The sequence below is a fragment of the Thermomonospora cellulosilytica genome (genome assembly GCF_014138835.1).
Classification (GTDB): domain Bacteria; phylum Actinomycetota; class Actinomycetes; order Streptosporangiales; family Streptosporangiaceae; genus Thermomonospora; species Thermomonospora amylolytica.
This window is the reverse complement of sequence record NZ_JACJII010000001.1, coordinates 1,075,947-1,131,089: the sequence shown is the minus strand read 5'-3', so window position 1 is coordinate 1,131,089 and position 55,143 is coordinate 1,075,947. Positions and strand designations below refer to the sequence as shown.

The window sequence follows — 55,143 nt, the reverse complement described above, 5'->3', positions numbered from 1 at the left end:
CGCTCCGCAGGACATGGCGTCGGCGGGACGCCGTTCCACAGGCTCCGCCACCGACGGCGGTGCCGGGTGCGCAGTGCCGTTCTCGGGGCACGACGCCGCCGCGTGGGCATCCCGGTGGTCCCGGTCAGAGCATCGTGACGTCGCTGAGCCGGACGGTCTGGACGACGACCAGGACCATCAGCAGGAGGAAGACGCCCGCCACGGCGGCGACGTGCAGGGCGGTGCGGTTGGCGCGCGGGGCGAAGGCGAACGCGGCGGTGAGCAGACCGCCGACGATCAGCCCGCCGATGTGGCCCTCCCAGGAGATGCCGCTCACCGTGAACGTGATCACCAGGTTGAGCACCAGCAGGGTGACGATGCCGCCGGTGGGGGCGTTCATCCGCTTGGCGACCACGAAGAACGCGCCGAACAGGCCGAAGATCGCACCGGAGGCGCCGACCGCCGCGCCGGTCGGGTTGACCAGGTAGAGCAGGACCGAGCCGCCGAGCGCGGACAGCAGGTACAGGGCGGTGAACCGCCACCGGCCCAGGACCTGCTCGAGCTGGGAGCCCAGCACCCACAGCGCCCACATGTTGAACAGGATGTGGGTGATGCTGAACGAGCTGCCCGGCGGCGAGTGCAGGAACGCCGCCGTGATCAGCCGGTGGAACTCGCCGTCCGCCACCCCGCCGGGCCGGACCATGCCGAACTGGTCGACCCAGACGCCCAGCATCGCGAACCGGTCCACGACCCGTTCGGAGAGCACCTCCGCCACGTACGCCAGCACGTTCAGCGTGATGAGCGTGTAGGTGACGACCGGGGTGGCCGCGACCTGCCCGCCGAACACGGTGCGCGCCTGCCGTACGGAGCGGTTGCCCTCCCGCACGCACTCCACGCACTGGTGCCCCACGGCGGCGTCGCGCATGCACTCCGGGCAGATGTAGCGGTCGCACCGGGTGCACCGGACGTACGTCTCGCGGCCGGGATGGCGGTAGCAGGTCGGCGCCTCGGTGGGGGCACCGGGGGTCTGTGCGTTCAACGGGGGTCACGCTCCTCGGCGGGGCGTGAACGCGGTGGAGGTGCTCACACCCTTACTACGACTGGCGACGCTCGATCGTCACCGACTCGATCGTAATGTCCTCGACGGGACGGTTCCGCGGGCCGGTGGGGACCTTGGCGATCCGGTCGACCACCTCGGCGCCCGCGATCACCTCGCCGAAGATGGTGTGCGCGCCGGTCAGGTGGGCGGTCTGCTCCACCGACAGGGTGATGAAGAACTGCGAGCCGTTGGTGTTGGGCCCGGCGTTGGCCATGGCCAGCAGGTACGGCCGGTCGAACGCCAGCCCGTTGCGGACCTCGTCCTCGAACTTGTAGCCGGGGCCGCCGGTGCCGGTGCCCAGCGGGTCGCCGCCCTGGATCATGAAGCCGTCGATCACCCGGTGGAAGATCGTCCCGTTGTAGAGCGGCTCGTTGGAGGGGCGGCCGGTGCGCGGGTCGGTCCACTGGCGCGAACCCTCCGCCAGGCCCACGAAGTTCGCCACCGTCTTGGGCGACTGCTCGGGGAACAACCGGAGCGTGATCGGCCCGTAGGTGGTGTTCATGGTCGCGATGAGCTCCTCAGCCATGGAGGCCGCCTCCTTCTGTCACGGCACGGGCGGGCGGGGACGGGCGGTGTGTGTACCCGTTCGGACGGACCTGGATTCCGGCCGACCCTTTCCCACCGTAATGCCAGGCCGATATGTGCGTTAACGGTGCGTGATCGCATCCTCCCACGACCCGGGTTTACCCGAGGCCACGGGGGAAGGGTGCAGGGCAGGACCTCGCACAAAGGGAGGTTAGCGTGTCCTCATTGATCTCAGTCCGCCGGAAGCCGGAAGTCCAGATCGACACCTCGCGCATCCGCCAGGCACAGGAGACCGCCCGGCAGAGCGCGATCACGGCCGCCGAGCGGGTCGGCCCGATGGCCGTCAGGTCCCGCGAGTACGCCGCCGAGCGCGTGCTGCAGGCCCGCGGGTGGAGCGCTCCCCGGCTGGAGCGCGCCGCCGGATACATCGAGCAGGATCTCGCGCCGCGGGTGAGCGCCTGGCTGAACGACACCGCCCACCGGATCGAGCCCCCCAAGGCGGCCGGACGGTCCCGCAACGCCGGCCTGATCGCGCTGGCCGCGATCGCCGCGCTGGGCGTGGCCGGGGCCGCCATGACGCGGCGGAACGCGTTCCAGGCGACGCACGAGCAGTATCCGGAGACCTCCTCCGCGGAGGAGGGCACACCGGCTCACTGAGCCCCCGCCGGCCCGTTCCGGCGGGCGGCGGCACGCCCCGCAGCCGGAACGACGACTTCCGGACGACGGAAGACACGCGTGAAGAGGCCCGCCAGTCGATGGCGGGTCTCTTCTCGTGCACGCCCCCGTCGTGGGTCCGGCCGTCCGGGAGGCATGATGCCGTCCACCCCTACCAGCCGGTAGCGTTTGCCGCATGTCGCTGAAACACGTTCTGGCCACGCGGGCTCGGCGGGCCCTGCACTCCGCCGTGCACCGCGGCTGGGAGTGGATCCAACGGCACGGTGAGATCACCCCCGCCACCCCCGGACGCCGCCGCTTCGCCTACCTGGGCGAGGGGGCCTGCATCGGGTTCCCGGTGGGCGCCATCTACGGCGAGCCGTGGATCTCGATCGGAGACCACACCCTGGTCGGCACCCACGTCACCATCTCCGCCGGCTTCGTGCCCGGCCTGGACCTGGGCCCCGACCTGATCGTCAAGATCGGCAGCGGCTGCTCGCTGGGCCGCGGCACGCACATCGTGGGCCACCAGTCGATCGAGATCGGCGACCACGTCTTCACCGGCCCGAACGTCTACATCACCGACCAGAACCACACCTACGGCGACCTGGACATGCCGATCGGCCGCCAGTGGCCGGAGAACAGGCCGGTCGTCATCGGCGACGGCTGCTGGATCGGCACCGGCGCGATCATCCTCCCCGGCACCAGGCTCGGCCGCAACGTCGCGGTCGCCGGCGGCGCGGTCGTCCGCGGCGAGTTCCCCGACCACTGCGTCATCGGCGGCGTCCCCGCCAAGATCCTCCGCCGCCACGACCCCGAGGAGGGCTGGATCCCTCCCATGCGCTCCCCCCGCCCCCTGGCCTCCCTGGAGGAGCTCGCCAAGCTCTCCGCCGAGGGCCTCGCAGGGCTCCAGGCCCTCCAGGACAAGCTCCGCGAGGAAGCGAGTTGATTGTGGGGGGGCGACCCCCCACGCCCCCCGCACGCGGATCGGACCATCCTCGCCGCCCGGGTTCCGCTCGCCTGGCGGCTCGCTCCACCCGGGCGGCTGCGGTGGTCCGCCCGCGCTCAGTCGGCCGAAGCTCCGCCCTGGGGGGCTCCGCTCCGGCCGACTGAGGGTCGGGTTGGTCTGGGGTCGCTGTGGAAGTTCTGGGGGCTCCGCCCCCAGACCCCCGGCCGGATCATCGGGCTGACGGCGTTACTTGGCTGTCAGGGCTGGAGTTGTTGCGGCGGGTCGTACGGGGGCCGTCGTCCGTGTTCCCTGAGCTGTAGGGGCGCCCGCGAATGCCGACGGCGCGCCTCGGGAGACGCGCCGTCGGAAGAGGGCCGCCGCGAGCCGGACGGTTGTCGTCGCGGCGGCGGACCGCTTGCGCTTTCGGGTCAGGGCTGGTGGGCCGGGCGGGAGTTGCTGCGATGGCGGGGGGCGCGGGGGCGGTCGCCGTTGTGGGCCGTCCGGTCGGTGTGGGTGTCGCGGCGGTTCGGGCGACGGGAACGGCCGCCGGTGGACGGGCGGGGGCGGCGGGGGCGTTCGGGGATGATCGGCTCGGTGATGGGGATGCCGCTGGGGCGGCGGGCGCCGGTGAGGCGGACCAGGTTCTCGTCGTCGAGGGTGACCTTGAGGCGGCCCGCCTCGACGCCGGCGCGGCGGGTCATCGCGGTGGTGGAACGGACCTGGTGGGGGAGCACCAGGGTGACGACGGTGCCGCTCTCGCCGGCGCGGGCGGTGCGGCCGGCGCGGTGCATGTAGTCCTTGTGGTCGGCGGGCGGGTCGATGTGCAGGACCAGGCTGACGTCGTCCACGTGGATGCCGCGGGCGGCGACGTCGGTGGCGACCAGCACGCTGATCCGGCCCTCGCGGAACTCCGCCAGGGTGCGGGTGCGCAGGCCCTGGCTCTTGCCGCCGTGCAGGGCGCCGGCCCGTACGCCGACCTGGGCGAGCTGCTTGGCCAGCCGGTCCACGCCGTGCTTGGTGCGGGCGAACAGGATGGTGCGGCCCTCGCGGTTGGCGATGGCGGCGGTGATGGCGGCCTTGTCGCGCGGCGCGATCAGCAGCAGATGGTGCTCCATGGTGGCGACCGGCTCGTCCACCGGGCCGATGGCGTGCGTGACCGGGTCGTTCAGGTACCGCCTGACCAGGACGTCCACGTCCCTGTCCAGGGTCGCCGAGAACAGCAGCCGCTGCCCGCCGGGACGGGCCGCGTCCAGGATGTCGGTGACGTCGGGCAGGAAGCCCATGTCGGCCATGTGGTCGGCCTCGTCCAGCACCACGATCTCGACGTCGCCGAGGTCGCAGGCGCCCTGCCGCATCAGGTCCTTGAGCCGCCCCGGGGTGGCCACCAGGACCTCCACGCCGCGGCGCAGCGCGTCGATCTGCCGGGTCATCGAGGTCTGCCCGATGACCGTCTTGAAGTGCAGGCCGAGCGCGCGGCCCAGCGGCTCCAGGTCGGTCTGCACCTGCTGGGCCAGCTCGCGGGTCGGCACCAGGACCAGCGCCAGCGGCCGCCGCGAGCGGGCCCGCCGCCCGGCGATCCGGGCCAGCAGCGGCAGCCCGAACGCCAGCGTCTTGCCGGAGCCGGTCTTGCCGCGCCCGAGCACGTCACGCCCGGCCAGGACGTCGGGGACGGCGGCGGCCTGGATCGGGAACGGGCTGGTGATGCCCTGCCGGGCCAGCGCGGAGACCAGGGCGTCCGGCAGGCCGAGTTCGGCGAAGGTGGGCACGGGGGAGTTCTCCGGGGTCGCACCCGGAGCGTGGGCAACAGTCACGCAATACCTTCCAGAGGGGGGCGCGTCTCAAGAAGGCACCACGGTCGAGAGGTTGTGGGCTGCATGGACGAGCCCGGCGTGTGAACGCCGAAGAGTGATTCGCTCAGTCTAACGTCGCCCATGTACGCGGATATGCCCGAGGGGTCGGAATCCTCCGTGGCTACTGGGTCACAGTGCCCTCGTTCAGCAGCCGCAGGACGGCCCGCCGACCGGCGCGGTCAGCGGATCGGGGTCCCGCCGCACGGTCTCCCCCGTCCCCAGCTCCACGGGGAACCCCTCCCGCGCCCAGTACTCGAACCCGCCGATCATCTCCTTGACCGGATGCCCCAGCCGCGCGAACTCCAGCGCCGCCTTCGTCGCCCCGTTGCACCCCGGCCCCCAGCAGTACACGACCACGGTCGCCCCGTCCTCCGTGACCTCGGCCGCCCGCCGCGCGATCTCCCGCGTCGGAACGTGCACCGCCCCCGGCACATGCCCCTGGTCCCAGGCCTCCCGGCTCCGCGTGTCCACCACGATGATCCCGTTCGTCCCGGCCTCGAGGTCCGCCGCCACGTCCGACACGTCGGTCTCGAACGCCAGCCGCCCCGCGAAATACGCCACCGCCAGAGCCGGATCGGCCGCCGCCGGTGCCGCGGACGGGATCGTCCCTGGCGCGGGGGCGGTGGGCGAGATCGTTCGCGGTGCAAGGGCGTCGGGCATGGGGTCGCCTTCCGTTCGTCGGTGCAGGTGACATCGATGGTCGCGTGGGGCGGCGGGCGGGCGACAGTGGCGTGAATGCCGTGCATCGTTAAGATCGCGCCATGCCGATCAGGGTGGCGGGGGCGCGGCACGTGGTGTCGGTGCTGGCGTTCGACGGGATGTCGCCGTTCGAGCTGGGGTCGGTGGCGGAGATCTTCGGGCTGCCGCGGCCCGAGCTGGACGTCCCCTGGTACGAGCTGCGGGTGTGCGCGCAGGAGCCGGGGCGTCCGCTGCGTTCGCTCGGAGGGCTCTCGCTGACGGCCGAGTACGGGCTGGACGCGTTCGCCGCCGCGGACACGGTCATGGTGGTGGCGGTCCCGGACGTGCGGGGCGACCTGCCGCCCGCGGTGCTCGACGCGCTGCGCGCCGCCCACCGGCGCGGCGCCCGGGTGGTGTCGATCTGCTCCGGCGCGTTCGCCCTGGCCGCCGCGGGGCTGCTGGACGGGCGGACGGCGACCACGCACTGGCGGTACGCCGACCTGCTGCGGCGACGCTACCCCCGCGTCGAGGTGGACCCCGACGTGCTGTACGTGGACGACGGCGACATCGCGACCAGCGCGGGCAGCGCCGCCGGCCTGGACCTGTGCCTGCACCTGGTCCGCAAGGACCACGGCGCGAAGGTCGCCGCCACCGTCGCCCGCCGCCTGGTGATCCCGCCGCACCGGGACGGCGGCCAGGCCCAGTTCATCGAGGCCGCGATCGCCGAACCGCCCGACGACGACGCCATCGCCCGCAGCATGTCCTGGGCCCTGGAGCACCTCGCCGAACCCATCGCCGTCGCCGACCTCGCCCGCCAGGCCCACATGGCGCCCCGCACGTTCATCCGCCACTTCCGGCGGCACACCGGGACGAGCCCGCTCCGCTGGGTGATCGTCCAGCGGATCATGGCCAGCCTCCCCCTCCTGGAGTCCGGCGTCCTCCCCGTCGAGCACGTCGGCGCGGCGGTCGGCTTCCCCAGCCCCGCCACGTTCCGCCACCACTTCACCCGGATCATGAAGACCACCCCCTCCGCCTACCGGAGGGCCATGTGCGGAGAGGGCGGCTCTCCACACTCTGCAGGCTCCTCGCCACCCCGGGTTCCGCTCGCCTAGGCCGTGTCTGACGATTCGGGGCCGCCGGGCGCGGCCGGGAGGCATGCGCGACCCGACGCCGTGGTCACCCCACTAGCGGCTCGCTCCACCCGGGGCGGCTGCGATGGTCCGACCGCCCTCAGTCGGCTTGAAGGCTCCGCTCCGGCCGGCTGAGGGTGGGCCTGTCCCAAGTTCTGGTGGGCTCCGCCCCCGGCCCCCCGCCCGTGGCCGGTGGGTCAGGCGGGGGTGGCTCGGGCGGTGGCCAGTTGGGCGGACAGGCGGTCGATGCCCAGGCGGCGCCAGGTCTCCGGGGTGGCCTTGTGGAGGAGGTTGGTCAGCTGGTGGGGGTCGGTGCGCAGGTCGTAGTACTCGCGGTGCACGATCTCGCCGCCGTCCTCGGGGATGCGGCCGTCGTCCAGTTCGAGGTCGTAGTGCTCGGTGTACTGGAAGTGGCGGGTGACCGTGGCCGCCCAGCTGTGACCCGCCTGGCCGCCGCCCTCCTTCCACCATTCGAGCAGCAGGCCGTCGCGGTCGCCGGAGCGGAGCAGGGAACGGCCGTCCATGCCGGCGGCGGGGGCGACTCCGGCGGCGTCCAGGACGGTGGGGGCGATGTCGATGTTGGCGACCAGCCGGTCATCGCGGTGGCCCGGTCTGAGACCCCCGGCGGGCCAATGGATCGTCAGGGGGATCCTGGTCGACGGGGCGTACGGGACGCTCTTGCTGGTCCAGCCGTGGTCGGCCCAGCAGTAGCCGTTGTCGCTGACCACGATGATCAGCGTGTCGTCGAGCGCGTTCTGGGCCGCCAGTTCGTTCCACAGCGCGCGGAACAGGTCGTCGACGGACCGCAGCGACCGGAGCTGGGCCGCGCGGATGTACCGGCCGTCCTCAAGGGTGCCGTCCGCGTCCCGGATGTAGGCGGGCTTGCCGGCCTTGTCGGTCTCCTCGACGGCGGGGTTGCCGTTCCACGGCGGAACCTCGAGGTCGGCGTACGCGGCCTCCGGCAGGAACGGCTCATGCGGCGCGTACGGGGCCACGTACAGGAACCACGGATGCGAGCCGCCCCGGTGCCGCCGTAAGAAGTCGATCGCCTGCTGCCTGATCAGCGAGGTGGTGTAGGCGGGGTGCGTGGCGATGGTGCCGTTGACGTTCCAGCGGGCGTTCTCGTACAGGGGCGGGTGCATGATCGCGTACTCGTCGAAGTGCGGCGGGGCATGCCGGACGCGCCATCCGTTCAGGTACTTGCCGAAGATCGCGGTGCGGTAGCCGCCCCGCTCGCGAAGCAGGTACGGCAGGGTGGTGCGCTGGTCGAGCCGCTGGGGCCGCGCGTTCTGCAGGACGCCGTGGTTGTGCGCGTACCGCCCGGTCAGGATCGACGCCCGGGACGGCCCGCACAGCGGCGTGGTCGCATACGCCCTGGTGAACGTGGCGCCGCGGATCGACGGGGTGGCCCACTCGGTGCCGAGCGGCTGGTCGTCGGTGACGATGAGCAGGATGTTCGGGCGACGCCGGCTCGCGGCGACCGGGCGGGGCGTGCCCCCGCAGACCCCGGCCACCGCCGCCAGGCCGGCCGTGCCCGCCAGGAACCTCCGGCGGTTCAGCAGAGGGCCGCCCGATCCCCCGTTCGCGTCGATCACGTCCCGTAATTTATTGAGAACGCCCCGTCATGGAAAGCGTCCGCCCTGCTCAGCGCGCCGCCGCCGCGCCTCGGGCAGGCTCGGCGTTCGCCATCCTGGACAGGCTTGGCGACCCGTCCGATCGTCGGTGAGGAGTGTCCATGGATGCGGACGAAAGCCTTCGGCGTTATGGGCTGCGGCCGTCCGCAGCGGATCTCGTACGGATCAGGAGCCTGCTGGAGGCCCACGCCTCTCTGGAACGCGCGGGCCAGGGCCGCGGCGACACCGAGCTGATGAGGCTCTGTTGCGTGCAGTTGTTCGCGGCGGGCGTTCTGGACGACGTGCTGACCATCTGGAGGGCGAAGCAGTCGAGCTTCGACGCCGCCTGCTCGATCGACGTCCAGTTGCTCTGCGGCGCCGGACTGGAGGCGACCAAGGCCCACCTGGCGGCCGACGGCTCCGAAGACGCCGCCGCGGCATTGGACCACCTGCTCTCCTGCGAGGCGGCAGGCGACTTCATCGGCTTCTCGGTCCAGGACCGGCTGCGTTCGTACGCCGAGTACTACCTGGGCCGACCCGAGGAGTCGTGACGCAGGCGGCCCTGGACCGATGCCCGTCGACGGACCTCGTCGCAGGGTGCTACCAGATGACGGGAAGTTGCTCAGGGCAGCGGATCGTCGTGGCGGTCCGCCACGTCAGGTCCTCGTCCGCGACGGCCAGCCGCAGGTCCGGGAGCCGCCGGGTGAGGGCGGCGAACGCGACCTGGAGTTCCAGGCGGCCCAGATGCGCCCCGAGACAGAAGTGCGGGCCATGCCCGAACGCCAGGTGAGGGTTGGGGGTGCGGGTGACGTCGAAACGCTCCGGGTCGGGGAAAGCGGCCGGGTCCCGTCCGGCCGCGTCATGCGCCGGGATGACGAGGTCCCCGGCGCGGATCGTGACGCCGGCGAGCGTGACGTCGGCGGTGGCGCGGCGGGGCTGGCTGTCCAACCACGAGTTCGGCACGGTCCGGAGCAGCTCCTCGATCGCGCCGGGGATCAGATCCGGCCGGCGGCACAGCAACCGGTAGGCGCTGCCGCCGTCCGCCTCGGTGGTGAGCAGGGTGTAGGTGAAGGTCACGATCGCGGCGGCGGTCGTCTCCCATCCGGCGATGATCAGTGCGACCGCCAGCATGACCAGTTCCGGCTCGGTCAGCCCCGCCTCGTCCCCGCGGGCCACCACCTCGCTGAGCAGGCCCTCGTCCGGCCGGGCGCGCCGCTGCGCGACCAGCCCGCCCATGTAGGCCGACATCTGCTCGACGGCGACCCGGGACCGCCGGGCGGCGTCGGGGCCGGTGGCCAGCAGCCCGTCCCCCCACGCGCGGATCTGCGCATAGTCCGCATCGTGGACCCCGAGCATGCGGGTGATGTTGCCCAGCGCGAACGGCAACCCGAACCGGCCGAACAGCTCCGCCCGGTCGCCTCCCGCGACCATCAAGTCCAGAAGCCGCTCGGCCAGCGCCTCGACCTGCGGACGGAGCCGGGCGATGCGCCCGGCGGAGAAACCGCGCTGCGCGACCCCGCGGACACGACGGTGCCGCTCGCCGTCCAGAGCCAGCAGCAACCCGCCCAACGTCGGGTACGGAGGAACGCCGTCGGCCTGCGCACGGGAGAACACCGGATCCTGGAAGACCTCCCGGCACTCCTCATAACCGGTGACCAGCCATGCGGGCCGGCCATCGGGAAGGGTCACCCGCGCGACCGGCCCTTCACTGCGTCGTAGCCGCTCGTATGCCGGGCTCAGCGCCAAGGGATGCTCGGTGTGGAAGGGGTACGGGCATGCTTCGCGGTGGGCCATGACGTCCTTACGATCGTACGGTTTCCACTCCCCCTACGAGATCAGCAGCCCCACTCGAAAAGTCAACCGCCACCACCGCCACCATGAAGTCACCCGCCATCGACGACCGAGTGACACGAACGCCGCCGTACCTTGATTGCTCCGCGCACTGATGCCCGACGTCTTGAACCGCGGCCGGGCCTACTCGCTGCCGATCTCCTTGCGGAGCGAAGCGGTGAACGCACGCAGTGCCATGACGGCCGCGTGCTCGTCGTCAGGCGTCTTGGCACGCCAGCACGCCTGGGCGAAGGAGTCCGCGTGATCGCGTGTCTCCTGAGCGCACAGCAGGTGGATGACCGCACGGCCTTTCTGCAACTGGGACTGCCACTCGCGCAACTCGCCCGGCTCGAACGATTCGAGCCATTCCCTGCCACCGCTGCGGAGTTCGTAGATGTTGGTGCCCGCACTGACCATCTCGGCGGCACCGGCGAGCTTCTGATCGCGCAGCCACCGCCGATGCTCGCCCCTGCTCTGGATCCAGGCCCCGAGCAGGGCCCCCGAGAAACCCAGCAGCGCACCGATGAGACCGGCCAAGACATTGCCCACGCGTGGAGCCTAGATGATCAATCCATGGCACACCGGAACCCGCAGGAGCACCGACGAACCCGCACACACCGGCGAACCGGCCGCACGGCCGTCGCCGACACCGCTGACGGTCGGAGCACTCGTCCCCGCGAACGGCGAGCGCAGGAAGACGACTCCGCGCAGCCGACCGCTCCGACGCGGGGGTCAGGGACAGCGGAGCCCTAGATGCGCACTCGATCGACCATCCGGCTGCGTGTCTGGGCTACTCGTCGCGCCAGCTGGTGAACACCGATTTCGCAGAAGGGCTGGTCGAGTCGCTGAACGGACTGGGACGACCGTCCCTGATGCTCGCGAGCAGGAGTTCCACCATCCCGCCACCGAACGGCTTCCAGTGATCCTCCCCGTACGCCACCTGGCGCGTGAAGACCAGCACCGTCCACTCGTCGGGGTTCTCACAGGTGCAGTGCCAGTAGGCGTCATCGCCGTGCGTGCTGTATCCCCAGAGCAGGATCCCGCCGGGGTCCGGGTAGTACGGATACCCCTCCGGATGCCGCTGCCCCGAGACGAACGGGCCTTCTCCCAGGAGATGCCCGTACACCGAACCCTCCACCGGAGGGGTGCTGATACCGATGTAGTCGTCTATGACGCCCCCGCCATAGGTCTCCACGAAGCTCCGGTAATCGGCCGGGAACGTCACCCCGTACTCCTCCCGGACCCGCTCCCAGTCGACCTGGTCCCCGCCACCGGCAGGCGGCTCCAGGACAGCGACCAACTGCTCTACCGCCCAGTGCATCTGCCCATCCCCTGAGATCCGGCCTTCATCGGAGCATGGCTCTCCTCGGGAGATCCCGCCCCCTGGCTGCGAAGCGTACGGCGATGGCCGGACCTCGTCGCTCACTGGATCAGACGCTGCCCCTCGCTGGTCGCGGCCGGCGACCCGGCCTGTTCCAGACCGCCGCCGCGCTCTTCGGTGTCCCTCGCCGGTCGCGGCCCGGCGGTTCACCGCCCGGTGACCGGCGCCCACACCCGCACACTCCGGGCGGCGCGGCCGGCGGACCACGGCGACGCGCCGCTGCTCTTGGTCCCAAACAGCCCAATTCGGCGGCCAAGTTGTGCACGGGTCGGCGCGTGGCGGCTCAGATAAGGCGGGCGGTGAATCCCGCTTCGATCAGGCGGCGGTAGGCGGCTTCGACTTCGGCCGGCATCTCCTGGGGGATGGCGAAGCCCCGCTCGGGATACTCGATGATGCGCTGGGTGTCACCGACCAGCATGTTGATGACACGGTCCACGTCTCCGATGCCGGCGATGTAGTCGTCCAGCGGGAGCGGGCGGGACGCGCAGATGACGTCCAACTCGGGCCACAGCCTCTTCGCGGTGGCGTAGGCGCGGCGCTGCTGGTAGGGGCGGGACACCAGGATGGCGGAGCGGACCTCGATGCCCTGGTCGACCAGGAGCTTGCGGGTGAACTCGATGTTCTGACCGGTGTTGGTGGCATAAGGCTCGATCAGGATGGCATCGGCGGGCACGCCCAGTTCAATGGCGTGCTCGCGGTAATGAACGGCTTCGCCGCGCGGAAAGCGCTCGACGGTGGTCGGAGCGTTCGCACCGGTGAAGACGATGCGGGGGATGACCCCCTGGTGGTACAGCTCAGCCGTATAGGTGGCCACACCCAGATCGTGACTGCCCAGGCCGATCGCGACGTCACACGGGCGGATGGGGTGGTGCATGTCGTGGTAGTTCCACAGGGTTTCCACGTCGGCGCGGTATGCCTCGGGCAGGGTGGCATCTACGGGCATGCGGGGTCCTCAGTCCGGGATCTTGAACGTGTAGGTCCAGGAGAAGCGTGAGGCGGCGTGGACTCCGCGGGCGAACTCCACGATGCGTCCGTCTCGGGTGAACGTCTTGCGGTGGAGGATCATCACCGGTTCGCCGGCCGGTAGCTGGAGCTGCTCGATCTCTTCGCGGGTCGGCATGCGGGCGTAGAAGGTCTCGGTCATGGTGTCGGGTTCGAGACCTTGGAGGGCGAGGACGGCGAAGCCGCCGCCTCGGCCGGCGGGGCCTGGGCTCGGGTCGACCAGCGGTGTGCCCTCGACGTCTTCGGGGCGGTAGTAGCTGGTCAGCGTGTGGGTTGGGGTGTCGCCTTCCTTGACCAAGCGGGCGCGTTCGTAGACGGATGCGCCGATCTCCAGGCCCAGCGCTGCGGCCACCTCTTCGTCAGCCTCGACCAGGCGGACCTGTTGGGTCTGGTCGGTCGGCTTCCACTCGCGGCCGGACGCTTCCCGGTCGGCGGCGAACGCGACCAGGCCGCCGAACTTCCACTTGCTCTTGGCGTAGCGCTCGATGCCGAGCCGCTTCATCGGTGGACGCTGCCTGACCACGGTGCCGCGTCGGCGCACCGGAGTAACCAGGCCCTCGGCCTCCAAGAGCCGGATGGCCTGGCGGACGGTCTTGATGTTGACCTCGTGCGCCTGCGCTATCTCGTCTTGCTTGGGCAGCGTGCTACCTGGCGGGTACTCGCCTCGCTGGATGGCGTCCCGTAGGACGTCTGCCAGCTCGCGGTAGCCGATCCCCATGACCTCACTCCGATCTCTCCGCTGGTTAACGGTAGCGGTATCAGCCTCCACAACCCGCTCAGACAAATAGAGCTAGCTCTATTGACCCACCCTATGCTGAGCTGTTATAGAGCTAGCTCTAATGGGTCGCGGAGGTCCGGTGGAGAAGGCGGAGGGCGCCAACGCTCGACCATGCCCATCGTGTGGCGGGCGTGGCTGGGAGTGGATTTCGGCGAGTCGGGTCCTGCTGGCACGGCGGATCCGTGGTGACGGCCGGAGCCTAGTGTCGGCGCTCCCGGTGTGAATGGTGTTCGCCGCCGTGGTCGGGGCTACGGCGGCGTGATGGCTGCGGGGCCGACGGCGCGTTGGTGGTTGTGGCGCGGTTGTGTTCTCTGGGTTGCCGTGCCCGGAGGGGACCCAGGGTGTCGTCGGTCCCGCTCTCTGGTGATCGAGGGAGTGGTGTCATGGTTTTGACCGGGAGCGCTTCGAGGCAGCGAACGTCGCTCGGGCGTTCGGGCCTCGGCGGCTGTACCTAGCTGCTCTGGATGCGGTGCTCGTTGCGCGGCGGGGCCTGTGCTGCGGGGTGGTGGTCCGGGACGGCGGGCCGGTACTGCGAGTCGTCGTAGAAGGTGTGGCCGGACGGGCGGTCGAGGTCGGCTGTGACTTCCTGGACGGCCACTGGTGGTTCACCTGGGCCGACAGCGGCCGGACGATCGGGGCGGTGGAGGATCCGCAGGCGGTCGCCGAGGCAGTCACCCGTACCCTCCATCTCAAGGCGGCACGATGAACGCCAGAGCAGCGGATACTCCTAGTGCGAGTTCACCGGAGATCGAGGAGTGGTTTCTGCAGGCGATTATCCGGGTGTACCGACCGTGGGTCACCTCTGACGTGGTCAATGCGAAGGAGAGAGGGCTGGCCGCACGGCGAGTGAGGTGCGCGCAGGAGAGGTTAGCGGCGCTGGCAGCGCCGACCTCCTCACAGGCGCGACATTCCCTGAGCTGAAGCAGTTGATGGGGCACGCCGGTGATCGGGCGGCCGTGATCTACCCGCACGCCACGGACGAACGGCATTGGGAGATCGCGGACACGCTCAGCGACATGGCCCGGAAGGAACTCGAGCGGCGGAACCGATCGGGCGCGCGACGGGCACACAAGCGGCGGCGGGCGTCCTGAACGATCAAGGCCCAGGCAGAGAACGGGGCTCTGACCTGGGCTTTGGTGTGGGTGGAGCCTAGGGGATTCGAACCCCTGACACCCGGCTTGCAAATCTGCGGAGATCATCCCCGATCACCCCTCTGACCAGCCCACCCCATGATCCTCGAGTGACCGCGGTTGACCCCTGATCACCACCTCTAATGGCACGCTAATGGCACGACGGCAGTCCGCTGGCCTGTGCGTTCACCGCGCTACGCAGCACGAACGGGGCCGTCCGTCCCGCGTTGGTTCCGCGCAGTCATATCGCGCGATGCCCGATCGACATCGCGTACTCTGGGTGTGCGCTTACTTCGCGGTTCATGCAGCCTCGTCCCGATGCGAAGGGCCTCGCGCGCCCACCTTTATCACGGGACATCGAGGGCTGTGCCTTCGCATGTCGAGGAGACGCAGCCCGTGTCAAGCATCGCAGATGCCCAGTTGATCGCGTGGGTAATGCTCGGGTCGGCGACCGTCCGGTACGGCGTCCAGCTCGTGTTGGGGGTGATCGTCGCGCTCCGGTCCCGCCCTGAGGATCTCCCGAAGATCGTCCAGGGCTTCGCGCTCTGGTTCCGTCGGGGCCGCAAGTGAGAGCAGCGGCGTAGCCGCTGTTCTTCCCCACATTTCTCCCCCCGACCCCGACGAGACCTGTTCCTAGCGGCGGACAGGTTCCGTCAAGGGTGGCCGTAGGCCATCACGAAGTGACGCGCAGCGCCCTTGACGGGTTCTGTCCGTCGCCATCCTCGACGGCTCGGGGTCGGGGGGAGCCACGCACCCTTCCACGCCAAGCGGCAACACGCAGGCGGCGGCGCGACCCCGGGAACACCGTTCGCTGGGGCGCTGGGCAGGCGTTGCGCCGACGCGCGGCCGAGCGCGCGCCGTCCGGTGACCGGCGCCCACGCCGCACGCTCCGGGCGGCGCCGGCGCTCGGCCGCGCCAGCGGCGCGAGCGGCGCGAGCGGCGCCGCCCCTTGATCCAAAACAGCCTAATTCGGCAGCCGACCGCTCGCTTTTCAGAAGTGCCAACTAGTACTCTGGCCACGTCTGTCGTGGACAAGCGGCTGCTGTCAGCTACGGCGGATTGACAGCGGCAGCCGACGCTGCTGTTACCCACTCCGCAGTTAGAGGGCAAGTCAGCTTGGGTCGTGAGCCACTGATAGTCACTCGCTGTAATCGCTGCGGCCATGTGAGATTATGGTCTGTCCGAATTTCCGCCCATGGCTGAACATAACTTGATCGCAGACGCTTAGCTCTTTATCTGGGAGAAGTCACTCGGTGGGGCGACTCCTGGCGGCTAGATCAGCCTCATCGGATTCTGCCAGCCATTGGCGCACCTGATGAGCGAACTCTTTCGCTCCGCAACGGACTAGTTCATCAAGCACGTCGTGCACCGTCAGCTGCGGGCGGCCTTGTTTGCCAGTGTCTTCGGCCTGCTCAAACAGGACTTGCATGATCGCGTAGGGTGCATGCTCCAGCTCGTAGCAGAGGAAGGTGTCCGGGTGTTGGACCTCGATGTCGAGACCTTCGACCGAGCTGGCGGGGAAGTCCTTGAGGTTCATAGTGACGATCACATCGGCATGACCTCGGACTGCTGCCGCTAGGACGTGGCGGTCTTTGGGGTGGTTTGTCATGGATCCTTCCAGGTTCTCCCAGCCGTGCACTAGGGCATCAGGGAACGCCTGGCGGATGCACTCGATCACGTAATCGGCTCGCCGTCCTTTACGTTCAAGGACGCCGTGGACCTCTTCGAGGATCTTGTCGCTCCACAGCGGTTGGTAGATACCAGCCTCAGCGATCCTAAGCAAGGTGTCCCGAAGGGCGTTCGGGTAAAGCACACATGCATCCAGCACTGCGGAGAACGGCATCTCCCCAGAATAGGGGCTATTCGCCCGGAGCGGGCTCTCCGTACGAACCCGCCTCGACTGCTTCCTGGGTTAGCTCTCGAAGCAGTCGGCGCCTGACCCGACGCCGGCGCTCCTGGTAGGCCAGCACATCGGAGAGCTTGACGCGCCTATGCGCTCCGGGACGGTCGGACACCTTGTCATACGGTATCTCTCCGTCCTCAAGCAGCTTGACCAAGGTCGGTCGCGATACTCCTAGAATCTCGGCGGCCTGGTAGGTCGACAAGGTCATGTGTTGAGGTGCCACTGTCACAGCCAGCCCCTGTGATAGAGCCTCAGCCGCCTGAAGCAGAGCCTCATAGAGGGGGGTGGGTAGCGGAAAACGGGTAAGGTCTGGCCCGATCAGGACGGCAGTCTGACCAGGGGCTTCGCGTCCCCGCGCCCTCAACTCCTTGACGAAGTCGATGAGTACCGCCTGCTCCTCAGGGTCGTCATCCGGGAGGAAGGTGCGTGCATCCGATGCAGTGAGGGCTGCTTCACTCATCGCTACCACCTTGATCTCGTTGATCTAACCTCAGATGTCCGTTTGGCCCTCGATGTCAGATACTCTCTGGAGCGTACCCCAAATCGCAACTAACGAAAACCGCTGGAAGGCAACCGTAGCCAACGGCGCACAGCGATGCACGGCGAACGCTCGCTGCTGGACGCTGCTGTCCAGGGAAGACACCTCCGGCGTGATCCCCGATGCCGCAGGTTGGCTGGTTGGTTGATCTTCATCGGTCTAGCAAGGCGGCCAAGCCAGTCTCTTGGAGTGTGGCCAGCGAGTCTGCTGGCCAGGCTGGTCCTGTCGTGTGCGCGATGCGCTCCCGTGGGCGCGTCACCCCAGACTTGTCTGTATTGTAACGTTTTGGCAACAATCTGGGGAATCCTTGGTTGAAGTCGGGTCCACCGGCTACGCTCCGCTAAAGCTTGCGTTTAGCGGAGCGTAGCCGGTGGACCCGACGCGATTTCAGAGGCTGTCACAACCGGTAGCTGAACCCCTGTCTGCCTGCGGCTATGAGTGCCTACGGCCGCTGCGTCCTATGTCGATCAAGTGCTCTTGGTAGTGGCCGTGACGCAGCGCGAGAGGACCTGGTCGAAGAAGCCACGTGCCCGGCGGGCCGGAGTGGACGGCCGTTGTGTCCCCTTGTGATGCCTTAACCCCTGTGGGAAGGGTCTCACCCAACTCGTTCAAATACTTGCTGGTGAGAGCGCGGTAGGAGCTCCTCTAGGAAGCTGAGTGAGAGTGATGGTCGAGCGGTCTGGAGACTGGTTCGTAGGCTGGGCGCATGATCCGAGCTGTGGTGTTCGATGTCGGTGAGTGCCTGGTCAACGAGACTCGGGAGTACGGGACCTGGGCGGACTGGTTGGGGGTGCCTCGGCACACGTTCTCGGCGATGTTCGGGGCGGTCATCGCTCGGGGGCTGGACTACCGGGAGACGTTCCAGGTGTTCGCGCCGGGGTTCGATCTGACCGAGGAGCGGGAGAAGCGGGCCGCGGTGGGGCAGGCCGAGTGGTTCGGTGAGGACGACCTGTATCCGGATGCGCGGCCGACGCTGGCCAAGCTGCGGGAGTCGGGCCTGTGGGTGGGGATCGCCGGTAATCAGACGGTGCGCGCGGGTGGGATCCTGCGGGACCTGAAGCTGCCGTGCGACATGCTGGCCACGTCCGATGACTGGGAGGTGGCCAAGCCGGATCCGGCGTTCTTCGGGGCGGTGGTCCGGGAGGCTCCGTGTGAGGCGGGCGAGATCCTGTACGTGGGAGATCGGCTGGACAACGACATCCGGCCGGCTGCTGCGGTGGGGTTGAAGACGGCGCTGATCCGCCGGGGTCCGTGGGGGATCATCCAGCAGGACGACCCGGAGGCCGATCGGTTGCCGACCATGCGGATCGACTCCCTCACGGAGCTGCCCGGCAGGATCGAGGAGTTCAACGCTTCAGAGCGCTGAGGGTGGTCTGCCACCCGTACAGGCGGTCGTCCAGGCGGCGGACGCATTCTCGGTCGGCCCACGGTTGCAGGGCGCGGCGGACTTCGGTGACACGGTCCATGCCGGTGGCGTACCAGGTGCGGGCCAACTGGTCGAGGGCCTCCTCAGCTCGGGCGCATGCGGCCTCGGGGTCGCCTGCGGCGGCCTCGACGGCGGCCAGGTCGCCGAGGACGACACTGCGCTGTTTGATGGAGTCGGCGGGGAGGTCTTCCAGGACTTTGGTCAGGGTCTGGCGTGCCTGGGGGATGAGGCCGGCTTTGAGTTCGGTGTTGCCCTTGAACGCCGCCAGGCGGACGGGTGAGAACCAGTCGAACCAGTCCGGCGCGGTGTGCTCGTTGCCTGCGGCGATGACCTCCTCTCCGTGGGCGATCAGGCGCAGCGCCTCGCGGGTGTGTCCGCATCGGGTCTCGCACTCGGCCTCGACGGCATCGAGCCATGCCAGGAACTCGGCGGAGGGGGTCGCTCGGCGCGCGTAGGTGCGGGCCGCCCGCATGCGCTCGGCGGCTTCCTCGCGTCGGCCCGCCCAGCCGGGGACGAACGCCGCGTGCGCGAGGATGGCGGCACCTAGGAGAGCGTCGTCGGCTTCGCCTGCGGCCTGGAGGGCGCGGACAAAGGTCTGGTCGGCGTCCTCCGGCTGGCGCAGGTCGAAGAACTCGATGCGTCCGGCCAGCAACAGCGACTCGGCCAACGCGGTGGCCAGAACGCGGCGGGCGACTCCGGTGGTCTCCGACAGCAGTTGCGTACCGAGTCGGGTGTGCTCGACCACGGCGGGGTGCATCTGTGCGGGCTGGACGCTCCAGTACAGCCGCCGGTAGGCCACCGTGATGGATGCGTAGTCGGCTCCAACGGTGTCCGGCTGAACGGCGACCGCGGCCTTGGGCAAGGGAAGAGCCGCGCCGGTGCCGTACTGGACCGGCTGCGGAGCAGGCGCGGGGGGTGCTCCCTCGGCTGGTGTGTCCCACGGCGGTGTGAATCCAAGCTGCTCGATCGGCATTTGCAGCACATGAACGATGAGGCGCTGGTGGTCGGCCCGTGGCCAGGGAGGGGAAGCGGACTCCCAGCGTCGGACCTGCCTGGCGCTGACCTCTATGTGGCCGAGTCCCAGCGCCGTTGCGGCCCTGGTGAGGGCGTCGGCGAATGCCTGCTGTGAGGCGTAGCCGGCGTGCTGTCGAGCGGCCTTGAGCCGCGTGTTCCCTGCTGGTCGGGCCATTGGGACGAAACCTCCATCCGGATAGCTAACGGCCACATCGTAGCCGCTCAACCGGCCCTTGCTGTGTTTGGGAGGCCGGATCGGCCTATTAACGTCCTTCTAAAGTCCTATTAGTGACCTTCAAGCGGTCTTAGTTGGCCTCCACTCTTGTCTCCAAGCTCGGACGGGTGACAGACCTAGCGAGGTCGGATGAACAAGCGGCAAGGCGCTGCGGACTGCCCTTCCTGTCGAGGACGCGGCTGGAAGTGGGTGTCGGCGAGTAGGGGCCTGCTGGTGCGGCGAGTCCGTGGTGACGGGCCGGAGCCTGAGCGTCGGCGGTCTCCGTGTGGGTGGTGTTCGCCGTCGTCGGGAGCTGCGGCGGCGTGAGGCTGCGGGGCCGGCGGCGTGCTGGTGGTGTGGCGCGGTTGTGCCCTCCGGGCTGGCCGTGCTCGGAGGGGACTCCCGGGGCGTCGCCGGTTCCCGCTCTGTGGCGATCAAGGGGAGTGGGTGTCATGGGTTTTGATCGGGAGCGGTTCGCGGCGGCGAACGTGGCTGGGGCGTTCGGGCCTCGCCGGTTGTACCTGGCCGCGTTGGATGCGGTGTTCATTGCGCGGGGCGGTCTGGGTTGCGGTGTCGTCGTCCGGGACGGCGGGCCGGTGCTGCGGGTCATCGCCGAGGGTGCGGCCGATCGGGCGGTCGAGGTGGGGTGCGACTTCCTGGACGGCCGCTGGTGGTTCACCTGGGCCGACAGCGGCCGGACGATCGGGGCGGTGGATGATCCGCGGGCGGTGGCCGACGAGATCGCCCGCACCCTCCAGGTCGAGGCGGCGCGGTGAGCACCGGGGCGGCGGCTGCTCCTGGTCCAAGTGCACCGGAGGTCGAGGAGTGGTTTCTGCGGGCGGTGATCCGGGTGTACGGGCCGTGGGTGACCTCCGAGGTCGTCAACGCCGAGGAACGCCGCCTTGCCGGGCAGCGGGTGACCTACGCGCGGCAGAGGTTGGCGGCGCAAATGGCTCCGGATGCGGGTTCGGGGTTGGTGCGTGCGGCGGCTGTGCGGGATCGGTCGGGGGCGTGGGGGCCTGGGCGCTGATGGTTCCGGCAGCGGGCCGTCTGTCGGTGTGACGTGTTCGGTGCTGGTGCGGGGCGGGCGTGGCTGGTTACGGTGGTGCTCTCGTGTTGTCGAGTGGTCAGGTGATCCGTATGCCCGGCGGTGGTGCGTTCGTCCCCAAGTACGTGCAGATCGTGGAGACGCTGCGGCGCCGGATCGCCGACGGCGCCTATCCGATCGGCTCCAAGCTGCCCTCGGAGACGGAGCTGATCCGCGAGTTCGGCGTCTCCCGGCCCACGGTGGTGCGGGCGTTGCAGGAGATGGCGCTGCTGGGGGAGATCGAACGCGAGCACGGACGCGGCTCGTTCGTCAAAGCCATTGCCGACACCCGCCCCGAGGACCGGCGTCCCGCGCTGGCCGTGCTGGACCGGCAGGAGACCGAACTGCCCCTCAAGGTGGTCCAGGTCGGCCCGGAGCCGGCACCGACGCGGGTCGCCGGACGGCTGGGCGTGGTCGAGGAGGCGCGGGCGCATCTGCGGCGCTCGGTGGGGTTCTTCGATGACTCCACGCCCAGTGAGGTGGTGTCGCTGTGGGCTCCGTTGGACGTGGCCAAGGCGGCGGGCCTGGAACCCGAACGACCCCTCACCGTGCCGCTGCGGCGACTGCTGACCGCCGGGACCGGGGAGCGGCTGGCGCGGGTGGTCGAGACGCTGACCGCCCGCCGCGCCACCGAGCAGGAGGCCGACCTGCTCCAGCTCGCCCCCGATGAGCCGGTCCTCGGCGTCCTGGCCTCCGTGGTGGACACCACTGGCCGGACCGTGCTGGTCGTGGAGGTCACCCTGCCTGGCTTCCTGCACGACCTCGAAGACACCTACCCACTGTGATCTACATCACACAATCCTGAACTATTCAGCTTAATAACTTAGACATATGCTGCTTGATAACTCGATAATACGAGTAGTCGAGTCAGATTCTGTGGAGGTGATCGCATGGCGATTCAGGGGCGGATCCCGGTGGAGTTCGGGCACGTGTTCCCACACGGCGTCTACGCGACCGGGCCGGCGGAGCCGCTGACCAACTACGAGACCAAGCGGCCGGAGGTGGACAAGGACACCGGCCTGCCGGTGTGGGTGGTGGACGTGTACGACGCCGACCCGGCCGCCAAGCACAAGGCGTCGGCGATCCGGGTGCGGGTCATCGCGCGGGAGTGCCCGGTGCTGCCGGAGGCGGTGGCGGGGCCGTTCCGTCCGGTGGAGTTCACCGGCCTGACCGTCACCCCCTACGTCGAGGTGGTCGGCAGGAATGCCCAGGGCGAGCCGATCACCCGGGTGGCCTACTCCTACCGGGCCACCGGCGTCCAGGCCCCCAGCGGCACGGGGCGCGCTCGCCCGGCCGGTAAGGACGCGGCCTAGTCCGCGAGGTGGGGCGGCTGGAGCTGGTCCCTCCAGCCGCCCCGGTTCTCTCCCCAACCAGTGCAGAAGTGAAGAGGTGAACAAGCGTATGGCGTGGGAGTTCCGCAAGGTCAAGCCGGGCGACAACGTCGCCGTAGAAGCCCAACGGGATCCGTTCGCGGCGCCGAAGTGGGCGCCGCCGGTCTGGCACATGCCCGAGGGCCTGGTCCTGCTGGTCAACCTGCTGCGCATCCTGGCCCGCGCGGTGGTGTTCTGCCTGCGCCACCCCCTCGTCTTCGGGGCCGTGGTGGTGGCCGGCTGGCTGGCTTGGCGGTACGGCTGGCACGTGCCCGCCCTCGTCGGCGTCCTGGTCGCGGTCGGCCTGGGCGTGTGGGCGGCGGTGGATCGGGCCTCGTTCGTGCGCCGGGTCTACCGTCCGGCGTGGTCGCGGTGGCGGGGCTGGTGGGTGTACCGGCGGCACTGGCAACCGGTCCTCGTCACCGCCGGACTGACCAAGACCCACCGTGGCCGCGAGTACCTGCCGACCCTGCGGCGCATCGAGTGCGGCCCGGCGTCGGATCGGCTGCTGGTGCAGATGCTCAAGGGGCAGGCTCCCGACGCCTGGGAGAAGGTCGCCCCGAATCTGGCGCACGGTTTCGGCGCGACCCTGGTCCGGGTCCGTGACGGGGATCGGCCCGGCCGGATCTGGCTGGAGTGCGTCCGCGTTGATGCCCTGGCCGCGCCGATTCCGGCGCTGCCGATCCCGGACGCGGCGGCGGTGGACCTGCGGGCGGTGGAGATCGGGCGTCAGGAGGACGGCTCGCCGTGGCGGCTGCGGCTGCTGGGAACCCACGTTCTCGTCGCCGGGGCCACCGGGTCGGGCAAGGGCTCGGTGCTGTGGTCGGTGATCCGCGCCGTGCTGCCGCTGATGGTCGCCGGGCTGGTCGAGGTCTGGGCCATCGACCCCAAACGGATGGAACTCTCGTATGGCCGCCCGTTGTTCGAGCGGTTCGGCCACTACTCCTCCGACCCTGGCGGTGGCATGGTCGCCCTGTTGGAGGAGGCGGCGGCGGACATGAACGCCCGCGCCGACCAGTTCGCCGGCCACACCCGCACGTTCGTCCCCTCGGTGGAGCATCCGTTCCGGCTGATCGTGGTGGATGAGCTGGCGTTCCTGACCGCCTACAGCCCCGAACGCGACCTGCGCAAGCGGGCCGAATCCGCGTTGGCCATCCTCACCTCGCAGGGCCGGTCGGTGGGTTACTGCGTGCTCGGCGCCCAGCAGGACGCCCGCAAAGAGGTCAACAACCTGCGGAACCTGTTCCCGGACCGGATCGCGCTGCGGCTGGATGAGGACGAACAGGTGGACATGGTCCTGGGCGACGGGGCACGGGACCGGGGCGCACTGGCCGACCAGATCTCGACCGTTCCGGAGGTCGGGGCCGGCGTCGGGTTCGTCCGGCTGGAAACGAGTCCGGACCCGGTGCGGGTACGCGCGGCGTACGTCTCGGACGAGGACATCCGGCAGATGGTCGCCTACGCCCTGTCGGGTGGCACCTACCGGCCGGAGGCCGCATGACGGCGGAGACTGCTCCGGCTCCGGTGAAGACGCTGGCCCCGCTGGCGCGGGAGGTCGTCAAGGCGGTGGCGGTCGAGCACGGGGTGTGCATCCGGCCGGTCCCGATGCGGCGGGTCAACCTGACCACCGGCGAGAGCGAACGCTTCGACGTGCCCTGCGGGCACACCCTCGCCTCGGTCTGCCCCTCGTGCGCCGAACGCAAGCGCAAACTCCGCGCCGTCCAGTGCGCCCAGGGCTGGCACCTCGACACCGAACCCGTCATCGAGCGGGCCGACCCGGATGCCGAACAACGCCACCTGATGCAACTGCGCGCCCAGGCCCAGGCCCGGCGGGATGCGGTCGAGGCGGGCGGACCGGACGAGCATGGGGACCTTGCCTGGTGGGACGGGCTGCTGCTGGAACTCGATCGGGAGATCGAACGCACCGGCGTCGCGGGCAGGCTCCGCACCGGCGACCAGCGCTCCCGGCGGACCCGCTCCACCCGCCGCCGCCAAGACGTGCCCGACCTGCCCCGCCGGCCAGTCGAAAACCGGACGGTCGGGCGGACGTTCCTCGGCAAGGGTGGCCGAACGTTCCGGCCGTCGATCTTCCTGACCCTCACCCTCGACAGCTACGGCAAGGTGCGGGCGGACGGCACCCCGGTGGACCCGGCCACCTACGACTACCGGCGGGCGGCCAGGGACGCGCTGCACTTCTCCAAGCTCATCGACCGGTTCGTGCAGAACCTGCGCCGCTTCGTCGGCTACGACGTGCAGTACTTCGCCACCGTGGAGCCGCAACGCCGGCTGGCTCCGCATCTGCACATGGCCATTCGCGGCACCATCTCCCGCGCCGACCTCCGGCGGGTGGCGGCGGCCACCTACCACCAAGTGTGGTGGCCGTCCACCGACACCGTCGTCTACCCGAACGGGCGGCTTCCCGTCTGGGACGCGGCGGCCGGTGACGACGGGGCGGGTGGCTACGTGGACCCGGACACCGGGGAGGTGCTGCCCACCTGGGATGACGCCCTGGACGCGATCTGGGAGGACCCGGACGCCGAGCCGCTGCACGTGGTCCGCTTCGGCCCCCAGATCCACGCCGAGGGGGTGTTGGCGGACACTCCGGACGCGCGGCGCTGCATCGGCTACCTGACCAAGTACCTGGTCAAGAACGTCGCCGAATGCCACACCGCCGAGACCGAAGCCCAGCGCGCGCACGTCGACCGGCTGGCCGACGCCCTGCGGTATGAGCCGTGCTCCCCGACGTGCGCGAACTGGCTGCGCTACGGCATCCAGCCCAAGAACCCCCGGCCCGGCCTGGTCCCCGGCTTCTGCAAGGGCAAGGCCCACCGCCGTGAACACCTCGGCTACGGAGGCCGGCGCGTCCTGGTCTCCCGCAAGTGGTCCGGCAAGACCCTGGCCGACCACAAGGCCGACCGCAAAGCCTGGGTCCTCGCACGCCTCGCCGAAGCCGGCATCCCCGTGGCCCGGCCCGATGACGCGGACGGCGTCTACGCCTGGGAACGCGCCGGACCCGGCGACCCGGACGTCAGACCGCTGGATGAACGGCTGCTGCACCTGATCGACGAACGCATCCAACGACGACGGCAACTCGACCAAGCGACACAGATGGCCACTCAACTTTCGGCAACTCCGGAGGCAGCGTGACCAGCAACCCCCCGAAGACCAACCCTCTCCCGCCCGGTGATCGGCTGCTGACCGTGGCGGAGGCGGCTGAACTGCTCAACACTTCCGAGCGGTTCCCTCGGCGGCTGATCGCGGAGCGGCGGATCCGGTTCGTTCGGCTCGGTGAGGAGGGCAAGCGCGGGCATGTCCGCATCCCCGAGTCGGCGCTTCGTGAGTTCATCGCCGGCGGTGTGGTGGAGCCTCTGACGGCGTCCGATGTCTGGAGGGCGGCCTGATGGCCAACAGGGCGGGCCACCGGCGTTTCGGCAATATCCGCAAGCTGCCGTCAGGGCGCTACCAAGCCCGGTATCCGGGGCCGGACGGCAAGATGCGTACCGCTCCCAGCACGTTCGCCACCAAGGGCGACGCTGATCGGTACCTGACCCTTGTCGAGGCGCAGATTCTCAACGGGGAGTGGACGGACCCGGACCGAGCAAAAGTCAAGCTCGGTGACTACGCCGCGAAGTGGATCGAACAGCGTCCCGGCCTGCGTCCCCGCACGGTGGAGTTGTACGAGCGGCTGTTGAGTCGGCACATCGCGCCCCACCTGGGCGGCATCGCGCTCGGCAAGCTCAGCACTCCCATGATCCGGGAGTGGCGTATGACGCTGCTCAGTGAGGGCGTGTCGGCTTCGGTGACCGCCAAGGCGTACCGGCTGCTGCGCGCGGTCCTGACCACGGCGACCGAAGACGACCGGATCATCCCACGCAACCCGTGCCGAATCCGCGGTGCCGGTGATGAAAAGCCGGATGAGCGGCCGGTGCTGACCGTTCCCCAGGTGTTCGAGCTGGCGGACCGGATCGGCCGGCGGCCGGTCGGCAATGTCCGCAAGCTGCCCTCGGGTGCCTACCGGCTGCGCTACCAGCTCCCGGACGGATCGACCATGCGCGCCTTCCCGACCACCTTCACGAGCAAGGCGGCGGCCGAACAGATGCTCTCCGAGCTGGCCGACAAGGGGGAGGCGAACGTTCGCCGTGATGATCGGTTCCGGGCGTTGGTCCTGCTGGCCACGTTCGCGAGTCTGCGTTGGGGTGAGGCGGTGGCGCTCCAGCGTCAGGACATCGACCTGGCGGCCCGGACGGTGACGGTACGGCGGCAATACCTGGAGATGGACTCCGGGGACCTGGTGCTCGGGCCGACCAAGTCCCGTGCCGGTGCCCGTACCGTCGTCTTCCCGGCGGGCATCGTTCCGGCAATACGCGATCACCTCGACCGGTACACCGCCGACGATCCGGCGGCGCTGGTGTTCACCGGGGCGAACGGTGGTGTGCTGCGGCGGGGCAACTTCCGGCGGGCGTCCCGGTGGGGTGAGGCGGTGGCGGCGCTCGGCGTCCCGGGCCTGCACTTCCACGACCTGCGGCATACCGGCAACACGATCGCCGCTCGGAGCGGTGCGAGCCTGCGGGACCTGATGCGCCGGATGGGTCACGACTCGGTGCGGGCGGCGCTGATCTACCAGCACGCCACGTCGGAGGCGGACAAGGCCATCGCGGCATCGCTGGACGCCCAGATCGAGGCGGCGGCGGTCGCTGACGGTGACGGTGACGGTGATGAGGACGGCGCGGCCGGTGTGCTGGCGCCGGTGGGCTAATGGCACGTTAATGGCACGAACGCCCCCGTCCATGATCCGGATGGGGGCGTTGTCGCAGGTGGAGCCTAGGGGATTCGAACCCCTGACACCCGGCTTGCAAAGCCGGTGCTCTGCCAACTGAGCTAAGGCCCCCTGGTTCTCGCGGTCGGGGTCGTGAGCTGGAGAACCGCGATCGATCGTACACCGTGAGGCGGCTGACCGGGGCGGAGGCGGGTGGTGGGGAGAGGGAGAACGATGTGGCGGCAGAGTCCGAGTTGCCGGATTCTACTGACAGGTCACCCGCTGTGGCCGGATGATGGCCGGGAGGTGTGCCGCATGTAGTTCGCGCGGCCGAGGGGCGTACCGGTCGACACAGGCGTGTTCCGGCTGCCGCTGGGCACATCGTATCGGGCGTTTGGCCCCTGAGGACAGGGCGGCATGTCGCGCCGGTCCGCTCGTCGCGCGCCGTGCCGCCGAACCCCCCGACATCAGGAGAACGAAAGAATGCCCCAGACCAACGAGTCGCAGGGCTCGGAGGAGATCCTGCACATGGACAAGGTGGACGTCCATCCGGACGCCCACCGGGCGACCGAGCCGGACGAGGAACAGGTCCTGCGGGAGCTGTACGGCGAGCCCGACGCGGACGGGTTCTTCCGCGGCGAGGAGGTGGCCGGCTGATGGGCACCGCAGCAGGGATGCTGGCGGCCGCCCGCGCCGACATCGGGCTGGCCGGCCGCCCCAACAGGATCACCCGGGACTACGCGGCACGGCACGGCAACGACTTCCTGTCCGCCCCGTGGTGCGACATGGCCGTCACCTACTGGGCGCGCAAGAGCGGCAACCGGGCCGCCGTCCTGCCCGGGGGCGACCGCGCCTACACGGTGTGGCACGCCCAGGACTTCCAGAAGATCGGCCGCTGGCACAGCGGGACCGTGGCCAACCTCAACCGCGCCAAGCCGGGGGACATCGTGTTCTTCGACTGGGGCGAGTCCAACACGATCGGCGCCATCGACCACGTCGGCATCATCGAGAAGGTGCTCGGCGACGGGCGCGTGCAGACCATCGAGGGCAACACCGGGGACGCGGTCCGCCGCCGCATCCGGTCCGCCGCGGTGATCGCCGGCTACGGCCGGCCCGCGTACGGCGCCGACGACTACAAGTGGAACGGGAAGGTGCCGGCGGGCGAGCCGGTGCTGTCCAGGGGCGACGAGGGCGACAGGGTCCGCGACCTGCAGAGCGCCCTGCTCAAGGCCGGATACAAGCTGCCCCGCTACGGCGTGGACGGCCAGTTCGGCGACGAGACCGAGGCCGCCGTCAGGCAGCTCCAGGCCGACCACCCCGACATCGTCTCCGAGGTCACCGGCAGGTACGGGCCGCAGAGCGCCGTGGCCCTGGCCAGGAAGCTGGGCCAGGAGCCGCCGCAGCCCGCCCCGAGCAAGCCCGCGCCCGAACCGTCCACCCCGCCGGCGTCCGCGCCGCCGTGGCCCGGCCGGTACATCACCCAGCCCCCGGTGATGACCGGGGACGACGTCCGCCGCTGGCAGGCCCGGATGGCCGAGCGCGGCTGGCGGATCACGGTGGACGGGGCCTACGGGCCGCGTTCGGAGGAGGTCTGCCGGGCGTTCCAGGAGGAGAAGGGCCTGGAGGTGGACGGGGTCGTCGGCCCGGAGACCTGGCGGCTGACCTGGGAGGCGCCGATCGACTGAGGCACCTTCGAGCCGCGCGCCACCCATCCAGGTCCCGGTGCGAGCGCCGGGGTCTGGATGGGTGCAGGCGTGGAACGGCCGGTGGATCAGCCTCACCGGCAAGGCGTCGTCACAGTTGCACGGCCCGTACGGCGGACCGGCGCGTCCGTGCGCGCCCACCGTCCGTGAACGGGCCGTCCGTCATGCGGATGCCGGGGCGTCCCCCGAGCAGGGTCAGCTGTCGGAGGACGTGGCCTCGGTCCACAGGTCCAGCTCGGCGCGGTCCTGCTGCAGGCGACGCCACACGACCAGCCCGCCGAGAGCGATGACAGCGAGAACGATCAGCTTCTTCACGGTGCGGACCCCTTCACCTCGACAATGCCGGCCCGGGATGGCAGGAGAGCGCTTCCACGGGCTCTCCGCAGCCTAGCAACCGGGACGGGCGTCTCCGCACCCCGTGGCCCAATTTCACCCCACGTGCCGGGCTTCCCATGGTCAGCGAGTGTGGAATGCCTGATCAGGGGCGATAACGGGACTGTTGCCGACGCGAAGGTCAGGAAGTCCCATGGGCGTGCAGGACGACTTCGACCTCTGGGAGTCCGAGCTGCGGGGCCTGCTCCCGCCCTCGCCCGACCCCCTGGACACCGGTGCGCCCGTTCCCCCTCCGCTTCCGGCCCGGCCCAAGCCGGAGAACGCTCCGGACGCCCCGGTGGACGACTCCACCGATCGCCGTCCGGGCGGCCGGGCCCTCCTGGCGGTCTCCGCCCTGCTCGGCGGCGGCTGCGCCCTGCTGTTCTACCTGGGTGGAGAGGCCCTGGGCGCCGTCGTCCTGGTCCTGTGCGCCCTCATCCTCCTTCTCTGGCGCATCGGCTGGTGAGCCGGCCGGCTCCAGCGGTACGTGGCGAACGGGCCGGACGGAATGCGATCATCGCGCCCATGGACGTGCGAGGTGCCAGGGTGTTGCTGACCGGGGCCACCGGAGGGATCGGGCAGGCGCTGGCCCTCGCGTTCGCCGAACGCGGGGCGAGGCTGGTCCTCACCGGACGCCGCACGGACGTGCTGGAGCCCCTGGCCGAACGCGTCGGCGGTGAGGCGGTGGCCGCCGATCTGGCCGACCGCCGGGCCGCCGAAGCGCTGCTCGACCGGGTCGGCGAGATCGACGTCCTGATCGCCAATGCGGCGCTGCCCGCGTCGGGGGAGTTGTCGGGCTTCACCGTGGAGCAGATCGACCGGGCCCTGGACGTGAACCTGCGCGCCCCGATCGTTCTGGCCAGGCAGGCGGGTGCGGCCATGGCCGAACGGGGGCGCGGGCACCTGGTGTTCATCTCGTCGCTGGCGGGCAAGTCGGCGTCCGCCGGGGCCTCGCTCTACAACGCGACCAAGTTCGGGATGCGCGGGTTCGCCCTGGCCCTCCGCGAGGAGCTCCGGCCGCACGGCGTCGGCGTCTCCACCGTCTTCCCCGGCTTCATCCGCGACGCCGGCATGTTCGCCGACGCCGGTGTCACCCTGCCCCGCGGCATCGGCACTCGTTCCCCCGAGGACGTCGCCCGCGCAACGCTCCACGCGGTGGAACGCAACCGGGCCGAGGTCGACGTGGCGCCCCTCGCACTGCGCGCAGGCGCCTTGATCGCCCAGTTGTCCCCCGGCCTGAACGCCTGGGCCCAGCGACGCGCCGGCGGCACCCGCATCACCGCCGCCCTGGCCGAGGGCCAACGCGACAAACGCTGAACGCCCCCACCTTGAGGTCCGTCCAGTGGATCTCACGTGGGCGGATATGCCGCATCGGGCGTTCTGTCCGCCGAGTGCCTCCAGCGGTTTCCGGCGTCCTCCGCTCGCTGCCGCCGCCCGAGCGCGGCACCTGCGAGATCCGCCGGCCACGGCCGCCGTGCGGGCATTTCAGCGATACGGCCCGGCGGGGCGGATGTTCCACGTGGAACCTTGCGGTCAGCGGTGGGACGGGTCGGCCGGGGAGGGGTCGGCGACGGGCACGGGGACCTCCGCCGGGGCGGGGGGTTCCGCGGGTTGCCTGGTCATGGCCAGGATCGAGCCGCCGAGAATGAGGACGGAGGCGAGCACGATGGTGAGGGTGAGGGGTTCGCCGAGGAGGACGACCCCGGCCAGCACCGCCACCGCCGGGTTGACGTAGGTGAAGACCAGCGCCCGGGCCGGACCGACCTCCCGGATCAGGGCGAAGAAGATCACGAACGCCAGCGCCGTGCAGATCACCGCCAGGCCCGCCAGCGCCGCCAGGACACGGCCGGAGGGCATGGCGTCCGGCCAGGTGGCGGCGGCCGGGCCCGCGTACAGCAGGGCGCCGAACGTCAGGCAGGCCGCGGTCATCGGCAGGCCGGGCACGTCCGCCAGGCGCCGCGCGACCAGCAGCGGGCCCAGGGTGTATCCGCAGGCGGTCAGCAGGACCTCGATGATCGCCCAGGTGTCCCCGCCGCGCAGTTCGGGTGCGGCCAGCACGGCGACGCCGGCGAGCCCGATCACCAGGCCCGTCCACCGCCGGCCGTCGATCCGTTCCGAACCGCCGGTCAGCCGCCCCGCCAGCACCGCCATGATCGGCGTGACCGCGATCAGCAGCCCGGTCATCGAGCTGGTCAGCCGGCGTTCGGCGTCCGACAGCAGCCACCAGGGGACGATCATCTCCAGCATGGCGAAGGCGGCCAGCATCGGCCAGTGCCGCCGGACCATGTCCCGCAGCCCGCGCGCCCCGACCGACCGCAACACCAGCGGCAGCAGCACCGCGGCCCCGACCGCGAACCGCGCGAACACCAGCACCGGCACCGAGACGCCGCCCTCCACGACGACCTTGATCATCAGGTACGGAACGCCCCAGATCACGCTCATCAGCGCGAACAGCACCCAGCCTCGGCGGCTCACGGTCCTCCCCGATCAGACGGTGCCGCCCGGCGGACGGCACGACGCACGCATACCCATGACCCGGGCAGCCCGACCCACCGTCGCCCGATCCGTCCCCAATGTCTTGAACGTCGTTGCGCCCCTCCGCCGGCCCGCGCTCCCCGCCCCCGAATCACCGGGCCCCGAAGGTCCGGCCGGGCTCGCTCTCTCCGACCCGGCAGCCGCGAAGACCCAGGCCGTGTCCGGCGGATCTTGTGGGGCGCTCTCCGGGTGGCGACAACGAGCGGAGGCCGCCCGGTGCGGTGCACCCGCCGGCACCGGGATCCACCGGACATGCCCTGGAGCCCGTCCGGTGGATCTCGGCGGCGGCCAGGACGCCGCACTGGGTCCTAGTCGAAGGATGCCGGTGCCGAGGGGCACGGCGTGCCGGGGGTGATGCCGGCGCGGAAGGTGCCGGGGGTCACGCCGAGGACCTTGCGGAACCAGCGGGTCAGGTGGGCCTGGTCGGCGAAGCCGGTGAGGGCGGCGGCGTCCGCCGGGCGGTGGCCGCGTTCCAGCAGGAGGCGGGCCTGGTGGACGCGGTACTGGGCGAGCCAGGCGTACGGGGGCATGCCCATGGCGTTCCGGAACGCGCGGAGCACCTGGTAGCGCGACATCTGCAGGGCGGTGGCGATCTCGGCGAGGGTGGGCGGGTCGGTGACGTCGGCCGAGAGGCGTTCCATGACGGCGGTGGCGATGCGCCGGCAGTCGCGCGCGTCCCGCCGGGGAACGGGTCGCACCCAGGTGGCATGGCGGTGGACCAGGTCGCTCAGCACCGACAGCAGCCTGATCTCGCCCTCCAGGGGATCGTCGCCCCTGGTCAGCGTTCTGTGCGCCTGGCGGAGGCGTTCGGCCAGCCCGGGATCGGCGATGATCGGATCGCGGAAGTGCGGCGGCCGTTCCGCCGGCTGGCCCGCGCCGTCCAGCAACAGCGAACCGGCCGGGTAGGCGACCCGGTACGCCATGCCGCCGTCGATCGCGGGCCCTCCGGTGTGCGGCTCGTCCGGTTCGATGACCACCAGGCTGCCGGGGTCGGAGTAGTGGCGTTCCCCTCGGTAGCGGATGACCTCGACCCCGTCGGTGCACGCCCCGATCGCGTACTCGGCATGGGTGTGCGGCGCGTAGTGGCTCCTGCCGAGGCGTATCGCCATCAGGTCGAGAGGCTCCCCCTGGATGCCCTCGATCCGTTTCCAGACCGCACGGTCCACCGGTGCGCCCATACAGCTCCCCTCGACCTTGGCCCAAGCTATCCCCGCCCTATGACAATCCGCCTCTCGACCAGACCGGACGCGGCACGCATCACCGGCACACGACGGCTCCGTGCGTCCCGCTCGTGGGCCTTCGCCGGCCGGACCGGGGGTACGGCCGTTGCTTCGGGTGCGCGGTGCCGGGAAGGGTGGCCGGGAGGCGGCGGGGAGAATGGGGCGGTGATGTCACGAGGAGGTGCGTATGACCGAGCAGCCGGCCGCGGCCAGTGGTGAGTTCGCGCTGGGCGGCGCCCTGCCGGTGAACCGGCTGGGCTTCGGGGCGATGCGGATCACCGGGCCCGGGGTGTGGGGAGAGCCGGAGGATCGGGACGAGGCCCTCCGGGTGCTGCGGCGGGCCGTCGAGCTGGGCGTGAACCTGATCGACACGGCCGACTCCTACGGGCCGTTCGTCAGCGAGGACCTGATCGCCGAGGCGCTGTACCCGTACCCGGACGGCCTGGTGATCGCCACCAAGGGCGGGTTCACCCGGCAGGGGCCGGGCATCTGGCAGCCGGTGGGGCGGCCGGAGTACCTGCGGCAGTGCGTGGAGATGAGCCTGCGGCGGCTGAAGCTGGAGCGGATCGACCTGTACCAGTTGCACCGGATCGATCCGAAGGTGCCGCTGGAGGACCAGATCGGCGTACTGCGCGACATGCGGGACGAGGGCAAGATCCGCTACATCGGCCTGTCGGAGGTCGACGTGGAGCAGATCGAGGCCGCCCGCGCGATCGTCGACATCGTCAGCGTGCAGAACCTCTACAACCTCACCCAGCGCGACCACGAGCCGGTGCTGGAGCACTGCGAGAAGCACGGCATCGGGTTCATCCCCTGGTTCCCGCTGGCCACCGGCAAGCTCGCCGCCCCCGGCGGGGCGCTGGACAACGCCGCCGAACGCCACAACGCCACCCCGGCCCAGATCGCCCTGGCCTGGCTGCTGCACCGCTCCCCGGTCATGCTCCCGATCCCCGGCACCTCCAAGGTCGCCCACCTGGAGGACAACCTCGCCGCCGCCACGATCTCCCTCGTCCCTGAGGAGGTCGACCGCCTGTCCTCCCTCGCCTGACCCGTACGACCGGACCCGGCCGGCCGCCACGCGATGGCCGGCCGGGTCCGCCGCCGAAGACCGCCCGCGGAACGGCGACGCCGCTCAGGAACGGTCGGCCGTCCCGTGGTCAGGCCGTGAGGGGTTCGTCGGCGAGGTACGGCGGGGCGGGGTCGTACTGGATCTGGCGGCGGACGGCGCGGGCGTGGTCGCGGCCGTGCAGGCGGCCGACGAGCCACAGGGCGCTGTCGATCCCGGCGGACACGCCCTGGCTGCTGACCAGGTTCCCGTCCACGACGTAGCGGGCGTCGCGCACGACGGTGACCTCGCCCCGAGCCTCCAGGGCGTCCTCGTACTCCCAGTGCGTGGCCATGCGCCGCCCGCGCCCCGGCCCCGCCGCGTGGACGAGGAACGCGCCGGTGCACACGCTGCCGACCCAGGCGGCCCGCTCGGCGGTCGCGGCGATCCACCCGGTCACCGCCGGGTTGTACGGCTGGACCTCCCGGGCGCCCCGGCCGCCCGGGACCAGCAGCACGTCGATCGGCGGATGGTCGTCCAGGGTGTGGTCGGGCAGGACCCGCAGGCCCTTGGCGCAGCGTACGGGCTCGGGCCGCTCGGCGATGAGCACCGCCGTGTCGGCGCCGCCGCGCAGGACCGACGAGGTGGTGAACACCTCCCAGGGGCCGGCGAAGTCCAGCTCCTCGGCGTCGTCGAAGAGCAGCAGGCCATAGGTGGTCATGGGGGCTCACTTTCTGAGGGTCGACCGGAAGCGGTCGCGGTAGTCGGACGGGGCGACGCCCAGATGCCGGTGGAACGTGCGCCGCAGGGTCTCGGCCGTGCCGAAACCGCACCGGCGCGCGATCGCCTCGACGGGGTCGTCGCCTTCGGACAGCGCCCGCCGGGCCGCCTCCACCCGGACCCGCTCGACGTAGGCGCCGGGCGGGACGCCGAGCTCCGCGGTGAACCGGCGCTGCAGGTGCCGGGGGCTGAGCCCGGCACGACCGGCCAGGTCGGTGATGCCGTGCCGCGCCCCCGGATCGGCGTGGATCGCCGCCACCGCGGCGCGGATCGGGTCGCTGGACGGCTGCGCCGACCACAGGGCCACGCTGAACTGCGACTGGTCGCCGGGGCGGCGCAGGAACATCACCAGGTGGCGGGCGACCGTCAGCGCGACCTCCCGCCCCAGGTCGTCCTCCACCAGCGCCAGCGCCAGATCCATCCCGGCGGTCACCCCGGCCGACGACCACACCCGCCCGTCCCTGACGAAGATCGGATCGACGTCGACCCGCAGGTCCGGATGCTCCCGGGCGAGCTGCCGCGCACGGGCCCAGTGCGTCGTCACCCGGCGCCCGCCGGCCAGGCCCGCGGCGGCGAGCAGGAAGGCCCCGCTGCACACCGAGGCGACCCGGCGGGCCCCGGCCCCGGCGGCGGAGATCCAGGCGACCAGCTCAGGATCGTGCCGGGCCCGGTCGACTCCCGATCCACCGGCCACGACGAGCGTGTCCACACCGCCGGCGTCCAGCTCGGCCACACCGTGCGCGGCGTGCACCGGCAGGCCGCTCTCGGTCCGCACCGGTCCCGGGCGGGACGCCACGACCTGGCAGGCATAGCCTCCCGCGAACCGGTCCGCGTGCTGGAACACCTCGTACGGGCCGACCAGGTCGAGGGACTGGAATCCGTCGAAGATCACGAAGACGACGCGGCGCTGATCCACGCCTCCACCCTCGGGGCCCACCGCCGATGGCGTCAACGACACGCATCCCACAGATCACGCCATCCGAAGCCCGCCGCCCGCGAACGCGTCCGCAAGGGTTCAGTGGTGGCCGCCGTGGATGGTGCGGGGCACCTGGTGTTCGGTGCCGGGCTGGACGATCACGAACTGGCCCATCATGCCGGAGTCCTCGTGCCGCAGGATGTGGCAGTGGTACATGTACGGGGAGGCGGGGTCGGTGTGGTGGCCGAACTGGACGGCCAGCCGCACGGTCGACTTCGACGGTACGTACACGGTGTCCTTGTGGCCGCTCGCGTACGCCGGTGGCGGTGATCCCTTCACGTCCAGCACCCGGAACGCCACCTCGTGGATGTGGAAGTTGTGGGCGTAGACGTTGTTCTCGATCTCCCAGATCTCGACGGCGCCCGCGGGCACCACCTCGTCGATCCGGGTCATGTCCATCTCCCTGCCGTTGATGGCGTCGTGGCCGTTGAGCCGGAAGCGGCGTACCCGGGCGCCCGGGGGAGGCTGGATCGGGGTGAGGTCGGCCAGCCGGCCCGGCACGGCGGGAGAGCTCTCCAGCCGCGATGCCGCGACGATCTTCAGCAGGTCCAGGTCGCCCTCGTCGATGTCGGCGTCGCCGCCGAAGCTGCGCAGGACGACCTGTTCCCCGGCGGTGAAGGCCACGACGATCTCGGCCCGCTCACCGGGGGTCAGGGACAGCCTGTCCACCGTGACCGGGGCGGCCAGCAGCCCGGCGTCGTTGCCGACCACGTGGAACCGGCGCCGGTCGGCGAACCCGACGTGGTACATCCGGGCGTTGGACCCGTTGAGGATCCGGAACCGCACCCGCTCGGTCCGCACCCGCAGGAACGGGTCGTACGTCCCGTTCACCAGGATGTGGTCGCCCAGGATGCCGAACGTGCCCTTGAGCGGGTCTCCGCTGAACGACGCGCCGTCCCGGGCGAATTTCTTGTCCTGCAGGATCAGCGGAATGTCGTCGACACCGTATTCGGACGGCAACTCCGGGCGTTCGTCGTCGTCGACGATGAACATGCCGGCCAGACCGCGGTAGACGTGCGCCGCCGTGCTGCCGTGCGGATGCGGGTGGTACCACGAGGTGGCCGCGGGCTGGTCGATGGTCCACTGCGGCGTCCAGGTGGCGCCCGGCTCGATCTGCTGGTGGGGGCCGCCGTCCATCCTCGCCGGCAGCCGCATCCCGTGCCAGTGCACCGTGCCGGCCTCTCCCAGCCGGTTGGTCACCGCCATCTGGACGGTGTCCCCGCGGGCCGCGCGGAGCGTGGGCCCGAGGAACGTTCCGTTGAACCCCCAGGTGGCCGTCTGCACGCCCGGCAGGATGCCGGTCCGGCCCTGCTGCATGGTGAGCGCGAATTTCCGCACACCGTTCTTGTCGCGCTCGGGCTGGAGCAGCGGCGGTATGCGCAGCGGATTGCGGAACGTCAGTTTCTCCGCGTTCCGGGACGCGGATCCGGAGTCCGATCCGGATCCGCAGGCCGCGGTGAGGGTCGACAGCGCGGTGATGGAAAGAAAACGTCGACGAAGCACAACTGATCATCTTCGCGAGCAGCGCCGACGAAGGCAACATCATCGGATTTTCTTCACATTTCATCCCGGCGGGAATATCCGGCCCGAGCGGCCCGGCGCCGGGCGGGGCACGGCTGATCGCGCCGGCGCGCTCCCTGGACCGGCCATGGTTCCCCGGCCGGTCGCGCGCGGGACTTCCGGATCCGCGCTCAGCCGGTGAACAGGCGGGTGACGGCCTCCAGGTCGGCCTCGGTGACGTCGATGACGCCGAGGCGGGCGTACCAGTGGACCCACACCGGTTCGAGTCCCGGGTCGTCGTTGAAGTCGATGGCGGAGATCCGTCCGCGGGCGTGGGCGACGGTGCGTTCCGCCAGGCGCTGGATCTCGGCGGGCGTGCGCCAGCCCACGTTGCGGGCCTCGTCGGTGCCCGGGGCCAGGTCGCCCGTGACGGTGGCGGCGTAGATGCTCCAGTCGTGCCCCGTCCGCCGGCCGGGCGCGACCCGGCGGCGGCAGCGGTTGGGCAGCCACCCGCCGGTCAGCGGCCGCAGCGACACGACCGTCAGCCCCAGTTCCTCGCCGGTCTCCGCCCGCGCGGCGTCCTCCGGGGTGCCGTGGTCGTCCACGTGCCCGGCCGCGGGCGCGATCCCGAACGGGGGCCGTACCCGTTCCAGCATCAGCCGGGCCCCGTCACCGCGGACGATGTCGATCCCGACCGAACGGTGGTCGCACACCGGCCCGCCGGGCGCCGGGGCCTGCGGGAACGGACTGCCGCTCCGGGCCCACTCCTCGGCGGGATGCTCGGTCGAGGCGATCCGCGCCCACCGTGACTGGGCCGTCGACCGCGACACCCCCATGGCCGCCGCCAGCTCCGCGTACGAGGCGCCCCCGGCCCGCAGCGCCCGCAACGCCAGCGCCCGGATCGCCTCCAGCCGGGGCATCAGCCCCTGCTCGATCTGGTACACGGTGTCGGCCTGACGGGCGGCCAGGTCCCCGGCCGTCTCCTCCCGCGACTCCAGCGCCCGCGCCACGTCCGGCGACCCGTCCCACGCTCCGATCCGGATCGCCGCCAAGGCCGCCAGCACCCGCCACAGCTCCCCCGCCATGGCCACCCCGTCGGCCCCCACCAACGCGGCCTGCACATCGTCCAGCCGGATGACGAGATCCTCGCCCCCGTCACCCCGCCGAACCCGCTCCACACCCACGCCCGCCCCTTCCGTCCACCGCCGATGTACGTACCTTCGTACAGGGTATCTGTGCGAAACTTCCTCGGCATCTGGGAACGATCACCTGCTCCCCGGACGGTCCCGCCGGGACACGCGTTGCGCGGACCGGGCACGCTCAGGCCATCGGGAGGCCCTGACGACGGACTTCGGCGCTCCAGTCGTTCGGCCACCGCCCCACAGCACCGGCACCATGCTCGGACGAACGCCTCACCGAGGTGCGGGGGGCCGCCTCAGCCGCGCACCCGGGAGGCGTCGACGCCGAGCACGGCCGCCAGCGCGGGATGCACCCGTCCCGGATCGATCGTGGTGATGGTGTACGCCGCGACCCCGGCCACGACGAAGGGGTCCTCGGCGGCGATCCGTTCGGCGGCGGCACGGTCGATGCCGCAGGCCACGATCACACCGCCCTCGGCCGCGGGCACCGTCTGCCCGGACACCAGGAACGTCCCGGCGCGATGGTGGCGTTCCAGGAACTCGACATGAGCGGCGACGAACGGCTCGGCCTCCTGCTCCGGCCCCGTGTACCGCAGGCACAGCAGATGCAGCATCCGACCTTCCTCATGTGCCCCCGTCATGGGACCCGCCGGAGCGCCCGTGGCGTTCAGGCGGAGAACAGGTGGCGCAGGCGCCAGTGGTTGGCGGCGTGGGCGAGCTCGGCCACCGCGACGGACGTGTCCTCGCCGCGGACGCGCACCCGGTAGATGCGGGCATCGTCGGCGCCACCGTACGCCTTCAGGATCTCGTGGACGGTGTAGCGCGCCCCCCGCCACTCGTAGGCGGTCAGCCTCCCCGAGGAGTCGGTCTCGGCACGGATCGACTCGTTGAACAGATGCCCCATGAGCATCCGACCCTATCGAAGGCTCGAACTGGCATTCGACTGCCGGCGGCCGTGTCGCTCCACTCCCGTTCCCCGAGTCCGGCGGCCTCCGCACGGCACGCCCCACGGACGTCGTCGTTTCCGGCCGGGACGCCGGATCCGCCTCGAACGCGGCCCGGCTCGCACCGCCGGACGCCGTGATCGGCGCGGGCGGCGGGAGCCGGCGGAACGGAACGCGCACCGCCACGAGCGCGACCGCGGCCCGGCCCGGCCCGGCACGATGCGGCGCCCGCCGGATGGCGGGATCACCTCGGCGTCCCGACGTGCACGACGGCGGGCCACCGGCGACGAACCCGGGTGGCCGGAACCGGACGTAACGAAGGACGAGCGGGCGGAGATTCACTGATTCCGCGGGGCTCGGGCGACGGCGAATGGTCGCCGGGAAGTCCAGAAAATGCTATTCTTGTCGATTCGGAGAAGAAAAGCGGACTCCCTTATCCACTTTCATTGTATCACCTGGAGGGGAAATTGTCGAATGCCGAAATGGGACGCGAGCAGGAGTACGTGTCGCGTCTCTACCGGCGGCTCGACGGGCTGCGGCGGGAGGTCTCCGCACGGCTGGCGGGCACGTTGCGGCAGGTCGCAGGAGGACACCAGGGACAGTGGGACCGGGAGGCGGCGGCGTCCCGGTACACCGAACGGCTGGCCCGCCTCGCCGCCGCCGAGCACGGACTGTGTTTCGGGCGGCTCGATCTGCGGGACGGGCGGCGGCGTTATGTCGGGCGGATCGGGCTGCCCGCGGAGGACTCCGCGGGCGAGGACGCCGAGCCGTTGCTCATCGACTGGCGGGCGCCCGCCGCGCGGCCCTTCTATCTGGCCACCGCGCTCGATCCGCACGGCATGACGCGCCGCCGCCACATCCGGACGCAGGGCCGCCGGGTGGTGGAGATCAACGACGAGTTCCTCGACCCCGACGAGGCGCGGCGGACCGGCGAGACCGAACTGACCGGCGAGGCCGCGCTGATGGCCGCGCTCAAGGCCGACCGGACCGGCCGCATGGGCGACATCGTGGCCACCATCCAGGCCGAGCAGGACGCCGTCATCCGTTCCGGCCATCGCGGTGTGCTGGTGGTCCAGGGCGGCCCCGGCACCGGCAAGACCGTGGTGGCCCTGCACCGTACCGCGTACCTGCTCTACACCTACCGCGACCTGCTGGCCAAGCGCGGCGTCCTGGTGGTGGGCCCCAACCCCACGTTCCTGAGCTACATCGAGGACGTGCTGCCCGGCCTCGGCGAGACCGGCGTGCTGATGTCCACGATCGGCGGCCTGTTCCCGGGCGTCGAGGCCGGTGGCGTCGAGCATCCCGAGGCCGCCGCGATCAAGGGCCGTCAGGAGATGGTCGACGTCGTCGCCAGGGCCGTACGCGACCGGCAGCGGGCGCCCGACGAGCCCCTGGAGATCGAGACCGCGCAGGGCACGCTGGTGCTGGACCACGACACCTGCGCGCCGGCCCGCGAACGCGCACGCCGCACCCGCCTGCCGCACAACCTGGCACGGCCGTACTTCGTCGACGCCGTCCTGGACGCGCTGGCCCGGCAGGCCGCCGACCGCCTCAACGAGAGCATCCTGCTGCCCGAGGTCATCGCGGACCTGGATCTGGAGCCCGGCGAGGAGCCGCCCACCGACCTCTTCGACGCCGAGGACGTTGCGGCGATACGCCAGGACCTGCGGCACGACCCCGCCGTTCACGCGGCGCTCGACGAGGTGTGGCCGGAGCTGACCCCGCAGCGGCTGCTCGCCGACCTGTACGCCTCCCCCGAACGGCTCGCCTCCGCCGCGCCCGGTCTCACCGAACGCGAACGCGCCCTCCTGGAACGGGACCCGTCCGCGCCGTGGACCCCGGCCGACGTTCCCCTGCTCGACGAGGCGGCCGAACTGCTCGGCAGGGACGACCGCGCGGAACGGGCCCGGGCCGCCGCCGAGCACCGCCGCCGGGTCGCGTACGCGCAGGGCGTGCTGGACGTGGCGCACGGGTCCCGTTCCATCGACCTGGAGGGCGACGAGGAGGCCGCGCTGACGCCGGGCGATCTGGTGGACGCCGAGACCCTGGCCGCCCGGCACGACGAACGGGACCTGCGGACCACCGCGGAACGCGCCGCCGCCGACCGGACCTGGGCGTTCGGTCATGTGATCGTGGACGAGGCGCAGGAGCTGTCGCCGATGGCCTGGCGGCTGCTGTTCCGCCGCTGCCCGACCCGCTGGATGACGCTGGTCGGCGACCTGGCCCAGACCGGCGACGCGGCCGGCGCGTCCTCCTGGGAACGGGTGCTGGAGCCGCACGTCCCGGGCCGCTGGCGGCTGGAACGCCTCACCGTCAACTACCGGATGCCCGCGGAGTTCATGGACGTGGCGACGCGGGTCCACGCCGAGCTGACCGGCGCCCCGGTGGAGGAGCAGCCCCGTTCGGTACGCCGCATCGGCGAGACCCCGTGGCGTCTGGAGGTCCCCGCCGCCGAGCTCGCCGACCGCCTGAACGCCGTCGTCGCCGACGAGGTCGCCCTCCTGGGGCAGGGCCACCTGGCCGTGATCGTCCCGTCCGGCCGTTCCAAGGCGCTCGCCCACGAGGACCCCGACCTGCGCGAACAGGTGGTGTACCTGACCGTGGCCCAGGCCAAGGGCCTGGAGTTCGACTCCGTCGTCATCGTCGAGCCCGCCGAGATCCTCGCCGAAGGCCCCCGAGGCCCCAACGACCTCTTCGTGGCCCTCACCCGGGCGACCCGCCGCCTGGGCATCGTCCACACCCCCGACCGTCCCCTGCCCGCGCCCCTGGCCGGCCTGCGTTCCCGCTGACCGGCAGTCCCTCGAAGGCCGCCGCGCCGAGCGGTGAACGACCAGCGGCGGCCTCGGGGACGATCGCCCGTCAGCCCGTTCCCGCGGTTCGTCCACCAGTTGATGGCAGGGCGTTGGGGAGGAGCCGCCACCAGGTCAGGCAGCGCCACACCCATTCCAGCGGGCCCTGGCGGAACCGCCGCAGCCACAGCCTGCTGAAGGCGGTCTGGAGGGCGAGGATGGCCAGCGCGGTGCCCGCAGCGGCGGTGACGCGGGGACGTTCGCCGAGGTCGAGCAGGGCGTCGGCGGCCAGTATCAGCGCCGACGCGGTGATGTAGTTGGTCAGCGCCAGCCTGCCCAGCGGTTCGAGGACGAACGACAGGGCTCCGCCGAGGCCGGGGACGCGCAGCAGCATCAGCAGGCCGGTGGCGTAGGCCGCCGCCGTGACCACCCCGGCGGTCGCGGGCAGCGGGGTGTCGAACGCCGCCCCGCCGCCCGCGATCTGCCAGACGTTCAGGGCGATCGCCGCCGCGCCGGTGACCGCGAACACGACCGCCAGGGACCGTCCGCGTTCACCGGCGAGGTCCGGCAGGTCGTACTCGGCGGCGGCCATCCCCAGCAGGAACAGCCCGGGGATCAGCGTGATGCCGCCCTGGTCGATGGCCAGGGACGCGGCGGTGAACGCGATCCCGCAGACCAGCGTGGCCCAGCGGGGCAGCCAGGAGGCCGGCAGGACGACGGCGATCCCGGCGAGGGCGTAGGGGAGCAGGATCTCGTTCGGCTGCAGCATCTGGTGGGCGACGCCGAACAGGACCAGGAACCCGAACCGGGCCAGCAGCACGTCCCGCGGCCGGTCCGACCGCAGCCGCGCCGACCGCAGGAACAGCACCGAGCCGAGCCCGAACAGGAACGAGAACAGCGGGAAGAACCGCTGGTGCAGCAGCGTCTCGTAGACGTGCGCCGCCGGTCCCGGGTCCACCGGGGCGCCCCTGTGGACACCGGTCATGGCGACGATGTTGGGCGGCAGGATCCCGCACAGCGCCAGCCCGCGCACCGCGTCGATCTCGCGGATCCGCTCCGGCGCCGTCATCCCGCGACCGGCTCGACGGTTGTCCACAGCCTTCGCCCGTCGCCCCGCCGACCCACGTTATCCACAGCCTGTGGGTCGTCGGTTTCCACCGCCGCCGACCAGCGCGATGCCCCGGGCGTCCACCGCGTTTCCCCAGGAGAGTCCCCAGATCGAGGCCAGTTGTCCACCCGTGGAAAACGCCCTGGGGACGAATCTGGGGACAACCTCTCCCACCACCTTCGTCCACAGCCTGTGGACAACCTGAGTCCACACCCTCCGACCAGCGGGAAGACCCGTTCACCCACCGGATGTCCCCAGCCCGGTCCCCACGTTGTCCACCCCCGCCATTCAACCGCCCCGCCCCACCGCCGGGCGACCGAGGGTACGGGTGCGCCGGGCCTGGAGGCGGGGTAGGTTCGGGAACTCGACCGGCACCGGGGAGTCGTGTGCAGAGGTACGCGTACGTTCAGTGGACCGAGGCGGGGGAGGCCCGTTCGGCGCGCTGGCGTTCGGAGTCGGGGCTGCCGCCGCCGAAGCGGGTGGTCGTCGCCGACGACCGGACGAAGGCGGACGACGCCTACCGGCTGGCCTGCGAGGGCACCGCGATCCTGTGGCGCGGGGATTTCCACAACGCGCGTCAGCTCCTGCAGGCGATGACCCGGCGCGCCGAACGGTCCCGGCGGCGCCGGCGGTCCGGCCCGGCCCTGGGGGATCCACAGGCGTTCCACCTGCATCGGATGGCGCAGGGGCAGCGGGCGCGGACCCTGGGCATGCTGCTGATCCCGCTCGACGCCGACTACCGCGTGCCGCTGCGCCGGGCCCCCGACCTGCGGGAGGCGTGCCTGGAGGCGTACGGGCCCGCGGACGAGCCGTCGCTGGTGTCCCTGCGCGAACTGCTGGGCCTGATCGGGGCGCACGAGTGGCGCCGCAAGGGCGTGCTGGTGCCGGCGCTGGGCGAGCGGATCCACCCCCACTACGGCGTCTTCTCTCCGGTGCGCGGCGAATACGTGGACCTGGTCGCGCAGGCCCCGCTGCCGGAGGATCCGTCGCCCGCGTTCGACATCGGAACGGGCACCGGCGTGCTCGCCGCCGTCCTGGCCCGCCGGGGCGTGCGCCAGGTGATCGCCACCGACGCCGACCCGCGGGCGCTGGCCTGCGCCCGGGAGAACATCGGACGGCTGGGCCTCGCCGACCGCGTGGAGATCGTCCAGGCCGACCTGTTCCCGCCCGGCCGCCGGGCACGGCTGGTGGTGTGCAACCCGCCGTGGATCCCGGCCAAGGCCACGTCCTCCATCGAGCACGCCGTGTACGACCACGAGGGCCGGATGCTCCACGGGTTCCTCGCCGGGCTGGCCGAGCACCTGGAGCCGGGCGGCGAGGGCTGGCTGATCCTGTCCGACATCGCCGAACACCTCGGCCTGCGGTCCCGTGCGGAACTGCTGGCCGCGTTCGACGCCGCGGGCCTCACCGTGGCCGACCGGCTGGACACCAGGCCCCGGCATCCCAAGGTCCAGGACCCCGACGACCCGTTGCACCTGGCGCGGGCGGCGGAGACCACCTCCCTGTGGCGACTGACCGTCTGATCACGGTGCGTTTATTGAACGTCACTTACCGTTGGTCGCAGGGAGTTGACCGTTCATCGACCGCGTCGCCGTCTCTGTGAACCCGCGGGCCGGCACGGGGCTAACGTCGTGCGCACCCAGTGAGGACACACCCGATGGCGGGTGACCGGGGGGATGGGACCACTGGGCCTTTCCGGTTCCGGCTCGGCGCTCACACAGGTGAGCCGGAACGGGGGCCGGCTCACCTGGGGCTCGGGGGGCTTGCGGAAAGGCCCGTCTGGACGACGGTCCCAGCACTCGCGTCGGTGCGCCGACACGGGGCCGGGGGAACGAGGTCACGGCGATCCGTCGCCGTGACCTCGTTCGTGTCCGAGACCACCGCTCATACGGCGACCTCCTCTCCGCCCTCCGGAGCGCGGCCACCTGGGAACGAGCCTGTCACCCGGCCGTCGCCGGTCCGTGCGTCGGGCGGGGACGTGGCTCAGGGGCCGGGGAACGTCCAGCGGGTCTGGCTGTAGACGTCGCCCTTGCCGAAGCCGAACGCCTTCACCGGGGCGACCGCGAAGACCCAGGCCGTTCCGCCGGCCGATTGCCAGAACGCGCCGTCGCGCACCTCGAAGCGCCACTCCTCGCCGTACTTGGCGACGAAGGCGTCGGCGAGACGCTTCAGACGGCCCTCGTCCGTGACGCGGTCGGCCCGCCCCTCGAGGACCACGTCGAGGCCCTCGTTCCTGTTGGTCCCGGTGGTGAGGACGCAGTGGGGGTTGGCGGCCAGGTTCCTGGCCTTGCGCTCCTGCGGGCCGGTGCTGAAGTACAGGGCGTCGTCCATCCAGACCGCTATGAGCGGCGTGACGTGCGGGCGGCCGTCGGGGCGGACGGTGGACAGCCAGTACAGCTCCGCCCGTTCCAGTTCCGCCCGGCCCTCGTCCCAGGCGGTCGCGGTGGCGTCCTCGCTGCTGTAGCGGGCGTCGAGCTCGGTCGTCGGCATGGCCTGCCTCCCTCGTTCGGTACCTGCCCGTGCTGACCGGCCGCACCGCGGAAACTCATCGCCGGCACCGTCCCGGCCCCCGTGGTCGGACGCGACCTGCTCGGGCTCTTCCCCCTGGTCTTCTCCGGGAACGGCCGGCGCCACCCCGGCGGTCGGCCCGGATCACGCCGTGTTCCCGGGAAAACCGCTGGTCAGCGGCCTCGTCACCGTGTGTCGGCGATGCCCCGGGGCGCGTCCCGCCCGATCGCGTCGACGATGTGGCCCGGCCCGGCCGGCCGATCTCGTCAGGAGAACGGCGGTGACGAAGATCGGAAAAGTCGGTGACGCGGGCATGACGGATCATCGCGGACGGCCACGAGACACGCCCAAGGGTTGTTTTGTCAGACCCTCCGGGAATCATTCGTGGTATGAGCACTCATGCGCATTCGGCCGTGCGCTGCCCGCACTGCAGCACGGCGCTCATGATCTCCACCGTCAACGGGAACTCGCCGGCCCCTCCGGTGCGGGAGGAATGGACGCCGCCGCCGGTCTGGGAAGTGCTGGCGGCCTATGCCGACCGGGTCCGGGACGCCGCCACGGCGAAACGCGGCGCGGCCAAGGTCCGGGAGAGCATGATGCGCGCGCGGGCGGCCGCGGCCCAGCGCAAGGCCGCGCAGACCGCCCGGGCGCGCCCCAGCCGGAGCGCCTGACGGCGAATTCGATCATCGCCATCGGGCCCGCCCCAGCGCCTCGTTCAGACCGGGCGTGCTCCACTGGTCGACGACGAGCATCCGTTCCGCGGCCAGATACCACTCCCGCTGAATGAAGAATCGCTCCCCGACCCGTCCGGTGCGCTCATCCCGGCAGGCGATGCGCCACTCCCGATAGGTCGCGTTCCGCCCGCCGACGGCGGCGGTGGAGGCGGCTTTCAATTCCGGCGTTCCGCTCTCCAGCGCCGGCTCGGGGTTCCGGTCGAGGCACGGCTGGACATCGGGCGCCGGGTGATAGGCCCGCTCCGGCCGGTACGCGTTCCGCGTCACTCCGTCGTCCTCGTACGCCCGCTGGATCCCTTCCGGCCCCACCAGCAGAAAGCCGGGGCACTTCTCGTCCCCCAGGACGGTACGGATGCACTCGCCCGTCCGCACCGCCACGGAATGCTCCCGTTCCCGTCCCGAGTCCGTGACCCGCCAGCCCTCCCGCAGCGGAATGCGCAGCGCGAAGTACTGATACCAGCGCTCCTGTTCCACGGCCACCGACGGCGAGGAGGCACCCTCACCCTCCGGAGACGTCACCACCGAGGTCGGCACCCTGCTCGGCGACGCCGCCCCCGCCCCCTGCCGTTCGTCTCCGCCCCCGCACCCGACCAGGCACGCCGCCCCGACCACCATCCCGGCGAGCCTGACTCCCGTACGAGCCATGCCCCCTCCCGTCCACCGACTTCCCACACGACCTGCAACGGCCGCTGCGGTCACCCTGACCCGTACCGAATTCCCCGGGACCTAATCCCCCACTTGGCGGCGAAGCCTTCCAACAAACCCGCCCTCTCCGAACAACCGACGCAGTCGTCGCGCCCGGAGAAGCGCACCCGCGACCCGGGCAGCCGGGGGAGCAGGGGATCGCCCGCATCGTGGGTGCTGACCACCAGCGCGAGCTCGTCGGCCTGGTCCGGTGACGGCCGGCTCCCCACGTCAACGATCTCGATCTCGTACGGGCTCAGGTCGTCCAGGAACGGCCCGGCTCCCGCCACGCCATGACCAGCGGTTCATCAGAGACGGCACGGTCGGACACCGCCCACCCGATGTCGTGCGCCTCGGCCTCGACGCCCAGTTCCCGAACGATCCGCCCCGGCGTTCACGGGCTGAGGTCGTCGCGCAGCCCACCGTTCAGCACCCCGCCGTCCAGGGCCGTCACTCCCGCAGTTGTGCCACGACGATCACGTTCCCGTACAGGTCGGCCAGGTGGAGCGAACGGCTGTCGGCGTCCTCCCGTTCGTTCCACACGCGCACGTCATGGGCGCGCAGACGCTCGCGGACGGCGTCCAGGTCGGCGGTGTACAGAACGAGCAGAGGCTGCGCACCGCACTGCCGACCGATCAGCTCGCGTTCCCGGTCGCCGGTCACGGGCATGAGCCACAGGCCCACCCCCTCCTGGCCGGGCACTCCGACGTGCAGGAAGCGATATCCCTCCGCCGTCTGGTCGTGCAGCACACGGAACCCGAGAACGTCCCGGTAGAAGGCCAGAGCCTCATCGGGGTCGTCGACAAGGACCACCGCACGCGCGAGCGCGGAGAACAGGTTTTCCTCAATGGCAGACGTCACGACCGGCACCCTAACCAGGACGTCTGACAAAGAACCGGCCCCGAACGCCGGGTCACGGGCCTGTCTACCGGTCCGCGTCGGTGATCAGGAGCGGCGAGGCGGCCGCGAGTTCGGCCAGCACATGTGCGGTGCCGGTCGCCTTCATCCGGGCCAGTTCGTCGGCGGTCACCCCGATGACGGTCAGGAACCGCACCCTGCCGTGAGGCGTGTCGATGGTTCCGAGCCGGGGTCGGTCGCGAACGCCAGCGCGGTCAGCCGGGTGCCGGGGCGCCCGTGATCGGTCCGCCCGGATCCATGCGGTGTCCGTGGTCGAACGGCCGGCCATCGGCATCAGGACTCTCCCCGCCCGGCCACCTCGGGCAGCGTATCGACCACGTACGACAACGCACGGCCGGGCGAAATTCGGATCGAGGAACCGTACGTTCCGCAACAGTCCCTAGCGTGAGCCGCAGTACGGAAGCAGGCACCGAGGAAGGGACCGGCGCATGTCGCGAGGAACGAGCACTCCGGGCTCCAAGGTCCCAGACGCCGGCCCGATGCACTTCATCGACGCCGCCGCGTGGGAGTCATGGCTGGCGGAGCATCATGACGCCAAGGGCGGTGTCTGGCTCAAGATCGCCAAAAGGCGGTCTCCCGCCGTCTCGGTCACGATCGAGCAGGCCCTGGAGACGGCGCTGTGCTTCGGCTGGATCGACGGCCACCGCAGATCCCACGACGAGCACTTCTACCTGCAGCGTTTCTCACGCCGCCGCAAGAGGAGCCCGTGGTCCCGGATGAACGTCGAACGCGTCGAGGCGCTGACCGCCGCCGGCCGCATGCGCCCACCCGGCCTGGCCGAAGTCGCCGCCGCCCAGGCGGACGGCCGCTGGGCGGCGGCCTATCCCGCCCAGCGCGACGCCACCGTCCCACCCGACCTGACCGAAGCCCTGGCCTCCCACCCCCAGGCCGCCACCCGCTTCGAGTCCCTCGACAAGACCACCCGCTACCTGCTGATCCTCCCCCTCCTCAAGGCCACGACCCCCGCCACCCGCGCCGCCCACCTCCAAAAGGCGATCACCACCCTCCTCACGCAGGAGAACGCAGCCCACCCCCGCACACCGGCGTCCCGGTGAAGTCCCCCCCAACGGCCTCTTCGGGCTCGTCCACGTAGGCCAGGCCGCCCTCATGCCACGCCGGACGGGGTTACGGTCATGCCGTGCCCACCTCGTCGGCAGCGGACTACCGCCGACCGTTGCTGGTCGGTTTCGTGTTCGTGGTGCTCTGGGTCATCGCGTTGCTCGGGACGATGACGTTGTTCTCGCTGGAGTCGCACGCGTGTGGGCTTGATCCGCTCACTTACTACGAGTACCCCTCGTGCGCACCGGTGTCGGTGCTGACTCAGGTTTGTCTGCCGGCCTGGTTCGCGGCTCCGTGGCTGTGGCTCTTGCGTGCTGGGCTGCCCCGTGGCTGGCGTACGGTGCGCAGCTGGGTGGCCGTCACGGCGTTGACGTTGCCGGTGGGCGTCGTGCTGACCGTCCTGATCGCGTTCCATCTGTGGTGGCCGCTGCGTCCGAGCTGACAGCGGTCGACGGCGCGCCCCCGGGACCGCCGTTCGCTCGGGTGCTGGGCGGGTGTTGCCCACAAGCTGCGGCGCGATGAGGTGCTGGGGCTGCCCTGCCCGGACCCGCCGCGTCGCCCGGTTCGCCGCCATGCTCGCCCGCGGCGAGACGATCCATCCACAGAAGCGCACCCTCGACGGCTGACCCTTTCCGCCCCGGCGATCCCTCGGTACGGGCGCTGCGCTGCCGGAAGACGCCAACACGACGAAGGACCAGCGGGAAGCGGCGTCAGCCGCGACCACACTGGTCCCAGGGTCCTGAGTGGGCCCAGGCGGACTTGAACCACCGGCCTCATCAGTTCGTTCCGCCCCCAGGCCATCAGCGTTCGCAGTCGTGCTGACCTGCTCCTGACGTGTGTGGGCGTGCGCCGGTGTTCGCCTCTGTTGCCGTCACCGTCGCCGTCAACGCGGCCGGTCCGACGTGCTCGTCCGCGCGGACGGCGAGACGTTGGGACAGACGGAATCGCGCGGGCGAGTGCTCCGGCTCGCAGGGGTCTGGGGACGGTGGAGTCCCCAGATGCGCGCACGCTCAACCGGCTTGGTCGGCCGACGGAATACTTCGGGCACGGCCGGGGCTGGCTTGATCATGGCTGAGGTTCTTGTGACCGGTGCGACCGGCAATGTCGGCCGTCAAGTCGTGCTCCGGCTCTTGTCCACAGGCACCGCCGTACGTGCGCTGGTGCGCCGTCCCGAATCGGCCGGGCTCCCGGAGGGGGCCAGGGTCTGGGGCGGGGACCTGTCCGAGCCGGACACGCTGGAGGGGGCACTGACCGGGATCGACACGGTGTTCCTGATCTGGCCTTTCCTTACGGCTGAGGGCGCCTCCGCCGTACTGGAGGTGATCGCGCGACATGCCCGCCGCGTCGTGTATCTGTCGTCGTCGGGTGTGAGCGACGACGCCGAACGGCAGACCGACCCGATCAACCAGCTCCACGCCGATATGGAGCGCCTGATCGAGAAATCCGGCCTGGAGTGGACCGTTCTGCGGTCGGACACCCTCGCCTCCAACGCGCTGGGGTGGGCCGAGCAGATCCGCACCACACACGTCGTCCGCGGTCCCGACATCGCCGCCACGGCCGTGATCCACGAACGCGATGTCGCTGCCGTGGCAGTACGTGCACTGACCGACGACGGACACGCAGGCGTGAAACACGTCCTGACCGGCCCGCAGGTACTGAGCAGAGCCGAACAGGTGCACGCGATCGGGGAAGCGATCGGCCGTCCGACGCGCTTCGAAAAGGTCCCCGTACAGGCCGCACGACAGCAGATGCTCGCCGACGGCAGGCCACCCGCTCTGGTCGAGGCCCTGCTGGCCAGCGCCGAAACGCGCCCCGACTCGAACCTGATCACCTCCACGGTGGAGGAGATCACCGGAGTACCGGCGCGCACCTTCCGCTCATGGGCGGAAGAGCACGCCGACCACTTCCGCTGAGCCGACGGTTCGGAGTCCCGGCTGAAGCCGACCTGGGGCCGTGGCGCGTATCTGACGGTGATCGATGGAACGCGGTGCATGCGGCGGTGTCCTGATGTGCGGCCCGGCGGTTCGCCGCCCGATGACCGGTGCCCACGCCGCACGCGCCGGGCGGCGTGGGCACCGGGCCGTAGCGGCGGCCCGGCGCGGACCGGGAGGCAACCGGTCTGGTCTTCACCACCCGCAACGGGCGGCCGGTCGAGCCTCGGAACCTGGCGTGCGTCTTCGAACGCATCTGTGATCAGGCGGGCCTGCGCCGGATCCGGCTGCACGACCTGCGGCACCCACGGCGTCGCTGCTCAAGAAGATGGGCGTTCCGCCGAGTGACGCGAAGGAGATCTTGGGTCATGCAGTCCGCCGGAACGTTCGCCACCCGGAAGGAGGCCGACACCGCCTGGCAACGAGCCGAGGCCAAGATCGCCGAGGGCAGGTCAGGAGACCCCCGGCGCGGCCGGCAGACCTTCGAGACGTACGTCAAGGAGCGGTGGCTGCCGCACCACGTCCTGGAGGCGTCCACCCGCCAGGACTACACCTACGAGATCGACAAGCACCTGCTGGGCTTCTTCGGCCGGATGAAGATGGCCGAGATCCTCCCCGAGCACGTCCGCGAGTGGGTCTCCCACATGCAGGCGTCCGGCGCCTCACCGGCCACGATCCAGAAGTGCAAGCGCGCCATCCTCAGCGCGATCTTCACCACCGCCCTGAACGACCAGGTCATCACCGCGCACCCCTGCCAGGGCGTCAAGATCCCGCCCGTCCCCAAGCGCCCGAAGAAGGTCATCACCGCCGACCAGTTCGACCTCCTCTACAAGGCGCTGCCGAACGACGACGCCCGCCTCCTCGTCGAGACCGACATCGAGAGCGGCCTGCGCTGGGGCGAACTCACCGAACTCCGCGTCCAGGACATCGACTTCAAGACCCGCATCCTGACCGTCAGCCGCACCGTCATCGAGCTGGCCCCCGAGTTCCACCCCACCGGCGGGAGGTTCCTGGTCAAGCCGTACCCCAAGGGCAGGGAGTACCGCCGCTTCAAGCTGAGCACCCAGATCACCCGCAAGCTCCAAGCCCACGTACAGGCCCGCTCCCTGCAGGAGAACGACCTCCTCTTCTCCTACTGGGAGGACGACCGGCCCAAGGAACGAAAGCAGCCGATCTTCCTGGCCCCCGGCACCCACGGCAAGACCGCCCCCAACGAGAAGGGCAGGGTCTACGACCACGGCACCCTCACGGCCTACACGACGGGCAGGTGCCGCTGCGACTACTGCAAGGAGGCCTACCGCCGCTACCGAGCCCGCCGCTCAACCGGCAAGGACAACCCCCGCACCCCCAGAAGACGCGAGACCGACGGCCACATCCCCGCCGACTGGTTCCGCAAGCAGATCTGGAGCAAGGCCCGCACCGCCGCCGGCCTCCCCAACGTGACCCCTCACCACCTGCGCCACGCCCATGCGTCCTGGCTCCTGGCAGGCGGCGCCGACCTCCAGGTCGTCAAGGAACGCCTCGGCCACGCCTCCATCGCCACCACCGAGCAGTACCTCCACACCCTCCCCAACGCCGACGAAACCGCCCTCGAAGCCCTCTCCAAGATCCGAACGGCCCCTCCCGCCGACGACGAAGACCCCACAGAACTGGCCGCCCTCAAACTGGAGAACGACCAACTCCGAGCCACCATCGCCGCCATGGCCATCAAGCTCCACCAAGCCCCAACCCCACCCCTCGATCTCTGAGAGATCCCCGCATCGCCCCACAGCCGAGGTGCCGTCACAACCCCTCGCAGGGCTAATGAGGACGCTGGACGGCGGCACGAGCCTCCGACAGGACCGGGGGTTGCAACCCCTCACAGGGCGGATGAGGACCGGCGGCACGTTCTACGGGTCCGGCTCGGTGCCCGTGTTGCGACCCCTCGCAGGGCGAATGAGGACGTCGACTACCTGCCCGGCACCCACCAGCCCATCATCAGGTTGCGATCCATCGCAGGGCGGATGAGGACCCCAGGGTAAAGCGCCGGGTCCGGGATGGGAACGACGGGGTGCAAGGGTTCGGTTCTGCAGCGAACCTCCGGTCGTGCGTCTGGGCCGGGAGGTTCGCTGAAATCCCCCACGTCGTGATCATGGCGGAAGCCCGGTGGGCCTGGCGTCTCGCCGCGGCCGAGGGCGTCGAGCCTCTGGGCGGCTTGGCGGGCGGTGGCCGGCGGGGTTCGGATGTCCATCCGGGGAGTCCGCGGGAGGGGTCGCCGAGGAGGTTCCGTGCCGGGAGGTCCGGCATGATCGCGCGGGGTCTCGATGACATCCTGATGACAAAAGATCTTGAGGCCGGGTCCGACATGATCGGAACCGGCCTCTGAGCTGGGAAAACCCGGTGGGCCTAGGTGGACTTGAACCACCGGCCTCATCCTTATCAGGGATGCGCTCTAACCGACTGAGCTATAGGCCCGGGTGCCGCCGCTCTGTGGGGCACGCTCAAGGAGATTACCCCATCTGGGGGGACAACCTGAAATCGATTGGCCGGGTCGTCCCCCGCAGAGCGGTGGCGGGGGTGCGCAGGGGCTACTCGGCCTCCTTGAGGGTGACCTCCACGCCGCCCACCAGGTCGGCGGCCAGGTTGTAGATCACGGAGCCCACGGTGGACAGGGCGGTGATGAGGAGGACGTTCAGGGCTCCGACCAGGACGGTGTAGCCGAAGATGCGGCCGAAGCCGAACCAGCCGCCGGCGTCCACGCCCTCGGTGGCCTCGTTCTGGTCACGGGTGAGGTCGTTGACGGTCTCGCTGATGGCGTCGAAGACGCCCAGGCCGGACAGGATGACGTACAGGACGGTCACGGCCACCAGCAGGACGATGAACGCCACCAGCGACATCACGAAGCTGAACTTCATGACCGACCAGGGCTCCAGACGGGACAGCTGGAGCTGGGCGCGGCGCGGGGACTTGGTGCCGCCGCCCAGGCGGGCCACAGCGCGCTTGTCCTTGCCGCCCACCGCCGCGGCCGGGGCCGCCCCCGGAGCACCCGGAGCACCCGGAGCACCCGGAGCACCCGGAGCACCCGGAGCACCCGGAGCGCCGGGAGCGCCCGGGCCGCCCGGCTGGGCGGGCTGGGCCGGCTGGATGGCCGGACGCCCCGGTCCGCCGGACGGCGACCAGGCGGAGTCCTTCCCCGGCGCCGGACCGGGCCGCGAGCCCGGCGCCGGGTCGCTCACCGGGGCGATGCCCTCGGGACGGGTGGCGTCGGGGGCCGCCTCGTCCTTGCCCGGGACGGACACGGGCTTGGCGGCGGACTCGGCCAGGGACGGCTCGGCGGAGCCGCCGGCGGCCTGCGGCGCACCGCCGGGACCGGATGTGGCGTCGGCCTCCGAAGGGCTCGTGCTCTTGTTCGGCTGAGTGCTCACTGGTCCTCCTCACGGCCCCGCGGGCCGTCGCCCGCGGGCCGCTGCGACGCCCGGCCGGTCGCGTCGGTCACCGGACCCCTCTCCGCGGACCCGCCCGGGAACGGGGCGGGGCCGCGGCGATGTGGGCTAAGGGTCACTGGGTTTCCTCTCCCGCCGCGTCGGGGTCGTTCGGTTCGGCCTCGCCCGCGGAGGCGTCCAGGCCCGCCGCGGACTCTCCCATGGACTCTACGTTCCGTGCGATGGCGACGATGCTGTCACCCTCGGCGAGGTTCATCAGCCGGACCCCCATGGTCTGCCGCCCGGACTGCTTGATCTCGGCGGCGGTGGTCCGGATGACGCCCCCGTTGGAGGTCATCGCGAACACGCCGTCCTCCGGACGGACCATGAGGGCTCCCACCAGCCGGCCGCGGGACTCCACGATCTTCGCGGTGAGAACGCCCTTGCCCCCGCGACCCTGCACAGGGTACTGCTCCACCGGGGTGCGCTTGGCGTAGCCGCCCTCGGTGGCCACCAGCACGTCCTCCTCGCCGTCGTGCACCACGTGCATGTCCAGGACGTGGCCGACGTCGAAGCGCATCCCGATCACGCCGCTGGTGGCCCGGCCCATCGGGCGGAGCTGCTCGTCGTCGGCGTGGAAGCGGATGGCCTGCGCGTTCGTCGAGACCATCAGCAGGTCGTCGGTGGGCGAGACCAGCCGGGCGGCGATCACCTCGTCGTCCTCGGCGAGGTTGATGGCGATGATGCCGCCGGTGCGCGGGGAGTCGAAGTCGCGCAGCGCGGTCTTCTTGACCTTGCCCTGCTTGGTGGCCAGCACCAGGTAGGGGGCGACGTCGTAGTCGCGCAGGTCCAGCACCTCGGCGATGTACTCCTCGGGCTGGAACGCCAGCA

The 55,143-nt window shown here is 70.9% G+C and carries 55 protein-coding genes and 2 tRNA genes (1 of these 57 cut by a window edge); 25 read left to right on the top strand and 32 right to left on the bottom strand.

All coding sequences use genetic code 11. The features are described 5' to 3' along the window. Positions 1-124 precede the first annotated feature (124 nt). Together HNR21_RS05450 and HNR21_RS05445 are read right to left on the bottom strand one after the other, a co-directional pair. Entirely contained in the window at positions 125-1,018 is an 894-nt protein-coding gene (locus tag HNR21_RS05450) for a rhomboid family intramembrane serine protease (protein ID WP_220500042.1), read from the bottom strand. A gap of 55 nt (positions 1,019-1,073) precedes the next feature. Beyond that, positions 1,074-1,604 carry a peptidylprolyl isomerase gene (locus tag HNR21_RS05445; protein ID WP_119726356.1) on the bottom strand — a complete coding sequence of 177 codons (531 nt, stop codon included), beginning with the start codon at positions 1,602-1,604 and terminating at the stop codon, positions 1,074-1,076. 215 nt (positions 1,605-1,819) lie between these two features. Between HNR21_RS05445 and HNR21_RS05440 the strand changes: the two genes are divergently transcribed. Both HNR21_RS05440 and HNR21_RS05435 read left to right on the top strand, forming a co-directional pair. Continuing rightward, positions 1,820-2,260 carry a hypothetical protein gene (locus HNR21_RS05440; RefSeq protein ID WP_182704321.1) on the top strand — a complete coding sequence of 147 codons (441 nt, stop codon included), beginning with the start codon at positions 1,820-1,822 and terminating at the stop codon, positions 2,258-2,260. A gap of 193 nt (positions 2,261-2,453) precedes the next feature. Beyond that, positions 2,454-3,206 (top strand): acyltransferase, encoded by a 753-nt coding sequence (locus tag HNR21_RS05435; protein ID WP_182704320.1) that lies wholly within the window; start codon positions 2,454-2,456, stop codon positions 3,204-3,206. Between the two features lie 428 nt (positions 3,207-3,634). Here the strand turns inward: HNR21_RS05435 and HNR21_RS05430 are convergent, their stop codons facing one another. Then, positions 3,635-5,017, bottom strand: a complete 1,383-nt coding sequence (locus HNR21_RS05430; protein WP_182704319.1) for a DEAD/DEAH box helicase — start codon at positions 5,015-5,017, stop codon at positions 3,635-3,637. Positions 5,018-5,200: 183 nt separating this feature from the next. Continuing rightward, positions 5,201-5,617, bottom strand: a complete 417-nt coding sequence (locus HNR21_RS05425; protein ID WP_312880857.1) for a rhodanese-like domain-containing protein — start codon at positions 5,615-5,617, stop codon at positions 5,201-5,203. 200 nt (positions 5,618-5,817) lie between these two features. On the opposite strand from HNR21_RS05425, the gene HNR21_RS05420 reads away from it, so the two are divergent. Continuing rightward, positions 5,818-6,846 (top strand): helix-turn-helix domain-containing protein, encoded by a 1,029-nt coding sequence (locus tag HNR21_RS05420; protein ID WP_182704317.1) that lies wholly within the window; start codon positions 5,818-5,820, stop codon positions 6,844-6,846. A 215-nt stretch (positions 6,847-7,061) separates the two neighbouring features. Here the strand turns inward: HNR21_RS05420 and HNR21_RS05415 are convergent, their stop codons facing one another. Further along, positions 7,062-8,459, bottom strand: a complete 1,398-nt coding sequence (locus HNR21_RS05415; protein WP_312880856.1) for a sulfatase family protein — start codon at positions 8,457-8,459, stop codon at positions 7,062-7,064. A gap of 140 nt (positions 8,460-8,599) precedes the next feature. On the opposite strand from HNR21_RS05415, the gene HNR21_RS05410 reads away from it, so the two are divergent. Beyond that, positions 8,600-9,028 carry a hypothetical protein gene (locus tag HNR21_RS05410; RefSeq protein WP_182704316.1) on the top strand — a complete coding sequence of 143 codons (429 nt, stop codon included), beginning with the start codon at positions 8,600-8,602 and terminating at the stop codon, positions 9,026-9,028. A gap of 49 nt (positions 9,029-9,077) precedes the next feature. Here the strand turns inward: HNR21_RS05410 and HNR21_RS36285 are convergent, their stop codons facing one another. From HNR21_RS36285 to HNR21_RS05380, 6 genes are all read right to left on the bottom strand, one after another. Then, a complete protein-coding gene (locus HNR21_RS36285; RefSeq protein WP_182704315.1) occupies positions 9,078-10,166 on the bottom strand; it encodes a cytochrome P450 in 1,089 nt (362 codons plus the stop codon). A gap of 285 nt (positions 10,167-10,451) precedes the next feature. Next, a complete protein-coding gene (locus HNR21_RS05400) occupies positions 10,452-10,856 on the bottom strand; it encodes a hypothetical protein (RefSeq protein WP_182704314.1) in 405 nt (134 codons plus the stop codon). A gap of 241 nt (positions 10,857-11,097) precedes the next feature. Continuing rightward, positions 11,098-11,628, bottom strand: coding sequence for an SMI1/KNR4 family protein (locus HNR21_RS05395; protein WP_182704313.1), 531 nt, complete (start codon positions 11,626-11,628; stop codon positions 11,098-11,100). A 343-nt stretch (positions 11,629-11,971) separates the two neighbouring features. Next, positions 11,972-12,631: a YdcF family protein gene (locus tag HNR21_RS05390; protein ID WP_182704312.1), complete on the bottom strand. Its 660-nt coding sequence runs from the start codon at positions 12,629-12,631 to the stop codon at positions 11,972-11,974. Positions 12,632-12,640: 9 nt separating this feature from the next. Further along, positions 12,641-13,408 carry a GntR family transcriptional regulator gene (locus HNR21_RS05385; protein ID WP_182704311.1) on the bottom strand — a complete coding sequence of 256 codons (768 nt, stop codon included), beginning with the start codon at positions 13,406-13,408 and terminating at the stop codon, positions 12,641-12,643. Between the two features lie 511 nt (positions 13,409-13,919). Next, positions 13,920-14,066 carry a hypothetical protein gene (locus HNR21_RS05380; protein WP_182704310.1) on the bottom strand — a complete coding sequence of 49 codons (147 nt, stop codon included), beginning with the start codon at positions 14,064-14,066 and terminating at the stop codon, positions 13,920-13,922. 928 nt (positions 14,067-14,994) lie between these two features. Here HNR21_RS05380 and HNR21_RS05375 point away from each other — a divergent pair. Next, positions 14,995-15,168 carry a hypothetical protein gene (locus tag HNR21_RS05375; protein WP_182704309.1) on the top strand — a complete coding sequence of 58 codons (174 nt, stop codon included), beginning with the start codon at positions 14,995-14,997 and terminating at the stop codon, positions 15,166-15,168. 676 nt (positions 15,169-15,844) lie between these two features. Here HNR21_RS05375 and HNR21_RS05370 read toward each other — a convergent pair. Both HNR21_RS05370 and HNR21_RS05365 read right to left on the bottom strand, forming a co-directional pair. Continuing rightward, positions 15,845-16,441 carry a PIN domain-containing protein gene (locus HNR21_RS05370; protein ID WP_182704308.1) on the bottom strand — a complete coding sequence of 199 codons (597 nt, stop codon included), beginning with the start codon at positions 16,439-16,441 and terminating at the stop codon, positions 15,845-15,847. A 16-nt stretch (positions 16,442-16,457) separates the two neighbouring features. Continuing rightward, entirely contained in the window at positions 16,458-16,961 is a 504-nt protein-coding gene (locus tag HNR21_RS05365; RefSeq protein ID WP_182704307.1) for a helix-turn-helix domain-containing protein, read from the bottom strand. Between the two features lie 784 nt (positions 16,962-17,745). On the opposite strand from HNR21_RS05365, the gene HNR21_RS05360 reads away from it, so the two are divergent. Next, on the top strand, positions 17,746-18,405 hold the full coding sequence (locus tag HNR21_RS05360) for an HAD family hydrolase (protein WP_182704306.1): 660 nt from the start codon (positions 17,746-17,748) through the stop codon (positions 18,403-18,405). Here HNR21_RS05360 and HNR21_RS05355 read toward each other — a convergent pair. Further along, the gene (locus HNR21_RS05355) at positions 18,386-19,654 is read right to left on the bottom strand and encodes an NsdA family TPR-like regulatory protein (protein ID WP_182708488.1); all 1,269 of its coding nucleotides are present in this window, start codon (positions 19,652-19,654) and stop codon (positions 18,386-18,388) included. The two genes, HNR21_RS05360 and HNR21_RS05355, sit on opposite strands and share 20 nt — an antisense overlap. 491 nt (positions 19,655-20,145) lie before the next feature. Between HNR21_RS05355 and HNR21_RS05350 the strand changes: the two genes are divergently transcribed. From HNR21_RS05350 to HNR21_RS34585, 7 genes are all read left to right on the top strand, one after another. After that, entirely contained in the window at positions 20,146-20,469 is a 324-nt protein-coding gene (locus tag HNR21_RS05350; protein WP_182704305.1) for a hypothetical protein, read from the top strand. 364 nt (positions 20,470-20,833) lie between these two features. Next, complete coding sequence (locus HNR21_RS05345; protein WP_182704304.1) at positions 20,834-21,565, top strand: GntR family transcriptional regulator; 732 nt, start codon at positions 20,834-20,836, stop codon at positions 21,563-21,565. A gap of 105 nt (positions 21,566-21,670) precedes the next feature. Continuing rightward, positions 21,671-22,093, top strand: a complete 423-nt coding sequence (locus tag HNR21_RS05340) for a plasmid replication, integration and excision activator (RefSeq protein ID WP_182704303.1) — start codon at positions 21,671-21,673, stop codon at positions 22,091-22,093. A gap of 76 nt (positions 22,094-22,169) precedes the next feature. Next, positions 22,170-23,651, top strand: coding sequence for an FtsK/SpoIIIE domain-containing protein (locus HNR21_RS05335; protein ID WP_312880854.1), 1,482 nt, complete (start codon positions 22,170-22,172; stop codon positions 23,649-23,651). Then, positions 23,648-25,297 (top strand): replication initiator, encoded by a 1,650-nt coding sequence (locus HNR21_RS05330; protein ID WP_182704302.1) that lies wholly within the window; start codon positions 23,648-23,650, stop codon positions 25,295-25,297. The genes HNR21_RS05335 and HNR21_RS05330 overlap by 4 nt, the downstream gene beginning before the upstream one ends. Beyond that, positions 25,294-25,551 carry an excisionase family DNA-binding protein gene (locus HNR21_RS05325; protein ID WP_182704301.1) on the top strand — a complete coding sequence of 86 codons (258 nt, stop codon included), beginning with the start codon at positions 25,294-25,296 and terminating at the stop codon, positions 25,549-25,551. The genes HNR21_RS05330 and HNR21_RS05325 overlap by 4 nt, the downstream gene beginning before the upstream one ends. Further along, entirely contained in the window at positions 25,551-26,906 is a 1,356-nt protein-coding gene (locus tag HNR21_RS34585) for a tyrosine-type recombinase/integrase (protein ID WP_220500041.1), read from the top strand. The genes HNR21_RS05325 and HNR21_RS34585 overlap by 1 nt, the downstream gene beginning before the upstream one ends. A gap of 59 nt (positions 26,907-26,965) precedes the next feature. Here HNR21_RS34585 and HNR21_RS05310 read toward each other — a convergent pair. Then, positions 26,966-27,038: transfer RNA gene (locus tag HNR21_RS05310), tRNA-Ala, on the bottom strand. A 351-nt stretch (positions 27,039-27,389) separates the two neighbouring features. On the opposite strand from HNR21_RS05310, the gene HNR21_RS05305 reads away from it, so the two are divergent. Together HNR21_RS05305 and HNR21_RS35020 are read left to right on the top strand one after the other, a co-directional pair. Further along, positions 27,390-27,563 carry an SH3 domain-containing protein gene (locus tag HNR21_RS05305; protein WP_182704300.1) on the top strand — a complete coding sequence of 58 codons (174 nt, stop codon included), beginning with the start codon at positions 27,390-27,392 and terminating at the stop codon, positions 27,561-27,563. After that, entirely contained in the window at positions 27,563-28,591 is a 1,029-nt protein-coding gene (locus HNR21_RS35020; RefSeq protein ID WP_246441969.1) for a peptidoglycan-binding protein, read from the top strand. Before HNR21_RS05305 ends, HNR21_RS35020 begins: the two co-directional genes overlap by 1 nt. 213 nt (positions 28,592-28,804) lie before the next feature. Here HNR21_RS35020 and HNR21_RS34580 read toward each other — a convergent pair whose 3' ends face one another. Next, complete coding sequence (locus HNR21_RS34580) at positions 28,805-28,924, bottom strand: DLW-39 family protein (RefSeq protein WP_233358839.1); 120 nt, start codon at positions 28,922-28,924, stop codon at positions 28,805-28,807. 211 nt (positions 28,925-29,135) lie between these two features. On the opposite strand from HNR21_RS34580, the gene HNR21_RS05290 reads away from it, so the two are divergent. After that, entirely contained in the window at positions 29,136-29,447 is a 312-nt protein-coding gene (locus HNR21_RS05290) for a hypothetical protein (RefSeq protein WP_182704299.1), read from the top strand. 59 nt (positions 29,448-29,506) lie between these two features. Next, the gene (locus tag HNR21_RS05285; RefSeq protein ID WP_182704298.1) at positions 29,507-30,298 is read left to right on the top strand and encodes an SDR family NAD(P)-dependent oxidoreductase; all 792 of its coding nucleotides are present in this window, start codon (positions 29,507-29,509) and stop codon (positions 30,296-30,298) included. A gap of 216 nt (positions 30,299-30,514) precedes the next feature. On the opposite strand, the gene HNR21_RS05280 is transcribed toward HNR21_RS05285, so the two are convergent. Together HNR21_RS05280 and HNR21_RS05275 are read right to left on the bottom strand one after the other, a co-directional pair. Then, positions 30,515-31,456, bottom strand: a complete 942-nt coding sequence (locus tag HNR21_RS05280) for a DMT family transporter (RefSeq protein WP_182704297.1) — start codon at positions 31,454-31,456, stop codon at positions 30,515-30,517. Positions 31,457-31,824: 368 nt separating this feature from the next. Continuing rightward, positions 31,825-32,694, bottom strand: coding sequence for a helix-turn-helix transcriptional regulator (locus HNR21_RS05275; protein ID WP_182704296.1), 870 nt, complete (start codon positions 32,692-32,694; stop codon positions 31,825-31,827). 229 nt (positions 32,695-32,923) lie between these two features. On the opposite strand from HNR21_RS05275, the gene HNR21_RS05270 reads away from it, so the two are divergent. Then, positions 32,924-33,784 (top strand): aldo/keto reductase, encoded by an 861-nt coding sequence (locus HNR21_RS05270; RefSeq protein WP_182704295.1) that lies wholly within the window; start codon positions 32,924-32,926, stop codon positions 33,782-33,784. Positions 33,785-33,893: 109 nt separating this feature from the next. On the opposite strand, the gene HNR21_RS05265 is transcribed toward HNR21_RS05270, so the two are convergent. From HNR21_RS05265 to HNR21_RS05240, 6 genes are all read right to left on the bottom strand, one after another. Further along, positions 33,894-34,502 carry a DJ-1/PfpI family protein gene (locus HNR21_RS05265; RefSeq protein WP_182704294.1) on the bottom strand — a complete coding sequence of 203 codons (609 nt, stop codon included), beginning with the start codon at positions 34,500-34,502 and terminating at the stop codon, positions 33,894-33,896. Positions 34,503-34,508: 6 nt separating this feature from the next. Next, positions 34,509-35,477, bottom strand: coding sequence for a GlxA family transcriptional regulator (locus HNR21_RS05260; RefSeq protein ID WP_182704293.1), 969 nt, complete (start codon positions 35,475-35,477; stop codon positions 34,509-34,511). A 99-nt stretch (positions 35,478-35,576) separates the two neighbouring features. Beyond that, positions 35,577-37,040: a multicopper oxidase family protein gene (locus HNR21_RS05255; RefSeq protein ID WP_182704292.1), complete on the bottom strand. Its 1,464-nt coding sequence runs from the start codon at positions 37,038-37,040 to the stop codon at positions 35,577-35,579. A 188-nt stretch (positions 37,041-37,228) separates the two neighbouring features. Further along, complete coding sequence (locus tag HNR21_RS05250; protein ID WP_182704291.1) at positions 37,229-38,215, bottom strand: NUDIX hydrolase; 987 nt, start codon at positions 38,213-38,215, stop codon at positions 37,229-37,231. A 257-nt stretch (positions 38,216-38,472) separates the two neighbouring features. Further along, positions 38,473-38,790, bottom strand: coding sequence for a YciI family protein (locus tag HNR21_RS05245; protein WP_182704290.1), 318 nt, complete (start codon positions 38,788-38,790; stop codon positions 38,473-38,475). 53 nt (positions 38,791-38,843) lie between these two features. Next, the gene (locus HNR21_RS05240) at positions 38,844-39,080 is read right to left on the bottom strand and encodes a hypothetical protein (RefSeq protein ID WP_119731509.1); all 237 of its coding nucleotides are present in this window, start codon (positions 39,078-39,080) and stop codon (positions 38,844-38,846) included. Positions 39,081-39,602: 522 nt separating this feature from the next. Here HNR21_RS05240 and HNR21_RS05235 point away from each other — a divergent pair. After that, the gene (locus HNR21_RS05235; RefSeq protein ID WP_182704289.1) at positions 39,603-41,909 is read left to right on the top strand and encodes a HelD family protein; all 2,307 of its coding nucleotides are present in this window, start codon (positions 39,603-39,605) and stop codon (positions 41,907-41,909) included. Positions 41,910-41,979: 70 nt separating this feature from the next. On the opposite strand, the gene HNR21_RS05230 is transcribed toward HNR21_RS05235, so the two are convergent. Next, the gene (locus tag HNR21_RS05230; protein WP_182704288.1) at positions 41,980-42,978 is read right to left on the bottom strand and encodes a DUF418 domain-containing protein; all 999 of its coding nucleotides are present in this window, start codon (positions 42,976-42,978) and stop codon (positions 41,980-41,982) included. Between the two features lie 425 nt (positions 42,979-43,403). Here HNR21_RS05230 and HNR21_RS05225 point away from each other — a divergent pair, with 425 nt between their 5' ends. Then, the gene (locus HNR21_RS05225; RefSeq protein WP_312880852.1) at positions 43,404-44,540 is read left to right on the top strand and encodes a methyltransferase; all 1,137 of its coding nucleotides are present in this window, start codon (positions 43,404-43,406) and stop codon (positions 44,538-44,540) included. Between the two features lie 460 nt (positions 44,541-45,000). On the opposite strand, the gene HNR21_RS05220 is transcribed toward HNR21_RS05225, so the two are convergent. Continuing rightward, positions 45,001-45,507, bottom strand: a complete 507-nt coding sequence (locus tag HNR21_RS05220; protein ID WP_182704286.1) for a pyridoxamine 5'-phosphate oxidase family protein — start codon at positions 45,505-45,507, stop codon at positions 45,001-45,003. A gap of 407 nt (positions 45,508-45,914) precedes the next feature. On the opposite strand from HNR21_RS05220, the gene HNR21_RS05215 reads away from it, so the two are divergent. Continuing rightward, the gene (locus tag HNR21_RS05215; protein WP_119726320.1) at positions 45,915-46,196 is read left to right on the top strand and encodes a hypothetical protein; all 282 of its coding nucleotides are present in this window, start codon (positions 45,915-45,917) and stop codon (positions 46,194-46,196) included. 12 nt (positions 46,197-46,208) lie between these two features. Here HNR21_RS05215 and HNR21_RS05210 read toward each other — a convergent pair whose 3' ends face one another. The 3 genes from HNR21_RS05210 to HNR21_RS05200 form a co-directional block, all read right to left on the bottom strand. Beyond that, positions 46,209-46,904, bottom strand: a complete 696-nt coding sequence (locus HNR21_RS05210; protein ID WP_182704285.1) for a hypothetical protein — start codon at positions 46,902-46,904, stop codon at positions 46,209-46,211. Positions 46,905-47,393: 489 nt separating this feature from the next. Beyond that, positions 47,394-47,804: a VOC family protein gene (locus HNR21_RS05205; protein ID WP_182704284.1), complete on the bottom strand. Its 411-nt coding sequence runs from the start codon at positions 47,802-47,804 to the stop codon at positions 47,394-47,396. 64 nt (positions 47,805-47,868) lie between these two features. Beyond that, positions 47,869-48,129, bottom strand: coding sequence for a suppressor of fused domain protein (locus HNR21_RS05200; protein ID WP_246443051.1), 261 nt, complete (start codon positions 48,127-48,129; stop codon positions 47,869-47,871). Positions 48,130-48,289: 160 nt separating this feature from the next. On the opposite strand from HNR21_RS05200, the gene HNR21_RS05195 reads away from it, so the two are divergent. From HNR21_RS05195 to HNR21_RS35885, 4 genes are all read left to right on the top strand, one after another. Then, complete coding sequence (locus HNR21_RS05195; protein ID WP_182704282.1) at positions 48,290-48,916, top strand: YdeI/OmpD-associated family protein; 627 nt, start codon at positions 48,290-48,292, stop codon at positions 48,914-48,916. An 83-nt stretch (positions 48,917-48,999) separates the two neighbouring features. Next, positions 49,000-49,362, top strand: coding sequence for a hypothetical protein (locus HNR21_RS05190; RefSeq protein ID WP_182704281.1), 363 nt, complete (start codon positions 49,000-49,002; stop codon positions 49,360-49,362). A gap of 625 nt (positions 49,363-49,987) precedes the next feature. Further along, a complete protein-coding gene (locus tag HNR21_RS05185) occupies positions 49,988-50,833 on the top strand; it encodes an NAD(P)H-binding protein (RefSeq protein ID WP_182704280.1) in 846 nt (281 codons plus the stop codon). Between the two features lie 386 nt (positions 50,834-51,219). After that, complete coding sequence (locus HNR21_RS35885; protein WP_182704279.1) at positions 51,220-52,599, top strand: tyrosine-type recombinase/integrase; 1,380 nt, start codon at positions 51,220-51,222, stop codon at positions 52,597-52,599. Positions 52,600-53,231: 632 nt separating this feature from the next. Here HNR21_RS35885 and HNR21_RS05175 read toward each other — a convergent pair. From HNR21_RS05175 to gyrA, 3 genes are all read right to left on the bottom strand, one after another. Continuing rightward, positions 53,232-53,305 (bottom strand) — tRNA-Ile (locus tag HNR21_RS05175). A 113-nt stretch (positions 53,306-53,418) separates the two neighbouring features. Further along, positions 53,419-54,255, bottom strand: coding sequence for a DUF3566 domain-containing protein (locus tag HNR21_RS05170; RefSeq protein ID WP_312880851.1), 837 nt, complete (start codon positions 54,253-54,255; stop codon positions 53,419-53,421). Between the two features lie 133 nt (positions 54,256-54,388). After that, positions 54,389-55,143, bottom strand: the 3' portion of a protein-coding gene (gene gyrA, locus HNR21_RS05165; RefSeq protein ID WP_182704278.1) for a DNA gyrase subunit A. It continues 1,792 nt past the right edge of the window; only the last 755 of its 2,547 coding nucleotides appear in the window; its start codon lies off the right edge, out of view; the stop codon is at positions 54,389-54,391.

Excerpts from the sequence above, each read along its gene's own strand:
- HNR21_RS05445 (WP_119726356.1), bottom strand. The coding sequence starts at position 1,604 with ATGGCTGAGGAGCTCATCGCGACCATGAACACCACCTACGGGCCGATC.
- HNR21_RS05435 (WP_182704320.1), top strand. The coding sequence starts at position 2,454 with ATGTCGCTGAAACACGTTCTGGCCACGCGGGCTCGGCGGGCCCTGCAC.
- HNR21_RS05420 (WP_182704317.1), top strand. The coding sequence starts at position 5,818 with ATGCCGATCAGGGTGGCGGGGGCGCGGCACGTGGTGTCGGTGCTGGCG.
- HNR21_RS05410 (WP_182704316.1), top strand. The coding sequence starts at position 8,600 with ATGGATGCGGACGAAAGCCTTCGGCGTTATGGGCTGCGGCCGTCCGCA.
- HNR21_RS05395 (WP_182704313.1), bottom strand. The coding sequence starts at position 11,628 with ATGCACTGGGCGGTAGAGCAGTTGGTCGCTGTCCTGGAGCCGCCTGCC.
- HNR21_RS05390 (WP_182704312.1), bottom strand. The coding sequence starts at position 12,631 with ATGCCCGTAGATGCCACCCTGCCCGAGGCATACCGCGCCGACGTGGAA.
- HNR21_RS05385 (WP_182704311.1), bottom strand. The coding sequence starts at position 13,408 with ATGGGGATCGGCTACCGCGAGCTGGCAGACGTCCTACGGGACGCCATC.
- HNR21_RS05370 (WP_182704308.1), bottom strand. The coding sequence starts at position 16,441 with ATGCCGTTCTCCGCAGTGCTGGATGCATGTGTGCTTTACCCGAACGCC.
- HNR21_RS05365 (WP_182704307.1), bottom strand. The coding sequence starts at position 16,961 with ATGAGTGAAGCAGCCCTCACTGCATCGGATGCACGCACCTTCCTCCCG.
- HNR21_RS05360 (WP_182704306.1), top strand. The coding sequence starts at position 17,746 with ATGATCCGAGCTGTGGTGTTCGATGTCGGTGAGTGCCTGGTCAACGAG.
- HNR21_RS05355 (WP_182708488.1), bottom strand. The coding sequence starts at position 19,654 with ATGGCCCGACCAGCAGGGAACACGCGGCTCAAGGCCGCTCGACAGCAC.
- HNR21_RS05350 (WP_182704305.1), top strand. The coding sequence starts at position 20,146 with ATGGGTTTTGATCGGGAGCGGTTCGCGGCGGCGAACGTGGCTGGGGCG.
- HNR21_RS05345 (WP_182704304.1), top strand. The coding sequence starts at position 20,834 with ATGCCCGGCGGTGGTGCGTTCGTCCCCAAGTACGTGCAGATCGTGGAG.
- HNR21_RS05340 (WP_182704303.1), top strand. The coding sequence starts at position 21,671 with ATGGCGATTCAGGGGCGGATCCCGGTGGAGTTCGGGCACGTGTTCCCA.
- HNR21_RS05330 (WP_182704302.1), top strand. The coding sequence starts at position 23,648 with ATGACGGCGGAGACTGCTCCGGCTCCGGTGAAGACGCTGGCCCCGCTG.
- HNR21_RS34585 (WP_220500041.1), top strand. The coding sequence starts at position 25,551 with ATGGCCAACAGGGCGGGCCACCGGCGTTTCGGCAATATCCGCAAGCTG.
- HNR21_RS05305 (WP_182704300.1), top strand. The coding sequence starts at position 27,390 with ATGCCCCAGACCAACGAGTCGCAGGGCTCGGAGGAGATCCTGCACATG.
- HNR21_RS35020 (WP_246441969.1), top strand. The coding sequence starts at position 27,563 with ATGGGCACCGCAGCAGGGATGCTGGCGGCCGCCCGCGCCGACATCGGG.
- HNR21_RS05290 (WP_182704299.1), top strand. The coding sequence starts at position 29,136 with ATGGGCGTGCAGGACGACTTCGACCTCTGGGAGTCCGAGCTGCGGGGC.
- HNR21_RS05285 (WP_182704298.1), top strand. The coding sequence starts at position 29,507 with ATGGACGTGCGAGGTGCCAGGGTGTTGCTGACCGGGGCCACCGGAGGG.
- HNR21_RS05275 (WP_182704296.1), bottom strand. The coding sequence starts at position 32,694 with ATGGGCGCACCGGTGGACCGTGCGGTCTGGAAACGGATCGAGGGCATC.
- HNR21_RS05270 (WP_182704295.1), top strand. The coding sequence starts at position 32,924 with ATGACCGAGCAGCCGGCCGCGGCCAGTGGTGAGTTCGCGCTGGGCGGC.
- HNR21_RS05265 (WP_182704294.1), bottom strand. The coding sequence starts at position 34,502 with ATGACCACCTATGGCCTGCTGCTCTTCGACGACGCCGAGGAGCTGGAC.
- HNR21_RS05245 (WP_182704290.1), bottom strand. The coding sequence starts at position 38,790 with ATGCTGCATCTGCTGTGCCTGCGGTACACGGGGCCGGAGCAGGAGGCC.
- HNR21_RS05240 (WP_119731509.1), bottom strand. The coding sequence starts at position 39,080 with ATGGGGCATCTGTTCAACGAGTCGATCCGTGCCGAGACCGACTCCTCG.
- HNR21_RS05235 (WP_182704289.1), top strand. The coding sequence starts at position 39,603 with ATGGGACGCGAGCAGGAGTACGTGTCGCGTCTCTACCGGCGGCTCGAC.
- HNR21_RS05230 (WP_182704288.1), bottom strand. The coding sequence starts at position 42,978 with ATGACGGCGCCGGAGCGGATCCGCGAGATCGACGCGGTGCGCGGGCTG.
- HNR21_RS05220 (WP_182704286.1), bottom strand. The coding sequence starts at position 45,507 with ATGCCGACGACCGAGCTCGACGCCCGCTACAGCAGCGAGGACGCCACC.
- HNR21_RS05215 (WP_119726320.1), top strand. The coding sequence starts at position 45,915 with ATGAGCACTCATGCGCATTCGGCCGTGCGCTGCCCGCACTGCAGCACG.
- HNR21_RS05210 (WP_182704285.1), bottom strand. The coding sequence starts at position 46,904 with ATGGCTCGTACGGGAGTCAGGCTCGCCGGGATGGTGGTCGGGGCGGCG.
- HNR21_RS05200 (WP_246443051.1), bottom strand. The coding sequence starts at position 48,129 with ATGGCCGGCCGTTCGACCACGGACACCGCATGGATCCGGGCGGACCGA.
- HNR21_RS05195 (WP_182704282.1), top strand. The coding sequence starts at position 48,290 with ATGTCGCGAGGAACGAGCACTCCGGGCTCCAAGGTCCCAGACGCCGGC.
- HNR21_RS05185 (WP_182704280.1), top strand. The coding sequence starts at position 49,988 with ATGGCTGAGGTTCTTGTGACCGGTGCGACCGGCAATGTCGGCCGTCAA.
- HNR21_RS35885 (WP_182704279.1), top strand. The coding sequence starts at position 51,220 with ATGCAGTCCGCCGGAACGTTCGCCACCCGGAAGGAGGCCGACACCGCC.